The sequence below is a fragment of the Luteibacter sp. genome, assembly GCF_009912395.1.
Lineage (GTDB): Bacteria > Pseudomonadota > Gammaproteobacteria > Xanthomonadales > Rhodanobacteraceae > Luteibacter.
Window position 1 is genome coordinate 1 of sequence record NZ_WNDO01000025.1, and the last position, 56,631, is coordinate 56,631.

At 64.3% G+C, this 56,631-nt stretch carries 53 protein-coding genes (1 of these 53 only partly in view); 32 read left to right on the forward strand and 21 right to left on the reverse strand.

Features of this window, described 5'->3' with window-relative positions; all coding sequences use genetic code 11:
* From GAK28_RS19030 to GAK28_RS19045, 4 genes are all read left to right on the forward strand, one after another.
* A partial coding sequence (locus tag GAK28_RS19030; protein ID WP_291783044.1) for an energy transducer TonB occupies positions 1–515 on the forward strand: 515 nt, incomplete at its 5' end.
* Between the two features lie 60 nt (positions 516–575).
* Positions 576–1,325, forward strand: coding sequence for a MotA/TolQ/ExbB proton channel family protein (locus tag GAK28_RS19035; RefSeq protein ID WP_291783049.1), 750 nt, complete (start codon positions 576–578; stop codon positions 1,323–1,325).
* 20 nt (positions 1,326–1,345) lie between these two features.
* Positions 1,346–1,759, forward strand: coding sequence for a biopolymer transporter ExbD (locus GAK28_RS19040; RefSeq protein ID WP_291783051.1), 414 nt, complete (start codon positions 1,346–1,348; stop codon positions 1,757–1,759).
* A gap of 5 nt (positions 1,760–1,764) precedes the next feature.
* On the forward strand, positions 1,765–2,172 hold the full coding sequence (locus tag GAK28_RS19045) for a biopolymer transporter ExbD (RefSeq protein WP_291783054.1): 408 nt from the start codon (positions 1,765–1,767) through the stop codon (positions 2,170–2,172).
* A gap of 150 nt (positions 2,173–2,322) precedes the next feature.
* On the opposite strand, the gene GAK28_RS19050 is transcribed toward GAK28_RS19045, so the two are convergent.
* Together GAK28_RS19050 and GAK28_RS19055 are read right to left on the reverse strand one after the other, a co-directional pair.
* Positions 2,323–3,066, reverse strand: a complete 744-nt coding sequence (locus GAK28_RS19050) for a pyridoxine 5'-phosphate synthase (protein WP_291783057.1) — start codon at positions 3,064–3,066, stop codon at positions 2,323–2,325.
* A 138-nt stretch (positions 3,067–3,204) separates the two neighbouring features.
* Positions 3,205–3,822: a 4'-phosphopantetheinyl transferase superfamily protein gene (locus GAK28_RS19055; protein ID WP_291783059.1), complete on the reverse strand. Its 618-nt coding sequence runs from the start codon at positions 3,820–3,822 to the stop codon at positions 3,205–3,207.
* Between the two features lie 81 nt (positions 3,823–3,903).
* Here GAK28_RS19055 and GAK28_RS19060 point away from each other — a divergent pair, with 81 nt between their 5' ends.
* Positions 3,904–7,377, forward strand: a complete 3,474-nt coding sequence (locus GAK28_RS19060) for a PAS domain-containing hybrid sensor histidine kinase/response regulator (protein ID WP_291783061.1) — start codon at positions 3,904–3,906, stop codon at positions 7,375–7,377.
* A gap of 3 nt (positions 7,378–7,380) precedes the next feature.
* Here the strand turns inward: GAK28_RS19060 and GAK28_RS19065 are convergent, their stop codons facing one another.
* Positions 7,381–8,049, reverse strand: a complete 669-nt coding sequence (locus tag GAK28_RS19065) for a response regulator transcription factor (protein ID WP_291783063.1) — start codon at positions 8,047–8,049, stop codon at positions 7,381–7,383.
* Between the two features lie 2 nt (positions 8,050–8,051).
* Positions 8,052–9,995 carry an acetate--CoA ligase gene (gene acs, locus GAK28_RS19070; protein ID WP_291783065.1) on the reverse strand — a complete coding sequence of 648 codons (1,944 nt, stop codon included), beginning with the start codon at positions 9,993–9,995 and terminating at the stop codon, positions 8,052–8,054.
* 193 nt (positions 9,996–10,188) lie between these two features.
* Here acs and GAK28_RS19075 point away from each other — a divergent pair, with 193 nt between their 5' ends.
* The 5 genes from GAK28_RS19075 to GAK28_RS19095 all read left to right on the forward strand — a co-directional run bounded on the left by GAK28_RS19075 (position 10,189) and on the right by GAK28_RS19095 (position 19,154).
* Positions 10,189–11,661, forward strand: coding sequence for a hypothetical protein (locus GAK28_RS19075; RefSeq protein WP_343161886.1), 1,473 nt, complete (start codon positions 10,189–10,191; stop codon positions 11,659–11,661).
* A gap of 11 nt (positions 11,662–11,672) precedes the next feature.
* Positions 11,673–13,337: an MFS transporter gene (locus tag GAK28_RS19080; protein WP_291783070.1), complete on the forward strand. Its 1,665-nt coding sequence runs from the start codon at positions 11,673–11,675 to the stop codon at positions 13,335–13,337.
* 224 nt (positions 13,338–13,561) lie between these two features.
* Positions 13,562–14,290, forward strand: a complete 729-nt coding sequence (locus GAK28_RS19085) for an MgtC/SapB family protein (RefSeq protein WP_291783072.1) — start codon at positions 13,562–13,564, stop codon at positions 14,288–14,290.
* A 425-nt stretch (positions 14,291–14,715) separates the two neighbouring features.
* Positions 14,716–17,907, forward strand: coding sequence for a TonB-dependent receptor (locus GAK28_RS19090; protein ID WP_291783076.1), 3,192 nt, complete (start codon positions 14,716–14,718; stop codon positions 17,905–17,907).
* 182 nt (positions 17,908–18,089) lie between these two features.
* A complete protein-coding gene (locus GAK28_RS19095) occupies positions 18,090–19,154 on the forward strand; it encodes a PA0069 family radical SAM protein (RefSeq protein ID WP_291783079.1) in 1,065 nt (354 codons plus the stop codon).
* Positions 19,155–19,219: 65 nt separating this feature from the next.
* On the opposite strand, the gene GAK28_RS19100 is transcribed toward GAK28_RS19095, so the two are convergent.
* Both GAK28_RS19100 and GAK28_RS19105 read right to left on the reverse strand, forming a co-directional pair.
* On the reverse strand, positions 19,220–19,573 hold the full coding sequence (locus GAK28_RS19100; protein ID WP_291783081.1) for a hypothetical protein: 354 nt from the start codon (positions 19,571–19,573) through the stop codon (positions 19,220–19,222).
* A gap of 485 nt (positions 19,574–20,058) precedes the next feature.
* On the reverse strand, positions 20,059–21,339 hold the full coding sequence (locus GAK28_RS19105; RefSeq protein ID WP_291783084.1) for a glycoside hydrolase family 2: 1,281 nt from the start codon (positions 21,337–21,339) through the stop codon (positions 20,059–20,061).
* A 147-nt stretch (positions 21,340–21,486) separates the two neighbouring features.
* Here GAK28_RS19105 and GAK28_RS19110 point away from each other — a divergent pair, with 147 nt between their 5' ends.
* Entirely contained in the window at positions 21,487–21,888 is a 402-nt protein-coding gene (locus GAK28_RS19110; RefSeq protein ID WP_291783087.1) for a hypothetical protein, read from the forward strand.
* On the opposite strand, the gene GAK28_RS19115 is transcribed toward GAK28_RS19110, so the two are convergent.
* A complete protein-coding gene (locus GAK28_RS19115; RefSeq protein ID WP_291783089.1) occupies positions 21,885–22,532 on the reverse strand; it encodes a glutathione S-transferase family protein in 648 nt (215 codons plus the stop codon). The genes GAK28_RS19110 and GAK28_RS19115 overlap by 4 nt on opposite strands.
* 31 nt (positions 22,533–22,563) lie before the next feature.
* Positions 22,564–23,028: a GNAT family N-acetyltransferase gene (locus GAK28_RS19120; protein WP_291783092.1), complete on the reverse strand. Its 465-nt coding sequence runs from the start codon at positions 23,026–23,028 to the stop codon at positions 22,564–22,566.
* A gap of 40 nt (positions 23,029–23,068) precedes the next feature.
* On the opposite strand from GAK28_RS19120, the gene GAK28_RS19125 reads away from it, so the two are divergent.
* Positions 23,069–23,836 (forward strand): alanyl-tRNA editing protein, encoded by a 768-nt coding sequence (locus GAK28_RS19125; protein WP_291783095.1) that lies wholly within the window; start codon positions 23,069–23,071, stop codon positions 23,834–23,836.
* 11 nt (positions 23,837–23,847) lie between these two features.
* Here the strand turns inward: GAK28_RS19125 and GAK28_RS19130 are convergent, their stop codons facing one another.
* Both GAK28_RS19130 and GAK28_RS19135 read right to left on the reverse strand, forming a co-directional pair.
* Entirely contained in the window at positions 23,848–24,330 is a 483-nt protein-coding gene (locus GAK28_RS19130) for a hypothetical protein (RefSeq protein ID WP_291783099.1), read from the reverse strand.
* 54 nt (positions 24,331–24,384) lie between these two features.
* Positions 24,385–25,356 (reverse strand): helix-turn-helix domain-containing protein, encoded by a 972-nt coding sequence (locus tag GAK28_RS19135; protein ID WP_291783102.1) that lies wholly within the window; start codon positions 25,354–25,356, stop codon positions 24,385–24,387.
* A gap of 68 nt (positions 25,357–25,424) precedes the next feature.
* Between GAK28_RS19135 and GAK28_RS19140 the strand changes: the two genes are divergently transcribed.
* Positions 25,425–25,847: an MAPEG family protein gene (locus GAK28_RS19140; RefSeq protein ID WP_291783105.1), complete on the forward strand. Its 423-nt coding sequence runs from the start codon at positions 25,425–25,427 to the stop codon at positions 25,845–25,847.
* Between the two features lie 93 nt (positions 25,848–25,940).
* On the opposite strand, the gene GAK28_RS19145 is transcribed toward GAK28_RS19140, so the two are convergent.
* Positions 25,941–26,924 (reverse strand): aldo/keto reductase, encoded by a 984-nt coding sequence (locus GAK28_RS19145; protein ID WP_291783263.1) that lies wholly within the window; start codon positions 26,922–26,924, stop codon positions 25,941–25,943.
* Between the two features lie 104 nt (positions 26,925–27,028).
* On the opposite strand from GAK28_RS19145, the gene GAK28_RS19150 reads away from it, so the two are divergent.
* On the forward strand, positions 27,029–27,958 hold the full coding sequence (locus GAK28_RS19150; RefSeq protein ID WP_291783107.1) for an AraC family transcriptional regulator: 930 nt from the start codon (positions 27,029–27,031) through the stop codon (positions 27,956–27,958).
* Positions 27,959–27,976: 18 nt separating this feature from the next.
* Here the strand turns inward: GAK28_RS19150 and GAK28_RS19155 are convergent, their stop codons facing one another.
* On the reverse strand, positions 27,977–28,936 hold the full coding sequence (locus GAK28_RS19155) for a LysR family transcriptional regulator (RefSeq protein ID WP_291783109.1): 960 nt from the start codon (positions 28,934–28,936) through the stop codon (positions 27,977–27,979).
* Between the two features lie 11 nt (positions 28,937–28,947).
* The gene (locus GAK28_RS19160; protein WP_291783266.1) at positions 28,948–29,805 is read right to left on the reverse strand and encodes an SDR family oxidoreductase; all 858 of its coding nucleotides are present in this window, start codon (positions 29,803–29,805) and stop codon (positions 28,948–28,950) included.
* 371 nt (positions 29,806–30,176) lie between these two features.
* Between GAK28_RS19160 and GAK28_RS19165 the strand changes: the two genes are divergently transcribed.
* The 8 genes from GAK28_RS19165 to GAK28_RS19200 all read left to right on the forward strand — a co-directional run bounded on the left by GAK28_RS19165 (position 30,177) and on the right by GAK28_RS19200 (position 40,302).
* Positions 30,177–30,851 carry a hypothetical protein gene (locus tag GAK28_RS19165; RefSeq protein WP_291783111.1) on the forward strand — a complete coding sequence of 225 codons (675 nt, stop codon included), beginning with the start codon at positions 30,177–30,179 and terminating at the stop codon, positions 30,849–30,851.
* A 272-nt stretch (positions 30,852–31,123) separates the two neighbouring features.
* On the forward strand, positions 31,124–31,945 hold the full coding sequence (locus GAK28_RS19170) for a TlpA disulfide reductase family protein (RefSeq protein ID WP_291783115.1): 822 nt from the start codon (positions 31,124–31,126) through the stop codon (positions 31,943–31,945).
* Positions 31,942–32,715 (forward strand): thiol:disulfide interchange protein DsbG, encoded by a 774-nt coding sequence (gene dsbG / locus GAK28_RS19175; protein WP_291783117.1) that lies wholly within the window; start codon positions 31,942–31,944, stop codon positions 32,713–32,715. The genes GAK28_RS19170 and dsbG overlap by 4 nt, the downstream gene beginning before the upstream one ends.
* A gap of 168 nt (positions 32,716–32,883) precedes the next feature.
* A complete protein-coding gene (locus GAK28_RS19180) occupies positions 32,884–34,062 on the forward strand; it encodes a hypothetical protein (protein ID WP_291783119.1) in 1,179 nt (392 codons plus the stop codon).
* A gap of 54 nt (positions 34,063–34,116) precedes the next feature.
* Positions 34,117–35,253, forward strand: coding sequence for a polysaccharide deacetylase family protein (locus tag GAK28_RS19185; RefSeq protein ID WP_291783121.1), 1,137 nt, complete (start codon positions 34,117–34,119; stop codon positions 35,251–35,253).
* Positions 35,254–35,353: 100 nt separating this feature from the next.
* The gene (locus GAK28_RS19190; RefSeq protein WP_291783125.1) at positions 35,354–36,004 is read left to right on the forward strand and encodes a winged helix-turn-helix domain-containing protein; all 651 of its coding nucleotides are present in this window, start codon (positions 35,354–35,356) and stop codon (positions 36,002–36,004) included.
* Between the two features lie 60 nt (positions 36,005–36,064).
* Positions 36,065–37,219: an efflux RND transporter periplasmic adaptor subunit gene (locus GAK28_RS19195; protein WP_291783127.1), complete on the forward strand. Its 1,155-nt coding sequence runs from the start codon at positions 36,065–36,067 to the stop codon at positions 37,217–37,219.
* Positions 37,216–40,302, forward strand: coding sequence for an efflux RND transporter permease subunit (locus GAK28_RS19200; protein WP_291783129.1), 3,087 nt, complete (start codon positions 37,216–37,218; stop codon positions 40,300–40,302). Before GAK28_RS19195 ends, GAK28_RS19200 begins: the two co-directional genes overlap by 4 nt.
* Here GAK28_RS19200 and GAK28_RS19205 read toward each other — a convergent pair.
* Positions 40,230–41,225 carry a LysR family transcriptional regulator gene (locus GAK28_RS19205; protein WP_291783131.1) on the reverse strand — a complete coding sequence of 332 codons (996 nt, stop codon included), beginning with the start codon at positions 41,223–41,225 and terminating at the stop codon, positions 40,230–40,232. The genes GAK28_RS19200 and GAK28_RS19205 overlap by 73 nt on opposite strands.
* 91 nt (positions 41,226–41,316) lie before the next feature.
* Between GAK28_RS19205 and GAK28_RS19210 the strand changes: the two genes are divergently transcribed.
* Positions 41,317–42,189: an NmrA family NAD(P)-binding protein gene (locus GAK28_RS19210; RefSeq protein ID WP_291783134.1), complete on the forward strand. Its 873-nt coding sequence runs from the start codon at positions 41,317–41,319 to the stop codon at positions 42,187–42,189.
* A 56-nt stretch (positions 42,190–42,245) separates the two neighbouring features.
* On the opposite strand, the gene GAK28_RS19215 is transcribed toward GAK28_RS19210, so the two are convergent.
* The 3 genes from GAK28_RS19215 to GAK28_RS19225 all read right to left on the reverse strand — a co-directional run bounded on the left by GAK28_RS19215 (position 42,246) and on the right by GAK28_RS19225 (position 46,616).
* On the reverse strand, positions 42,246–43,457 hold the full coding sequence (locus GAK28_RS19215) for a DUF2252 family protein (protein WP_291783138.1): 1,212 nt from the start codon (positions 43,455–43,457) through the stop codon (positions 42,246–42,248).
* 209 nt (positions 43,458–43,666) lie between these two features.
* Complete coding sequence (locus GAK28_RS19220; RefSeq protein WP_291783140.1) at positions 43,667–45,586, reverse strand: XVIPCD domain-containing protein; 1,920 nt, start codon at positions 45,584–45,586, stop codon at positions 43,667–43,669.
* Positions 45,587–45,722: 136 nt separating this feature from the next.
* The gene (locus GAK28_RS19225; RefSeq protein ID WP_291783143.1) at positions 45,723–46,616 is read right to left on the reverse strand and encodes an AraC family transcriptional regulator; all 894 of its coding nucleotides are present in this window, start codon (positions 46,614–46,616) and stop codon (positions 45,723–45,725) included.
* 116 nt (positions 46,617–46,732) lie between these two features.
* On the opposite strand from GAK28_RS19225, the gene GAK28_RS19230 reads away from it, so the two are divergent.
* Entirely contained in the window at positions 46,733–48,352 is a 1,620-nt protein-coding gene (locus tag GAK28_RS19230) for a GMC family oxidoreductase N-terminal domain-containing protein (protein WP_291783146.1), read from the forward strand.
* A gap of 4 nt (positions 48,353–48,356) precedes the next feature.
* On the opposite strand, the gene GAK28_RS19235 is transcribed toward GAK28_RS19230, so the two are convergent.
* The gene (locus GAK28_RS19235) at positions 48,357–48,632 is read right to left on the reverse strand and encodes a hypothetical protein (RefSeq protein ID WP_291783149.1); all 276 of its coding nucleotides are present in this window, start codon (positions 48,630–48,632) and stop codon (positions 48,357–48,359) included.
* A gap of 18 nt (positions 48,633–48,650) precedes the next feature.
* On the reverse strand, positions 48,651–48,797 hold the full coding sequence (locus GAK28_RS19240; protein WP_291783152.1) for a hypothetical protein: 147 nt from the start codon (positions 48,795–48,797) through the stop codon (positions 48,651–48,653).
* Between the two features lie 244 nt (positions 48,798–49,041).
* On the opposite strand from GAK28_RS19240, the gene GAK28_RS19245 reads away from it, so the two are divergent.
* Positions 49,042–49,554, forward strand: a complete 513-nt coding sequence (locus GAK28_RS19245; RefSeq protein ID WP_291783154.1) for a methylated-DNA--[protein]-cysteine S-methyltransferase — start codon at positions 49,042–49,044, stop codon at positions 49,552–49,554.
* Positions 49,551–50,204 (forward strand): DNA oxidative demethylase AlkB, encoded by a 654-nt coding sequence (alkB, locus tag GAK28_RS19250; protein ID WP_291783157.1) that lies wholly within the window; start codon positions 49,551–49,553, stop codon positions 50,202–50,204. Before GAK28_RS19245 ends, alkB begins: the two co-directional genes overlap by 4 nt.
* 1 nt (position 50,205) lies before the next feature.
* Here the strand turns inward: alkB and gcvA are convergent, their stop codons facing one another.
* The gene (gene gcvA / locus GAK28_RS19255) at positions 50,206–51,126 is read right to left on the reverse strand and encodes a transcriptional regulator GcvA (protein ID WP_291783160.1); all 921 of its coding nucleotides are present in this window, start codon (positions 51,124–51,126) and stop codon (positions 50,206–50,208) included.
* A 160-nt stretch (positions 51,127–51,286) separates the two neighbouring features.
* On the opposite strand from gcvA, the gene GAK28_RS19260 reads away from it, so the two are divergent.
* From GAK28_RS19260 to GAK28_RS19280, 5 genes are read left to right on the forward strand one after another with little or no spacing between them, the layout of a single operon-like run.
* On the forward strand, positions 51,287–51,625 hold the full coding sequence (locus GAK28_RS19260) for a carboxymuconolactone decarboxylase family protein (RefSeq protein ID WP_291783270.1): 339 nt from the start codon (positions 51,287–51,289) through the stop codon (positions 51,623–51,625).
* A 19-nt stretch (positions 51,626–51,644) separates the two neighbouring features.
* Positions 51,645–52,298: a cupin domain-containing protein gene (locus GAK28_RS19265; protein WP_291783163.1), complete on the forward strand. Its 654-nt coding sequence runs from the start codon at positions 51,645–51,647 to the stop codon at positions 52,296–52,298.
* On the forward strand, positions 52,292–53,428 hold the full coding sequence (locus tag GAK28_RS19270) for an FAD-dependent oxidoreductase (protein WP_291783166.1): 1,137 nt from the start codon (positions 52,292–52,294) through the stop codon (positions 53,426–53,428). Before GAK28_RS19265 ends, GAK28_RS19270 begins: the two co-directional genes overlap by 7 nt.
* Complete coding sequence (locus GAK28_RS19275; RefSeq protein WP_291783169.1) at positions 53,418–54,158, forward strand: SDR family oxidoreductase; 741 nt, start codon at positions 53,418–53,420, stop codon at positions 54,156–54,158. Before GAK28_RS19270 ends, GAK28_RS19275 begins: the two co-directional genes overlap by 11 nt.
* 29 nt (positions 54,159–54,187) lie before the next feature.
* Entirely contained in the window at positions 54,188–54,958 is a 771-nt protein-coding gene (locus tag GAK28_RS19280; RefSeq protein WP_291783172.1) for an SDR family NAD(P)-dependent oxidoreductase, read from the forward strand.
* Here GAK28_RS19280 and GAK28_RS19285 read toward each other — a convergent pair.
* On the reverse strand, positions 54,939–56,426 hold the full coding sequence (locus GAK28_RS19285; RefSeq protein ID WP_291783175.1) for a PLP-dependent aminotransferase family protein: 1,488 nt from the start codon (positions 56,424–56,426) through the stop codon (positions 54,939–54,941). The genes GAK28_RS19280 and GAK28_RS19285 overlap by 20 nt on opposite strands.
* Before the next feature lie 108 nt (positions 56,427–56,534).
* On the opposite strand from GAK28_RS19285, the gene GAK28_RS19290 reads away from it, so the two are divergent.
* Positions 56,535–56,631: the 5' end (the start) of a GNAT family protein gene (locus GAK28_RS19290; RefSeq protein ID WP_291783178.1), read on the forward strand. The gene runs 653 nt beyond the window's last position; the window shows 97 of its 750 coding nt (coding positions 1–97); the start codon lies at positions 56,535–56,537; its stop codon lies beyond the right edge, outside the window.

The following is a 56,631-nucleotide window of genomic DNA, read 5'->3' on the forward strand; positions in this document are numbered from 1 at the left end:
ACAAAGTTGTTCAGGTCGATGTCATCGAGCCGCCGCCGCCCCCGCCGCCCCCCCCGCCACCGCCGCCGGAACCCCCGAAGCAGCCGCCGCCGAAAATCATCCAGCAGGTGAAACAGCCGCCTCCGCAACCGCCGCCGCCGGCTCCGCCGCCGGCCGTGGACGAGGCGAGCTCGAATCCCGTTCCGGCACCGCCGCCGGCGCCTCCCGCGCCGCCGCAGCCGCCGGCGGATATCGCGCCGAGCGAGAATCTGTCGTACCGTCAGCGTAATCCGCCAAAGTATCCGCCGCAGGCGGTCCGTCAGCGGCATGAAGGTACGGTGGTACTTCTGGTCCTCGTGGGTGTCGACGGTTCGCCGAAGGACATCCAGATCGACCAGTCGAGCGGTTTCCGCGAACTGGACAAGGCAGCGCAGGATGCGGCCAGGAACTGGCGATTCAACCCGGGCAAGCGAGGCGGTCAGGCCGTCGAAGGCTATGCACGTGTCCCCGTTACGTTCAACCTAAACCAGCTGTAAGTTAGTCCTCACACTTAACTTACATCTCCGTTAATGTTTGATTTACCCAAGGGTAGCGTTATGTTGCAAGACACCTCCGCTCAGCCTGCTAATCCAGGTCAGAACTCCAACGCCGATGCCCTCAAGCAGATGGGCTTCGACCACCTCATTCACAACTTCGACCCCCTGGGTTGGATCGTGTTCGTGGTGCTGGTCGTGATGTCCGTGCTTTCGTGGTACTTCATCGTCGCCAACTTCATCCGTAACAGCCTGGTGCGTTCGCGCGCCGACAAGGTCATCCAGGGCTTCTGGAACACCGCGTCGACCCAGGAAGCCATCCGCGTGCTCGAAGAGCAGCCGAAGGGCGAACCGTTCTCGAAGATCGCCCTCGACGCCGCTTCGGCCGTTGCCCACCACCAGCAGGCTGCTGGCGGTCGCCTCGCCGAGTCGCTGTCGCGTTCGGAATTCGTCGATCGCGCCCTTCGCCAGGCCGTGGCTCGTGAGAGCCTGCGTCTCGAAGGCGGCCTGACCCTGCTCGCCACGGTCGGTTCGTCGGCTCCGTTCATCGGTCTTCTCGGTACGGTGTGGGGTATCTACCACGCGCTGATCGGTATCGCCGCTGCGGGTGAAGCCTCGATGGGTAAGGTTGCAGGCCCCGTCGGTGAGGCGCTGATCATGACCGCGTTCGGTCTGTTCACCGCTATCCCGGCCGTGCTCGCCTACAACTTCTTCATGCGTTCCAACCGCCTGACCTACGCCAAGTTCGACGAATTCGCGCACGACCTGCACGACTTCTTCGCCACCGGTGCCCGTGTCGAAGGCACGAAGTAATCCGCTAGAGGAATTGACCCATGGCTATGAGCAGCGGGGGCAACTCCGGTGGTCCGATGTCGGAAATCAACGTCACGCCGCTCGTCGACGTGATGCTGGTTCTGCTGATCATCTTCATGATCACGGCGCCGCTGATGTCCCATAAGGTCCAGATCGATCTGCCGAAGGCTAATCCGAATACCAAGGATGAGACCCCGGTCGAGCCGATGGATCTCGCGGTCAAGCCGGACGGTACGTACTTCCTCAATGACGGTGAAGTCACCGAAGCTGAGCTGAAGGCACAGTTCGCGGTTGCGGCGGCTAAGTCGCCGCAGCCGGAGCTCCAGATCCGCGCCGACCGCACCACCGAGTACAAGGTGGTGAAGAAGATCCTTGGCGACGCCAAGGACGCCGGCATGGTCCACGTCGGCTTCATGTCGACTGGCAAGGAGTAACGAACATGGCATTCAGCTCAGGCAACTCCGGTGGCCCGATGGCGGATATCAACGTCACGCCGCTCGTCGACGTGATGCTGGTGCTCCTGATCATCTTCATGATCACTGCGCCGCAGCTGTCGCATAAGATCAAGATTGATCTTCCGCAGCCGAATCCGAACATCGTCAACCCAGAGAATCCGCCGGATCCCGTCCGTCTGCAGATTCGTCAGGATGGCTCGCTCTATTGGAACGATGCACCGGTCGACGAACTGAGCCTCAAGGCTCAGATCGCGGTCATCGCCCAGCAGTCGAACCAGCCGGAACTGCAGATCGACGCCGATGACGCGGTCCAGTACGAGGTCGTGGCACGCGTGCTTTCCGACGCGAAGAGCCAGGGCCTGACCAAGATCGGTTTCGTTAACTCGAACTGATCGGTCGGTCGTCCGCTAGACCTGAAAAGCCCCGCCATTGGCGGGGCTTTTTTTGTGTCCGATTCCTGTAGGAGCGCGCTTGCGCGCGACGGGTGCTCGCGGGCACCCCGAATCGCGCGCAAGCGCGCTCCTACAACGGCATGGCGTCACTTACTTCAGGATGTTGAGATACGAACGGACCGTGTTGGAAAGGCCCTGGTAGAGCGCTTCACCGATAAGCGCATGCCCGATCGACACCTCTGCGAGTCCTGGAATGGCCGCCTTGAACGTGCCGAGATTGGCCTGGCTGAGGTCGTGCCCCGCGTTCACGGCGAGCCCCGCTTGCTGCGCGCGACGAGCGGTATCGGCGAAGGAAGCCAGTTCCGATCGCGCATCGCCGCGGTGGAACGCCTCGGCGTAAGGGCCGGTGTAAAGCTCGATACGCTGGATGCCAATCGACACGGCGTCCGCAAACCCTTCGCCGCCGGCGTCCACGAAGACGCTGACACGACATCCCAATTCACGAAACGAGGCCACCACGGGTTTCAGCAGCTCGATGTCCTTGGTGAGATCGAAACCATGGTCCGACGTGATTTGCCCGTCGCCATCGGGCACGAGGGTGACCTGCGTCGGCTTTACTTCACGGCAGAGCTCGATAAGGCCCGGGTAGGCCCCGCGCGCCGCGGCGAAGGGGTTGCCCTCGATGTTGTACTCCACACGGCCACGCAGCAGGCCGGCCAACGTGCGTACGTCGGCCGGCGTCACATGGCGCATGTCAGGGCGAGGGTGAACGGTAAGTCCGCCGCATCCCGCATCGATGCAGGTATTGGCGGCGGTGGCGATATCCGGCTCGTTGCCGCCGCGCGAATTGCGAAGGACGGCGATCTTGTTGAGGTTGACGCTAAGAAGGGTCATCGACGGTCCCAAAAAAAACGTACGCCACCATTGCGACGTGCGTAATGACTGTCTTCCCAGCATAACGCGCCACGTCCATGTGGCGCACTCACGGCTCCACACACACGTAGGATCAGACACAGCTCGTTGCGAAAAGGTTCAAAGCGGAGATGTGAAGACGCGGATCCGTCGTTCAGCACCGCGCCAGGCCAAGGCACCGACCGTGTCTTCGCCAAGCGACAGCGGCCGAACCTGCCAGGCCGAGGCTGGCGCCACGTCGCCGTCAAAGCACGATGGGCGGGCCAGGTTATCCACAAGGCTGAACGCCACGCGGTGCAGCCCGTAGGACAGGCCGCCGCCGTGGGCCTTGAGCACGGCCTCCTTGGCGGTCCACAGCGCGAGGAAGGCAGGTAGTACGGCCTCCGGCGCCAGTTCGTTCAGCATGGACGTCTCATCCGGTGCGAAGAATCGTCCGGCCAGTTCCAGCGCCTTGGGCCTGGGCCGTACGCGCTCGACATCAACGCCCAGTTCGAAGCCGGCGCCACCTCGCCCCACGGCGAACAACGCCGTGTCGCGACTGTGCGACCAACTGAAGCCGAGGGTGTTCCAGGGAGCGGGAAACAACGGTTTGCCATGTTCGCCACGGACCACGGCGGGTGCATCCGGGCCGGCATAGGCGGCGAGCAGGCTCGCGAACGGCGGTTCGACCGTACCGGACCAGGCCATGCGCCAGACATGGATTTCATCGTGGGAAAGCGCGGGAACATCGTGATGCATACGCGGATGCTAGCGCAGAAGCCTCCATCCCGACGCCCCAGGCCCTAGAATGGCCGGGGGTTCCATGGGGAAACACGACAGGTGATCGCAGGCTGGCTGTTGCTGCTGGTATCGCTGCTGTACGTCGGCATGCTGTTTGCCGTTGCCTACATCGGCGACCGGCGCCCTCTGTATCCGCGGCAACCGCGTTTGCGGCCGATCGTGTACAGCCTCGCGCTGGCGGTGTATTGCTCGTCGTGGACCTTCTATGGCGCCGTCGGCACGGCAGCGCGATCGGGCCTGTCCTATCTGCCGATCTATCTCGGGCCATTGCTGCTCTTCGTGCTCGGCTTCGGGCTGATCGAGCGACTCGTGCTCGTGGCACGCGAGCGCAACATCACCTCCATCGCCGACTTCATCGCCGCACGCTTCGGCAAGTCGCATGGCCTCGCCGCTCTCGTGGCCATCATCGCCGTGATCGCGATCATTCCGTACATCGCCTTGCAGTTCAAAGCGGTGGCGATGTCCTTCAACGTGTTGGGTGCCGGTGGGTCCACCGGCGACACCGCCCTGTGGTGTGCCGCGTTGCTCGCCGTCTTCGCCATCCTGTTCGGTACACGGAACATCGACGCCACGGAGCATCACCACGGCATGATGCTGGCGGTGGCGCTCGAATCGCTGGTGAAGCTGCTGGCTTTCGTCGCCATCGGCATCTACGCATGGATGCACGGTCCTGGCATCGCCGAGACGCTGCGCACTCCCGTGCTGCAGGTGGAGAAAGGCGCGATGCCACCGGGCTTCGCGGCGCAGACATTGCTGGCCTTCTGCGCCATGTTCTGCCTGCCGAGGCAGTTCCAGATCGGCGTCGTCGAATGCGAGGATCCACGCGACCTGCGACGCGCACGCTGGCTGTTCCCGATCTACATGGTGGTGATCTCGCTGGGTGTGCTGCCCATCGTCAGCGCGGGACTCGCCCTGCCTCAGGTCACCCAGGGACACGTGGACGCCTGGGTGCTCAATCTGCCGATCGCGCTGGGTGACAGCGGCATCGCCCTCCTCGCCTTCGTCGGCGGCTTCTCGGCGGCCACAGGCATGGTGATCGTGGCGGCCGTCGCGTTGGCGACGATGATCAGCAACGACCTGGTGATGCCGATGCTTTTGCGCATCGAGCGCCTGGGCCTGGAACGACGCGGCGACCTTTCCAATGTGGTGCTGTTCGTGCGCCGCATCGCCATCGTCGGCCTCGCTGCCATGGCGTATTTCTATTACCGCCTCATCGCGGGCGCTGAAAACCTGGCCGCGACCGGATTACTTTCCTTCGCCGCCGTCGCCCAGTTCGCGCCGGCGATCGTCTCTGCGTTGTATTGGCGAGGGGCAAGCCGCGTCGGTGTCTACGTGGGGTTGCTGGCCGGATTCATCGTCTGGGTCTATACGCTGCTGCTACCGGCGATGACGCGCACGGGCTGGATCGCCTCCCGATGGCTGGACGATGGCCCGTTCGGCATCGGCTGGTTGAAACCGACCGAGCTGTTCCACCTGAGCGGATGGGAGCCCGTAACACACGGGACGTTCTGGTCGTTGCTCACGAACGTCGCCTGCCTGGTCTTTATCTCACTGCGTTTCCGGCCCAGCGTGGCGGAACGCCTGCATGCCGCCCTCTTCGTCGATCCCTTCGTGCGCAGCGCGACCGGCGCCGGCGACTGGCGTGGTCGGGTGACGGTACGCGACCTGGGCACGATCGCCGGCCGCATCGTCGGCGAGCGCGTCACCGTGCGTGCATTCAACGAGTATGGCCAGCGACACGGTGTGACGCTGGCGCCGGGCGATGCCGCCGACCGGCCGCTGATCCAGTTCACCGAGCGCCTGCTCGCCAGCGCGGTCGGCGCGGCGAGCGCACGGCGCATCCTCATGGGAGCGCTGTCGGGCACGGGCCTGGATATCGCCGAGGCGATGGCGCTCATGGACGAAGCCTCGCAGGAACTCCGTTTCAATCGCGAGCTGTTGTCGACGACGTTGGAGAATGTGTCGCAAGGCATCAGCGTGGTCGATGGAGACATGCGCCTGGTCGCCTGGAATCGACGCTATCTCGAATTGTTCGATTATCCCGATGGCATGGTCTACGTCGGCCTTCCCGTAGCGGACCTCATCCGCTGGAACGCGGAACATGGCGAGTGTGGTCCTGGCGAAGTGGACGAGCATGTCGCCAAGCGCATCCGCTACATGCGCGCCGGCTCGCCCCACGTGTTCCAACGCGTGCGTCCGGATGGCACCGTGATCGAAATGCGTGGCCGCGCGCTTCCCGGCGGCGGCTTCGTCACCACGTTCACTGATGTCACCGCATACAAGAGCGTGGAACAGGCGCTCATCGACGCGAACGAAACGCTGGAGCAACGCGTCGAGGATCGCACGGCCGAACTCAGCGAAGCGCTCAACGCGACGGCGATCGCCCGCCGTGAAGCGGAAGCGGCCAACGCCTCCAAGACCCGCTTCCTTGCCGCCGCCAGCCACGATCTTCTCCAGCCGCTCAATGCTGCTCGACTGTTCACGTCGGCATTGCGCCACCATCCGAACCTCGATGGCGAAGCGACGCAACTGGCGGAACGTATCGATGCGTCGTTCCGCGCTGCGGAAGACCTGCTGGATGCCCTGCTCGACGTCTCCCGCCTGGATGCCGGCAGCTATCGGCCGGAAGTGGCACCGTTTGCGCTCGCCGACATGTTCGATTCGTTGAAGCAGCAGTTCGCGGTCATCGCCGAGCAACGCGGTCTTTCCTTGCGCGTCGCGCCGACCACGCTGGCGGTACGTTCCGATGCGCAGCTATTACGGCGCATCGTCGCCAACTTCCTGTCCAACGCGCTGCGATATACGCGGGTCGGAGGTGTCGTCGTCGGTGCCCGTCGTGTCGGTGCCAACGTGCGCGTCGAGGTCTGGGATAGCGGCCCCGGCATCGCCGACGAACAGAGGGCACGCATTTTTGGTGAGTTCCAGCGTCTGGATCGACCCTCGCCCTGGGGAGAAAAAGGCCTTGGCCTCGGCTTGTCGATCTGCGACCGACTTGCCGGCATCCTCGGTCATTCGCTCGACCTGCATTCGCGTGTCGGCCATGGCAGCTGCTTCGCCATCACCATGCCGAGGGCCGATGCCGTGGCGCGCAAGCGCACTCCCTCGATGGCGCGGCCGGGCGGCGAACAACTGCCCCTGACCGTGCTTTGCCTGGACAACGACGAGACGATCCTCGATGGCATGCGCGCGTTGCTGGGGCGGTGGGGCGTGGATTGCCGCACGGCGATCGACGTGGCGGCGGCCGAGGCGATCCTCGCCGATACGCGCGTCGATCTCATCCTGGCGGACTACCACCTGGGCGAAGGCATCGACGGCCTGGCAGCGCTCGGCCAACTGGCCTCGACACGGGGGCTCATGCCCCCGGCCGCGCTGGTCACCGCTGACGGCAGCACCGAACTCAAGCAGCGTGCGCGTGCGCTGGGCTATCCCTTGCTGCACAAACCCGTGAAGCCTGCGGCGCTGCGCGCGTTGCTGGTCGCGCTCGCCAAGCGAGGCGGCACACACGCGGCCTGACGGTCACGGGCTGTCGGTGACGTCCGGCAGGGATTCCTTCTCAACATCCAGGTGGCTCGCCGCCAGTGCGACCTGCGTGCGGTTGGAGACGCCCAGCTTGCGCATGATCGCCGTCATGTGCGCTTTCACCGTCGCTTCCGAGACGCCGAGGTCGTAGGCGATCTGCTTGTTGAGCAGGCCTTCCGCGATCATGTTGAGCACGCGGAACTGCTGCGGCGTGAGCGACGCGACGCGAGCCGCCATGTCGGCTTCATCGGCTTTCAGCTCCACCTGGCCGATGACCAGTTGCGGAGGAAGCCAGACATCGCCGTCGAGTACGGTGCGCACCGCTTCCACGATGGTTTCCACCGCGGCTGACTTCGGGATGTACGCCGAGGCACCGTGGGCGATCGCGCGGCGCGCGACCTGCGCTTCCTCGTGACCGGACACCACGATGGTCGGCAGGCCCGGATACTGGCCGCGGATATGGGCGAGCGCGGAGTACCCGCGCGCGCCCGGCATGTGCAGGTCCATCAGCAGCAGGTCCGCATCCGGCAGCGATTCGATCAGGGCGAACAGCGCGGGCACGCTGTCCGCCGTGTGCACGGTGGCCTCCGGCACGGCCGCCAGGACCGCGCGCTGGAGGGCGTCGCGGAACAGCGGGTGATCGTCGGCGATGAGTACGTCGGACATGCTCAGCGGACCAGCCGTTCCTCCACGAGGCTCTTCACGACGCCGGGATCGGCCAGGGTCGAGATGTCCCCGAGCTGGTCCGGCTGGTTCTCCGCGATCTTGCGCAGGATGCGGCGCATGATCTTGCCCGAGCGGGTCTTCGGCAGGCCGGGCGCCCACTGCAGGTGATCCGGCGCGGCGATGGGGCCAATCTCCTTGCGCACGCCGGCGATCAGTTCCTTCTTCAGCTCGTCGCTGCCGCTCTCCCCTGCATTGAGGGTCACGAAGGCGTAGATGCCCTGTCCCTTGATGTCGTGCGGGCAACCGACCACGGCCGCCTCGGCCACCTTCGGATGCGCCACGAGTGCGCTTTCCACTTCGGCGGTGCCGATGCGATGACCGGACACATTGATCACGTCGTCCACGCGGCCGGTGATCCAGTAGTAGCCGTCCGCGTCGCGACGCGCGCCGTCACCCGTGAAGTAATTGCCCGGGTAGGTCTTGAAATAGGTATCGATGAAACGCTGGTGATCGCCGTAGACCGTACGCATCTGGCCCGGCCAGGAATCGGTAATGACGAGGTTGCCGCTGCACTCGCCGTCCTGCACCTTGCCGTCGGAGTCGACGATGGCCGGTTTGATGCCGAAGAACGGCAGCGTGGCCGAGCCCGGCTTGAGATCCGTGGCGCCGGGGAACGGCGTGATGAGGAAACCGCCGGTTTCGGTCTGCCACCAGGTATCCACGATCGGGCAGCGCTCGTCGCCGACCACGCGGTGATACCAGCTCCAGGCTTCCGGATTGATCGGCTCGCCCACGGTGCCGAGAATGCGCAGGCTCTTGCGCGAGGTCTTCTTCACCGGCTCGTCGCCTTCGCGCATCAGTGCGCGGATGGCGGTGGGTGCGGTGTAGAACAGCGTCACCTTATGCTTGTCGACTACCTGCCAGAAGCGGCTGAAATCGGGATAGTTCGGTACGCCGTCGAACATCACCACCGTGGCGCCGTTGGCCAGCGGACCGTAGACGACATAGCTATGGCCGGTGATCCAACCCACGTCGGCCGTACACCAGTAGATGTCGTCCTCGCGCAGGTCGAAGGTCAGTTCGTGGGTGAGGCTCGTGTAGACAAGGTAGCCGCCGCTGGTGTGCAGCACGCCCTTCGGCAGGCCAGTGGAGCCCGAGGTGTAGAGCGTGAACAGCGGATCTTCCGCGCTCATCGGTTCGGCCGGGCAGTCGCTGGACTGGCCTTCCATCAACGTGTGGTACCAGCGGTCGCGCGGCGACTGCATCGGGATGGCGCCACCCGTGCGGCGCACCACGATCACCGTCTCGACGCTATTGGTGTTCGGTCGCGTCAGCGACTCGTCCACGTTAGCCTTCAGCGGAATCTTCTTGCCGCCACGGCAGCCTTCGTCGGCGGTGACGATGAGCTTGGCTTTCGAATCGGCGATGCGGCTGGCCAGCGAATCCGGCGAGAAGCCACCGAACACCACGGAGTGGATCGCGCCAATGCGCGCGCAGGCGAGCATCGCCACCGCCGCCTCGGGCACCATCGGCAGGTAGATCACCACGCGATCGCCCTTGGCCACGCCGAGGTTCTTCAGCGTGTTGGCGAACTTGCAGACCTCGCCGTGCAGCTCGCGGTAGGTCAGGCGGCGCGTCTCGTTGGGATCGTCGCCCTCGAAGATGATGGCAGTCTTGTCGCCCCGCGTCTCCAGGTGGCGGTCGAGGCAGTTGGCGGCCACGTTGAGCTGGCCATCCTCATACCAACGGATATGCAGGTTCGCGGGATCGTAGGAGACGTCCTTAATCTTCGTCGGCGGCACGATCCAGTCGATACGCTCGCTCATGGCCTTCCAGAAGCCTTCCGGATTCTGGACCGATTCGGCGTACATGCGCTCGTAGTCGGCCTTGCGGATTCGCGCCTTCTCGGCGAAAGCGGGGTCGACCGGGTAATGCTGCTCGGACATGCGTGCTCCTGCGTAAGAGGGTTCGGGCGGGGCCGGAACGGATGCGTGGGGCTCAAGTTGTCGAGTGTAACCTTGACGCACTGCGACAGATGGCATGGCCCGTTCGACTTTGGTCGAGTTTCGACCTTTGGCCAATGGAACCCTCGCCCACGGCTGACCCATGCTCGGTTCGCCAATGGTTGGGGAGACCATGATGAAACCGAGCCTTCAGGGGGGCCGCAAGGCCGTCGCCTTCAGTATTGCCTGCGCCCTCATGCTGCCGATGGTAGCGTTGCCGGATCTGGCGCACGCCCAGTCCAAGTCGAAGAAATCCGCCAGCCACGAGGCCGAGCTGGAAGCCCGGGTCAACCAACTCGAACAGCAACTGGCCGAACTGAAGGCCATGATCCAGGAACAGAAGGCGGCCACCAGCCAGGCCTCGGCCACCGCGCAGGCCGCGCAGACCCAGGCGCAGCAGACCGACGAAAAGGTGACCAAGGTCGAGAAGACCGTTGCCTCGGTACCGGCCAAGCCCACGTTCACCACGGCGCCCGGCGTGTCCGTGGCCTTCCACGGCTTCATCAACGCCAGCGCCTTCAGCCAGAGCAAGGGCTACACCTTTGGCAACGGTGCCAACGCGGAATACCCGATTCCCGGCCAGGGCGGTCGCGTCAACGACTCGCTGACCGGCGTGGACGTACGCAACACGCGCTTCTGGCTCGACTTCACCGGTGCCAAGCTCAACGACCGCTGGTCCGGCGGCGGCCGCATCGAGATGGACTTCTTCGGTGGCTTCAACGGCACGGGCGCGTATAGCCAGCAGCAGCCCACGCCGCGCCTGCGCCAGGCCTACATGGACATCACCAACGCCGAGACCGGCACCACGTTCCGCATCGGCCAGATGTGGGACCTGATGTTCCCCATGGAATACATCCCGCAATCGCTGTCGCACATCGCCTTTCCGCTGGGCTATGGCACCGGTGTGATCGGCTGGCGCTATCCCGGCATCATCTGGATGCAGGACCTGAACCATGGCTCCGAAGGCGTGAAATGGCGCTTCGACCTGGCCGCGTTCGAAGGCAGCTGGAGCGGCCCGGGCCTGACCACCAACTACCTTACCGCCGGCAACGCGGGCTTCAAGCCGCAGGTGGAGGCGCGCCTGACCGCCAAGGGCGGCAACTGGCAGGCCTTCGTCGTGGGCCATTGGTCCAAGCTCAACCTGCACGGCGTCGACGGCCAGACCGCCACGCCGATCAAGAGCGACATCAAGAGCACCGCCGTGGAGATCGGCGGCATGTGGACGCCGGGCGACTTCATCTTCAAGAGCGCCGTCTACACGGGTAACGCCATCGGCCAGATCTTCGGCGGCCTCTCTCAATTCGGCGACATCAAGGACAAGGGCGGCTACCTCCAGGCCGGCTACAAGTTCACGCCGAACTGGACGCTCTACGGCTTCATCTCGGCCAGCAAGCCGGACAAGGACGATGTGCTGCGCTGGCGCGCCCCGAATACCGCAGGCCTGCTGAAGAACCGCCAGCAGGCGCTCAGCCTGCAATACACCGCTGGCGCCTACGACTTCAGCGTGGAGTGGATCCACTCCAACCTCGATTCGACCACCACCAACGGCCTCGGCCGGCAGAAGACCTCCGCCAACGAGTTCACGCTCAACGGCAATTACCGGTTCTGAGGACACAGCACATGGCGACGACAGCATCCGGCCTGCGGGCTGACGGCACGATCGGTACCAGTCACAAGCGCGTGGTATTCGCGTCCAGCCTGGGCACCGTGTTCGAGTGGTACGACTTTTATCTGTACGGCTCGCTCGCCGCGATCATCGGCAAGCAGTTCTTCACCGGTCTGAACGAGACGAGCCAGTTCATCTTCGCCCTCCTCGCCTTCGCGGCCGGCTTCGCGGTGCGGCCGTTCGGCGCGATCGTGTTCGGACGCGTCGGCGACCTGATCGGACGCAAGTACACCTTCCTCGTCACCATCATCATCATGGGCACGTCCACCTTCCTGGTCGGCGTGTTGCCCGGATACTCGACGATAGGCGTGGCGGCACCGGTGCTGCTCATCCTGTTGCGCCTGTTGCAGGGCCTGGCGCTGGGCGGCGAGTACGGCGGCGCGGCGACCTATGTGGCCGAGCATGCTCCCGACGGCAAGCGCGGCCTGTACACCAGCTTCATCCAGATCACCGCCACCTTCGGCCTGTTCCTGTCCTTGTTGGTGATCCTCGGCACGCGACTGGGTCTGGGCGGCGACACCTTCGAGTCGTGGGGCTGGCGCGTGCCCTTCCTGGTGTCGGCGGTGCTCGTCGGTGTTTCGGTGTACATCCGCATGCAGCTGCATGAGTCGCCGGTGTTCCAGCAGATGAAGGCCGAGGGCAAGCAGTCCAAGGCACCGCTGACCGAGGCCTTCGGCCAGTGGAAGAACCTGAAGCTGGTGATCCTCGCTCTCCTCGGCGCCACCGCCGGCCAGGCCGTGGTCTGGTACACGGGCCAGTTCTACTCGCTCTACTTCCTCACCCAGAGCCTGAAGATCGACGCCACCACGGCCAACCTGCTCATCGCCGCCGCGCTGTTCATCGGCACGCCGTTCTTCGTGTTCTTCGGCTGGCTGTCCGATCGCATCGGTCGCAAGACGGTGGTGCTCTCGGGCTGCCTGATCGCCGCGCTCACGATGTTCCCGATCTTCAAGGGCCTCACCCACTTTGGCAATCCCGCCGTGGAAGCCGCCGCCGCGTCCGCGCCGGTCAGCGTCATCGCCGATCCGTCGGCATGTAGCTTCCAGTTCGATCCGGTGGGCAAGAAGACCTTCACCAGCTCCTGCGACGTGGCCAAGAGCGTGCTGGCCAAGAAAGGCATCCCGTACAGCAACGTCTCGGCCTCCCCCGGCACGATCGCCACCGTGAAGGTCGGCGACGAGATCGTCGCCTCCTTCGAAGGTGGCAGCCTCGACAAGGCCGCGTTCACCGCGCAGAACAAGGACTTCACCGCCAGCGTGGACACGCAGCTGAAAAAGGCGGGCTACCCGGCGAAGGCCGACCCGTCGCAGGCCAACTACCCGATGCTCGTGGTGCTGCTGGCCATCCTGGTCATCTACGTCACCATGGTCTATGGCCCCATCGCCGCGTGGCTGGTCGAGATGTTCCCGACGCGCATCCGCTACACCTCGATGAGCCTGCCGTACCACATCGGCAACGGTTGGTTCGGCGGTTTCGTGCCGACCATCGGCTTCATGCTCGTGGCCTGGAAAGGCGACATCTATTACGGCCTCTGGTATCCCGTGGCGGTCGCGTTGATGACCTTCGTCATCGGCCTCTTCTTCGTTCGCGAAACCAAGGATCTTCCGCTACAGCATTGACCGGTGGACGGTTCGTTCGCTCTCCCCGCCCCCGCATTCGCGGGGGCATTTTTTTTGGCATCTTCTGGTGCTTGCGGCAAACCTGCATCGCGCGCAAGCGCGCTCCTACAACAGCGGGGCACCATTGTGTGCACTGCAACATTTTGGCCGTAGGAACGTTTAAGGGCTTAAGCGTCCGAACGACGGTCACGCGAGCTATACCCACGTCGCCCTATGCTGATCGGATGATCCAGCCGCTCGATATTTTTCTTCGCCTTGCCGTCGCCGCCGCGCTTAGCGGCATCATCGGAGTCAACCGCGGTCGCCTGGAATGGACGGCGGGCCTGCGTACCCACATGCTGGTAGGCGTCGGCGCCGCGCTGGCGATCATCGTTTCCGCGTTCGGTTTCTCCGATGTGCTGGCGCAGGAACACGTCGTGCTCGATCCCTCGCGTATTGCCGCGCAGGTGATCAGCGGCATCGGCTTTCTCGGCGCCGGCACCATTCTTTTCGTCGAGCGTGACCAAATTGTTCGCGGCCTTACCACCGCGGCGAGCCTCTGGGCGGTGGCCTCCGTAGGCCTGGCAGCAGGCGGCGGACTTTATGTTGGCGCCGTCATCGCGACGGCCATCATCTGGGTGATCCTCGCCCTCCTGAAACCCCTGGAAAAAAGGCTCGTCGGAAGGAAAGCACGACGTCCGCGCATGATCGTCAAGCTGACGAGCCCGACCGCGCTAACCGATTGCGAGGATGCGTTGGCCAGGCACCCGATGCCAGTGACGAAGATCGTGCTGCGCAGGGAAGACACGGGACCCGACACCTTGTTCATCGCCTTTTCGCGTCCCGTCTCCGTTCGACAAATGGCCGCCTTGGGTGATGTGTTCCGACACATCGAAGGTGTTGGCTCCGTCGAGTACCGGCACGGTATCGATGACACTGAAGCCTTGCCGTCGAATACGGTCCGGTCAGGGTGACGGTAGGGTTGGCTGGGTCCTGACAGCGAGGTCGAGCCGGGGCGCGGGGAGGGTATTTCTCAAAAAGCCCGTTCGTGCCGACCGCCGAATAGCGGCAATCGCGCCCTATCGACGCGTGCCGGTTCGAACCAGCTATACGCCAATTCGGCAAGGACGTACGAATCGATCGATTCGAACAAGTCATATCTTGATGATTTTAATCGATAAATTGGCGAATTCCGATCTGATAGACAGAAACCTTTGAAACTTTCGAATTCACGTAATTCGTGACGGTTGTCGCAAGTTGTTGCTAGTGGAACTTTTCCAAGGTATAAGTTCGTCAAGAGCATGTGAGGGAACATGCTCTTTCTTTCGAAGCCGTCCGGTTGGGGAACATGGGCGGCTTCAAGTTGAATGTTCTGTTCTATCTGGGGAGTAAAAACCGAATGTTTTCGAACGAATCCTTCCGGGGACGCGTATGGCGTCGCTCGGCCCTGAGTCTCGCCCTTGGTATGAGCCTTGCCGGTATCGCAGGCGAGGCGATGGCTCAGCAAAGCACCGGCGCCATCTTCGGTACGGTTGCCAACGCTTCGCCTGGTTCGTCCGTGGTCGTCGAAAGCGTCGACAACGGCTCGAAGCGCGAACTGAAAGTGGATGCCGATGGGCGCTATCGCGCCTCGCAGCTCCAGGTCGGTAATTACCGCGTGACGTTGATGGACGGCGGCAAGGCCGTGTCCACCCGTGACAACGTGTCGGTGACCATCTCGGGCTCCACCGAAGTCGGCTTTGGTGGCACGACCCCGACTTCGGCCGCGCAGACGCTCGAAGGCGTTTCGGTCAATGCTTCCGCCCTCCCGCAGATCGACGTGTCGTCGGTCGATACGCGCTCCGTGTTCACCGCCGAGCAGCTGCAGAAGATTCCCGTGGGTACGAACGTCGCCGCGGCGGCATTGCTCGCACCAGGTGTGGTTGCCGGCGACTCGCGCTTCAACACCGACGGCAAGGCGCGTCTGGCTATCGGCGGTTCGGGTATTTCCGAGAACGCCTATCGCATCAACGGCTACAACGTCACCGACCCGCAGTCGAACGAGACGTTCTTCGAAATGCCGTTCTTCGCCATCGACCAGGCCCAGGTGCTGACCGGCGGTGCCGGCGCGCAGTTCGGCCAGAGCACGGGCGGCGTGGTCAACATCGTCGGCAAGCGCGGCACCAACGAATGGAAGGGCAGCGTTCGCATTGACTGGACGCCGGAATCGCTGCGTTCGGATCCCAAGAATCTCTACTTCGCCAAGGACCCGGAAGACGCCGGCTACGGTGACCTCGTGGGTTACAACCACGGCGGCGCCGGTATCGACCAGCGCTTCGGCTCGGATGGCAAGCTTCGCCAGTATCGCAAAAAGACCAAGAACACCGAGATCCTTTACAGCGTGCAGTTGAGCGGCCCGCTGATCAAGGACAAGTTGTTCATGTATGCGGCGGCCAGCTTCCAGAAGAACGATGGCCAGGAGGTTACGGGCCTGGCTTCGTACAGCCAGAACGGAAATCTTACCGCCGGCACGGCCAACAACCAGGCGTCCGGTTACCGCGACCGAACCGTCAAGGCGGTGAAGTGGTATACCAAGTTCGACTGGAATATCACCGATAACCATATCCTCGAACTGACGGGCATGGCCGACAACACGCGTCGCGACAACGACGTGTACGGTTGGTCGTATGCCTCGCTCAGCAAACTCGGTCGTCGTCCGGATCAGGACACCAACAGCAAGAACAACAACCGCCTGTACATCGCCAAGTACACCGGCTACATCACGGACGACTTCACGGTAAGCGCGTTGTATGGTCGCAGCCGTACGATCGATCCGAACCTGTCTATCGTTCCGAACATACCTTACGTCCGCGCCAACTCGGACAGCCCGGTCGTCAACCAGATTCACAACTACCTGTCCGACGCCAACCAGCGTCCTGCCTCCAATGGCGAGAACAAGTCGGATGGCTGGCGCATTGATCTCGAGTACCGTCTGGGCGATCACGACCTGAAGGGTGGTGTCGATCATCAGACGATGAAGACCAAGACCGGCCAGGCGTCAGCCAACCTCGCCGCTTTCGGTGGTGAGTATCTGTACACGGCCGATCCGACGAAGACCTACGCGCAGGGCATCGTCCAGCAGACGCGCCTCGCCAACGGCGGTAACTACAAGCTCAAGCTGAAGTCGTATTACCTGGAAGACAGCTGGCAGGTCGCAGATCGCTGGCTGGCTTACATCGGCGTGCGTAACGAATCCTTCGAAAACTACAACAGCTTCGACAAGGTCTTCCTGTCGAAGAAGAACCAGTGGGCGCCACGACTGGGCGTGTCCTGGGACGTGAATGGCGACTCCAGTTTCAAGGTCTACGCCAACGCCGGCCGTTACTATCTGGCCCTCCCGACCGGCGTTGCCGTTCGTGGTGCCGGTGGTTCGCTGTTCACCACGCAGAACTTCGCCTTCAACGGCATCGATCCAACGAACGACCTGCCGCTCAATCTCGTCGCGCTGGGTCCGGTGGAATCGGCCAACTCGGAGTTCGGCCAGTCGCGCGATCCGTCCACGGCTCGTATCAAGGGTCTTCGCTCGCACTACCAGGATGAATACATCCTCGGTATGGACAAGCAGATCAACGACCAGTTCACGGTCGGTGCCCGTGCCATCTACCGTGACCTGAAGTCCCAGGTGGATGACACTTCGGATCCGCGTCCGGTCTGCAAGTACATGGCCGCGCACTACAGCGATTACTCCAGCGTCCAGGACTGCCTCAACAACTTCAACTACCAGGGTGTGATCTTCAATCCGGGCCGTGGTGCGGAGTTCAACGTCAACATCGCCGACTCCGGTCAGCCGGTGAATCTGCGTAGCATCAAGCTGTCCAAGGAAGACCTGGGCATGCCGGATCCGAAGCGCAAGTACCTGTCGCTCAACGTGTACGCCGAGCATCCGTTCTCCAATAACTGGTACGGCCGTCTCGAATACACCTGGTCGCATAGCTACGGCAACACCGAGGGCCAGGTGAAGTCCGACATCGCGCAGCAGGACGTCGCCGCTTCGCAGGATTGGGATTACCCCGAATTCATGCAGTATGCGAACGGCAACCTGCCGAACGATCGTCGCCACCAGATCCGTGGCTTCGGCTATTACCAGCTGAACCCGGAATGGATGCTCAGCGCGACGGCCACTGCCAACTCCGGTCGCCCGAAGAGCTGCATCGGCGCATGGTTCCGTGATGCGAATGGCGTGTTCACCGATCCCTCCCAGGGTTACATGCTGCGTGCGACGGCTGGTGGCGCCTACCATGTTTGCTACGGTACGCCGTCGCCGCGTGGTGCGAAGGGCAACCTGCCGTGGTCGTACTCTCTCGACCTCGGCGTGACCTGGAGCCCGGCCTTTGCCGACCACAAGCTCGCCTTCACCGCTACCGTCTTCAACGTCTTCAATACGCAGAAGGTCACGGTGTATGAAGAGCGCGCGATGGGTGGTCCGGTGGACGATGGCAGCCATAACAAGGCGGGCATCCCGAACGGCGGCAACCCCTTGGCGATCTACAAGCGTGCGGTCGATTACTCGGCTCCGCGTGCGGTTCGCTTCTCGGTGCAGTACGACTTCTAAGTAGCCCGAACTCCGCTGTAAAAACCAAGAAACTGAGCGCAAATCCCCTGATTACCGTCCTCGGCCACGCATGGGCCGAGGGCGGTTTTTTTATCCGACAATCACTTACAGGTCAAAGGAGCGGGATCGCATGCGGTGAGACGGCAATGGCGTACATTTGTACGATGCCCGATCCGATCCCCATGACCAAGGTCCACAAAGGCCGCGGCGCCGTCTCCAACCCGGAAGGCCGCTTCGAATCCACGCGCCGGCAGGCCGAGGACGATGGCTGGTATCGCGACGACGACGAACACCGGCCGGCCACCGAGGTGCGCGAGGAACTGGCTCGCAGCGTCATCTCCCGCAACGAGTCCCCGGACATCGGTTTCGACCAGGCGCTTAACCCGTATCGGGGGTGCGAGCATGGGTGCATCTACTGCTACGCCCGGCCGTCGCACGCCTACCTCAACTTATCCCCAGGCCTGGATTTCGAAACCAAGCTCTTCGCCAAGACCAACCTGGCGGAAACCCTTCGCAGTGAACTGTCGAAGAAAAACTACATCTGCAAGCCGATCAACATCGGCAGCAACACCGATCCGTACCAGCCCATCGAGAAGACATGGCGCCTTACGCGGGCGGCGCTGGCGCTGCTCAATGAATGCCACCATCCCTGCACCATCGTTACTAAGAACGCATTGATCGAGCGGGATATCGATATCCTTGCGCCAATGGCCGAGCGCCACCTGGTTCAGGTGTTCATTTCCATCAACTCGCTCGACAACAAGCTGGCGTCGAAGCTGGAGCCACGAGCGAGCGCACCGCATCGTCGGATGCAAGCCGTAAAGACACTTCGTGACGCAGGTATTCCCGTCGGCGTGCTCGTCGCGCCAATCATCCCGGCGCTTAACGAAAAGGATCTCGAAGCCATCATCGAGCGAGCCGCAGCCAACGGTGCCAATTCCATCGGCTACACCTGCGTGCGTCTACCCCATGAGCTCAAGCAGCTGTTCCGTGAATGGCTGGAACAACATTTCCCCGATCGCGCCACGCACGTCATGAGCCTCATCCAGCAAATGAACGGCGGTAAGGACTACGACAGTAACTTCGCGACACGCATGCGAGGGCAGGGTATTTTCGCGGATGTCATTCGCAAACGCGTGCAAGTAGCGTGTCGAAAGGTCGGCTTGCACCGTGCCTGGGACACGTGGCTGGATACGGGGCAGTTCGTGCCACCGCGTATGCATTCGCCACAAGGCGAGTTGTTCTAGGATGCCGGCTGGCGACGGAGACAGAGCCTCCGGATCGACGATCCGAAGGCTCCGTCCTTGGCTCGTCAGTAGTGGGTCACCATGACGACGACGGCACCGTTAGGGCAGGCGCCGAGGTCCTTGGGTCCATCGATGATGGCACCCTTGTAGATTTCCCCCACGAAATCCTTGATTTCGCAGGTAGCGGCGAAGCTTTCCATCCAGTTGCACTTATAGGTGCCACCGGTATCCTTCAGCCTGTCCTTCCGGCAAAAGTGCGTGTAAGGACCGGCGAGTGCGACGGCAGGGAAGGGCGTGTCGCTCTTGACGCCATGAAGCACGTTCGTATCCAGCGACTGCTGGACATCTTGCGCCATGACATTGCCAGCGAACATCAGGAACATCGAACAGGCAGCGACCTTGATCGGATTGATCTTCACGGTTTTCTCCTTAGTGATTGAAGTTTTGAGCTCTACTCACTGCAATGGCTATCGATAGCCTTCCTACGTTCTCCTCACATCTGTCGCCCGCACTTACCCGAGCAGCGCACGATGGCGATGCTCCACGAGCAACAAATTCGCATGGCCTTGAAAAGAGATGACCCCTTGGTTCGCCATCGCACTCCTTTTCGGCCTTGTTTCTTCCCCGGATGCATTCACTGTGGTGAATGCGCACGATCGCTCCCGCCCAATGAATGGTTATGGGTCGGAGTCGGTGTACTTACCCGAAAGCGTGACGCACTGCCTGCTGGCGGGTCTTAGCGCTTTGGCCGACGAGCGCGTCGGCGTTCTGGAGGCCCGATCTTTCATTCGTCGAATGAAGGGATCGTGAAATTACGATGCTTCCTTGCGATAGCGTGCATCGAATCGTGCGTCTAACCGGCAATATCTTTGGAACGTTTGTGAAGTTATGCCGTAAACGTGCATCAGGGCACGCTGTGATGGCGAAAACGCAGCGTGTTAACCGTCAACACCGCAAGCAAGGGGATCGCCCATGCGTAGACATACTGGGTAAGCGTCACGCCGATACCGAAAGGAAACCAGATGGTCGGTATGCCGATAGAACCCAGTTCCCCGGTGTACTGCGACACCAGGATGGACAGCATCGTCACCATGGCCATCCCTCGCATGGGGCCGTGGCGGACGATCCGCAGGGCGATCCATACAAGCAACGCCAACATCCCAAATCGGAAGACGTGGGTCATCGTGGCGACCCGTAGCACGCCAGCCAGCACGCCAAGGGCGGTCAGAAACAGTGCGCCGATATCGATCGCCGGCGATCGACGCGGCGTCCATCGATTCCAGGTCCATGTCCATGCGCATAGGCTCAGGGGCATCCACAGGACGTTGTTCAGCCATACATAGGTGGGAAGGCTGAGCAGGTCGGTCCAGGAGACGATGGCGTTGTCGAGGCGTTTCACCGCCGACAGGGCGAGGGCCACGCAGAGGAAGACGATAAAGCGAGGCTGGCTGCTGCGGGATCGGATGCCGAGCGCAAGGCCGATAAGGGCGAACATCGCCAGTGGCTCGACGACCTCGACGATGTAGCCCGCGATCGTCCGCCACCATTGGACGCGGTAAAGCGCCTCGCTTTGTGGACGAGGTGCCAGCGTGGGTGCGACATGCACGCCGCCGCTATTGGGCGCGGCATCGCTTCCCGGTTGCATGAAGGCGCGGATGGCCAGCACGCCCCGTGTACCGGTAGCATCGGAAGGTAGTGGGAAGATCAGCGGACGGGTGCCGACGACCCGCGGCGACGAGCCTATCTGGCCGGAGCCACCCAGGCGCGTCCCATTCCAGTACAGCTCGTAACCGTCTTCGACAGCGGTCGGCCCCAGGATGTCCCATGCGCGATCGCCGGCAGGCACCGTCACGTCGCGCCGATACCAGGCATAACCCTGGTAGCCGGGATGTCCATGCGCCATCCAGCCATCGACATAATTGGGCAGGCCGACATCGCCATCGATACTTGTGGCCGGTGCGCTGAGGTCGATCGTTTCCCAGGCGCTGTCGTCCATGTTCTGCGCGGCCCATCGCGGATCGTCACCCGGATGAAAGCGCCACGGGCCGTTCACCAGGGGAGCGACGGCGCGAAGCGCGGCGGGATCAGGGCGGCCGCCGATCGCCAGGACCACCACGGTGCCAACGAAGGCCAAGGACGTGAACGCGGCAATCCACGTCATGTAAAGGCGAGGCGGGGTCTCCACGGGGGATCCTGTCGATGTCGACATCTGGGCTCTCCGGAACGATCAGCACATGATGTACTACATCCCACCCATCGCGTCAGCTGCGCGACACTTGTTGGACGAACGGCGTCATGGCAGTGTTCGCTCACCCATGCAGCGGACTCATCGATGACCGGCAATCTCGATCTCGTAGGCGATATCGCCAGGGACATCGTGCAGTCCGATGAACTGAAAGACATCGACTGGGTGGAAATCACCCTGGTGGCCCAGGTGGACGATGACGGCATCACCGGTCTGTTTGGCTACATCTACGACGAGCAAGGCGAATCCACGCCCGAGTTTCCCGACATGGACGCGATCGACGGGTCGGTCTGTGCCTATCGACGTTGGTTACGCAAGGAAGGCGACGAAGGATTCAGCACCATGCTGTTCCAGTTCAATCGGATCACCCGTCGCTTCAATGTGGATTTCGTCTACGGTGAAACCACGCGCTGGCGAGTCACCCCCACCAATATCGATACCATCGCCGACGAGCTACGACCGCGCCTCCACGAGGCACACGACGCCTAGGGCGACGGCGGTCCGTTGATCGCCCATTGGGCCGCGAAGGCGCGCTGGTAGGCCGGTCGTGCTTCTCCTCGCGAAACGTAGGCGTCGAGTGCCGGGAACTGGGCCAGGATGCCCGATGGCCGCAATCGGAGCAGCACCGACACCATCGTCAGGTCACCCGCGCTGAACGCACCGTCCAGCCATTCCGCGTCGCCCAGTCGCATCGTGAGTTGGTCAAGCCGGTGCCGAATGCGCGCGACGACGAGGGGAAGGCGATCCTGCGCCCAGGGCTTGTCGCCCTCGATGATCTTCACGCAAGTGAGATCCAGGATCGGCGGCTCGACAGTGTTGAGCGCGGCGAACATCCAGGCCGTCCCCCGGGCCCGGGCGTTGGCGTCCACGGGAAGAAGCCCGGGATGGTGCTGTGCGAGATGAAGGATGATCGCGCCCGATTCGAAGAGCACGAGATCGCCTTCCTCGTAGGTGGGTATCTGACCGAAGGGATGCAGCGCCAGGTGAGCGGGCTCCTTCATGGCTTCAAAGGACAGCAGGCGTGTCTGGTAGACAAGCCCTGTTTCCTCAAGGGCCCAGCGCACCCGCGTATCCCGGGCGAGTCCCTTGCCGCCATCGGGCGACCTGTTGAACGCGGTGATGGTGATGGTCACGGTAGGGCTCCTCGTGTCGAACGGCTGGCGATCAGACGGGAAGGCGGAGCAGGGGAATCATTCGCCCTGGAATGACGGAGGATTCCTTCTCCCGGAGGTGTTCGGCACCCAGGGACTCATAGAAGGATACGGCATGCGGATCCGCCTCGATGATGAAATGGTGGATGCCTCGGGCAGCAGCTTCACGGCGTACTTCGTGCCATAAGACTTTGGCGATGCCGCGGCCCATGTGGTCCGGGTGGACGAAGAGCCAGCCGGCCGTCGGCTCGTTCGAGGTTTGCGGCGTGCGCGACCAGAAGCCGACGATCGCCCCATCGATGTCCGCGACATAGGCAATCGAACGGTCGATGATCTCAGGTGTGACCGTGAGATCGTCCCGCCATAGATTGATCCATGCCTGTGGATAACCCCAATGAGCCTTGGAAAGAAAGGCCAGGCGGGTCAGCACATCGGCATCCGTTCGTATCGCCGGGCGAATTCGATAGGACGAGTGCACTCGGATACCTCCTCTGGTCGTTGCGAACGTCCACGCTCAAGTGATTGGCAGCGTCATCGTCGCCAACCGCTCCAGCGGTGTATTGTCGCCAGATCGAGGTGTAACACCAAGTACAGGCGAAGGACGTGCAATGGCACCGAATGATCGTCGGGCTCCGGTCCGCAAACTTTTCTGGAACGACGCGTATCTCACGAGCATTCGAACGCGCGTCACCCATGCATCCGACCACAGCGTATGCCTGGAGGATACGATTTTCTTCGCGTTTTCCGGTGGTCAGGAGAGCGATGCAGGCACCATCGGCGGGATACCCGTCGTCGAGGCCGCCAAGGACGGCCTCGATATCGTCTATACACTTCCATCGGGGCATGGACTGTCGGCAGGCGATGACGTCGACGTGGTCATCGATTGGGAGCGTCGCTATGGATTGATGCGGCATCACTTTGCCGCCGAGATGGTGCTGCAGTTGGTCTATCGACATCGACCGGGCATTGCGCGGGTCGGCGCGCATATTTCACCGAACAAGGCGCGGATCGACTTCGCCTCCGCCGAAAATATCGCGGCGATCTTCGACGCGATCCAGGAGGAGGTCGCCGCGTTGGTCGCGGCGGCCTCGCCCATCATCACGGCCTATAGCGACGAGGCATCGCAGCGTCGCTACTGGGCGGTGGAAGGCTTTGCACACATGGCATGCGGTGGCACGCATCCGAAGACCACGGCGGAGATCGGCACCGTTCACCTGAAGCGGAAGAACCAGGGCAAGGGCGTTGAGCGGATAGAGATAACCCTCACCGCTCCGTCACCAGGCTGAAAGCGGATAGATCAGGGTAGCCTGGTGAAGTAATGTGTCTTGAGGGTAGGGCGTCCATCGCCGCCGTAGGCGGTGACGCTTTCACTCAGGTGTTTGCCGTCCGCGGCGACCGTGTAGACCCGCGTGGACGCGGGGCCACCGTTCTTGCCCAGCACCACCACGAGTACATCGGGCCGTGGACGCGACATGGCGGCGATATCGGCTTCGGGGCTGCCCTTTACGGGGATGGGTGTTCCGTCTAGGGAGGCGGCGCCGACCGAATGCACTTCGTTGCCGGGGGCATAGACGATATCTACGGCCATGGATACGCGGTCGCCCTGCGCACCGGCGAACGTGATATCGACCTGCTTCGGCCGTGCATCCGGTGGCATCGGAAGGCGCGATGTATCGAGCGCCCAGCGGCCGAACAAGGGATCGGTGGACGTCGGCGTGGCACCGGCGGCCGTGCAGGCGAGTGTAGCGATGGCGCAGGCAAGGACAGGCAACGCTTTCATGCGGGCGACTCCTCTCGATCCGCTTCTGATCGGCATTGAGCTTGCCACAAGCCGCTAGTCCCCGGCGCGACCGGACGAACGAAGTTGCTTCACACCCGTGCCCAGCTTGCGACGTAACAGGTTACGTAGCGTTCCCGTGTTGCTGTAGCCCACTTCGTTGGCCACGGCATCCATGCGCATACCCTCGGCGACAAGTTCCTGTGCGCGTTCGAGACGAAGATCCTGAAAAAACGCCAGCGGGGACTTGCCGAGCACATCTTCCGTGCGTCGCTGCAGCGTGCGTCCATGCACGTGCAATGCCTTCGCCGCCTCGGTCAGGGAGAAGCCCCGGGCCAGGTTGGCACGTGCCCAGCGATCGAACTTCGCGACGAGGGGATCTGCGTTTGCCAGGTGATCGGGGATGACATACCGGGCCTGCGATGCACGCCGATCGATCAGCATGAAGCGGGCGACCTTCTCGGCCAGGTCCGGACTCGCTTGGCGAACCAGCCACAGGGCAAGGTCCAGGTGTCCCATCATCGAGCCGGCCGTCACGATCTTTCCCGACGGCACGATCATGCGCGTGTGATCGAGGGAAACCTGTGGATATCTTTGCCGGAACATCGGCGACAGCGACCAGGTGGTCGTGGCCTCGCGCCCATCGAGCAGACTGGCTTCCGCTAGCAGAAAGGTGCCGATGCACGCGGCCGAGATACCCGCACCCCTGGCATGCCACGAGCGAAGCAGCTCACCGGCGGCGATCACATCCCGGCGCGCGAGGGTATCCAACACAGCCCCCGGCAGCTTGGCGTTGATGGCGGGTACGACGACCCAGTGGGGACGCGTGTCTGGCTCCGCACCGCTTACGGACAGGGAAAAGCCAAGGCCGGTGCGCAGGCGTTTACGCACGCCGACGAGGCTCACCTTGAAAGGTGCGACGCGCATGCCTTTCAGGCGTGCGAGTTCATTGGCCATCTCGAACGTGTCCAGCAGCGCGGTCAGGCCGGTATCGAAGACGCCATCGAGGGCAAGTACGCTGATCTTCATGTCGCAAACGATGTAAATAATGTCGTTTGCGACTCTATATGTGGGTTAGGGCCCCGTCTAGACTTTCCATGACCTCGATCCAGGAACTCGCCATGACGCTGTCGACCGAACTTCGCTACCTGACCCTGGCCGTCGCCGCGACCGCCATGATGTGGATTCCTTACGTGATCGCCAGGGCCATGTCGAACGGAAGCGCAGCCGCGCTGGGTACGCCCGACCCGGCGCGGATGATCGAGACGGCTTGGGCGAAGCGATCGAGGATGGCTCATCTCAACGCGGTGGAAAATCTCGTCCTGTTCGCGCCATTGGTGTTGATTGCGGCCGTGGCGGGTATCAGCACGCCAGGCACCGCCTTCGCCGCGAAGCTGTACCTGGGTGCTCGCCTTGTGCACTACGTCGTGTACACGCTCGGCATTCCCGGCATTCGTACCTTCGCCTTTCTCGCTGGATGGGTGGCGACGGTGATGTTCGTCGTCGCCATCCTGTTCTGAGGTCAGCGGTGGCAACGCGTGGACAGGCTGTGGATAACCACGTGAAAACATGACGTCGTGCAGCCGATGGAACGACGATCAAGGATCGTTCGCCTATCGATCGATGGTCGCGAGAATCCAGTCGGCGTAGCGGTTGCCATGGATCGATCCGGCCGCCAGCGCTTCGTCGAGGATATGCATCTCACCGGCATCCAGCACGATCGACGCCGCGTCGACATTCTCTTCCAGGTACGTCCGTCGCTTGGTGCCGGGGATGGGGACGATGTCGTCGCCCTTGTGCAGAAGCCAGGCAAGGGCGATCTGTGAGGGCTTCGCCCCCTTGCTGGCGGCGATGTCGGTGACGACGCGGACGGCAGCCATGTTCGTGTCGTAGTTCGCACCCTGGTAGCGTGGGTCGATGCGTCGGGTGTCGCCATCGGGATAGTCCTCTGCACGCTTCACGCCTCCAGCCAAGAAGCCTCGTCCAAGCGGGCAGAAGGGCACCAGGCCAATGCCAAGTTCGCGTAGCACGGGGATGATCTCGGGCTCCAGGTTGCGCTCCCAAAGCGAGTACTCGCTTTGCAATGCGGAAACCGGATGCACCGCGTGCGCGCGGCGAAGCGTGGCGACCCCTACTTCGGAGAGGCCGAAGAAGCGCACCTTGCCCTGAGCGACGAGGTCACCGACGGTGCCCGCGACGTCCTCGATGGGCACGCTGCGATCGAGGCGGTGTTGGTAGAGCAGGTCGATGTGGTCGGTCTGCAGTCGCTTAAGGCAGCCATCCACGACGCGGACGATGTTTTCCGGCCGGCTGTCGAGGCCAACGATCCGGTCGCCGTCGAAGCGTGAGCCAAATTTGGTGGCGAGCACCACCTTGTCACGGCGATCCTTGAACGCCTTGCCGAGCAGGCTTTCATTGATGAATGGCCCGTAGTTCTCGGCGGTATCGAAGAAATCGCAACCCAATTCGATCGCACGATGCAGGGTGGCGATGGACTCCACGTCGTCAGCGGGTCCGTAGGACTGGCTCATGCCCATGCAGCCGAGGCCGATCGCACCCACCTCCAGGCCCTCGGTTCCAAGGCGTCGTCTGCGCAATGTCATGAAGCATTCCCGGTCAGATGAAGGAATGCGTAGTTTGAAAAAGGGCAGCCGAACGCGGAATCGTTGAGAGTCCGCATTACTTGCGTGATAGTTCGGCCATGAGCAGCGACCCGTTTTCCGACATCCTCCGTTTCGCGAAGGCCGAAACCCTCGTGACGGGAGGCTTCACGGCGGCCGGCGACTGGGCCATCCGCTTTCCCGTGCCGGAGCGGATCAAGTTTTTCGCTGTGGTGAAGGGTCATTGCTGGGTACGGATCGATGGCGAGGGCGATGCCGTGCGCTTCGACACGGGCGATGTCGGTCTGCTGACCGCACGGCGTTCCTTCGTCCTGGCCAGTGCCCCGGGCGTGCCGCCGGTGGATGCCATGAGTCTGTTTTCCGGTGCCGGCCGCGAACAGGCCACGTTGGGAGGCGGCGGCGAGTTCGCGCATATCGGAGGGCATGTGCTGCTGGATCCGATCAGCGGCAGCCTGCTGGCCGATGCGCTGCCACCGTGGATCCATGTCGGGGCATCGTCGCCGCAAGCGTCGACATTCCGTTGGTTGCTCGACTTGCTCGTGGAGGAGCGCAGTGCTCCCATGCCCGGTTCACAGCTGGCCTCGGCCCAACTGGCCCAGTTGCTTTTCATCCAGGTCCTTCGCGCCCATCTGAACACGGCGAATCTCGTCGCACCCGGCTGGCTGCGCGCGCTGGGCGATCCGCGCATCGCGCCGGCGCTGCAGTTGATGCACGGCGAGCCCACGCGTCCGTGGCATCTGGAGGAACTGGCGGCGGCGTGCGCAATGTCGCGCACCACGTTCGCACTGCATTTCCGCAAGGTGGCGGGGGTGGCGCCGCTGACCTACCTTTCGGGCTGGCGCATGCGCCTGGCCGAGCGCGCGCTGCGCGAGGAGAAGCGGCCCGTTTCCTCCATCGCCGATTCGCTGGGCTACGCCTCGGAAGGCGCGTTCAGCACGGCGTTCAAGCGCGCCACGGGGCAGTCGCCGCGTGCCTATCGTCTCGCCGCTCACGAGGCGATTCCGGAGTAGGCGTGTAGCGATGCCTCGTCATCGCTTCGCGGCACGCGACGGTGGCCGCGTGGGCTTGGGTGCGTCCAGGCCCTGCAACCCGGAGCATGCGCGCATGAGATCGATGAGCTGGCGCAGGCCGGCCGGCATCTGCCGTCGGCTGGGGTAGTACATGCATAGCGGCGGTCCTTGGGAGGCCCATGCCGGCAGGACGATCTCCAACTCGCCCCGCTCCACGTAGTGTTGCGCGATGGGTTCGAGCACATAGGCGAAGCCGACACCGTCGCGTGCGGCGTCGACCCGTGCGATCGTCTCGTTGAGGCAGACCGGCCCATTGACGTCGAGGGAGATCATCCGTTCGCCGTTACCCAGCTCCCAGCGGAACAGCGTGCCGTCACCCAGGCGCGTGCGGACGCAGGGCTTGCCGAGCAGCTCCTGCGGCGAGGTGGGGCGCCCATGTCGCTCAAGGAAATCGGGAGACGCCACCACCACCCAGTTCAGCGGCGCGGTAAGAGGAACGGACACCATGTCCTTGGGTACGCGTTCGCCGTAACGGATGCCGGCGTCATAGCCTTCGCCCACGATGTCGACGAAGCGATCATCCACGCTCACTTCGATATCGATCTGTGGATAGTCCGCGCTGAACTGCGCCAGCACGGGCCTCACCAGAAGGCGCGACGCGTCCTTTGGCACGTTGATGCGCAACGTGCCGATGGGAAAGTGCCGAAGCTTTTCCAGTTCGCTCAGCGCCTCGTCGATCGCCGCGAAGCCGCTTTCCAGGCGCTGGGTGAGCGCCGCGCCCGCCGGGGTCGCGATGAGGGCCCGGGTGGTGCGGTTGAGTAACCGCACCCCCAGGCGTTCTTCCAGCTTGCGTATGGTGTGGCTCAAGGCGGATGTCGTGAGGCCGAGTTCCCCGGCCGCCTTGCGGAAGCTTCCCCAGCGCATGATCGTCATGAACACGCGGAGGTCGGCCAGCTCGGATCGTTCGTACCTGGACATGCGTTACCTCGTCAGGCGGCTCCGGTGGCACCGTTGGCGCCGAACACCTGGCCCGTCGAGAACGACAGTCCGGGCGATGCGAGCGTTACGTAGATGGACGCCAGCTCCACCGGTTGCGCCGGGCGACCCATGGGATTGTCGGCACCCAGGCGCATCACCGTTTCCGGTGGCTGGCCGCCGCTGGATTGCAGGGGCGTCCAGGTCGCGCCGGGCGCGACGGCGTTGACGCGAATGCCGCGTGGCGCAAGCTGCTTGGCCATCGCCTTCACGAAGGCGATATTCGCCGCCTTGGTCGGTGCGTAGTCCACCAGGTTCGCGGATGGCTGGTAGGCCTGCTCGGAGCTGGTGAGGATCACGGCCGAGCCGGCACGCATATGGGGCAGGGCCGCCTTGGTGATCCAGAAGGGCGCGTAGACGTTGGTCTTCATCGTCTGGTCGAACTGCGCGGCGGTAATGTCCTGGATGTCGTCGTAGGCCTGCTGGTGTCCTGCGTTGTTGACCAGGATGTCGATGCCGCCGAGTTCAGACACGGCCCGTTCGACCAGTTGGCGGCAGAACTCCTCGGTGCGGATGTCGCCCGGAATGGCGACGCACTTTCGACCTTCCTTACGGATGAGCTCCACGACTTCGCGCGCGTCGGATTCCTCGACGGGCAGGTAATTGATCGCCACGTCGGCGCCTTCACGCGCATAGGCGATCGCCGCGGCGCGGCCGATGCCGCTGTCGCCGCCGGTCACCAGCGCCTTGCGGCCGACGAGCTTGCGCGAACCCCGATAGCTGGTTTCGCCATGGTCCGGCCGCGGCACCATCCGCGAGGCAAGGCCAGGCACCGGTTGTGGCTGGCGCACGAAGGGCGGGCGCGGATACATGTCGTACGGGTTCGTCATGTGGTCGAGCGGACCGATTTCGTCGCCGGTCGCAGCGGCAGCAGCAGCGGCGGCGGTGCCTGCCATCGCCATGGCGGCGAGGCCGGCGGTTCCGACGGCGGCGTGGCGGAGGAAGTCGCGGCGTGAAGTAGCATCGGACATGGTGATTCTCCTCAGGAGGGACGGATGTTCCGTTGCCAAGGTAGCAATGGAAAAACGCCTGAAATCACGCAGTTGTTCAACGGTTTGTTGAGTACGATTCAACAGCCTCGTTGAGTGGATGGCAAGTGTCCGATCTCATTGTTCCGTTGAGCGGGGTTCGCCGGCCTCCTGTCCTAGCATCCTTCGCATCCAAGGGTTCCAGGGTGGTTGACGTGACAAAAACGATTCGGGCGACGTTCTGGCCGATGGTGGCATGGCTACTTTGGTCGGCTTCCGCCGCGGGTGCCGTCGACAGTGCGACGACGCATCCACGCCGGTATAGCAACGCCGACTTCTACGTGGGTGGCGTGTTCCGGAAAGAAGTGGCGAAAGACGCCATCGCGGCATTGCTCGAAGCGCACGGCGACCACCTCACGCCGGCGATGCGGGAAAAACTGTGGATAAGCGACTTCGGCATGGGCGACTTTGAACACCTTGGGCTGTCGAGCATCACCTGGGTGAATCGACAGGACGAAGGTTATTACGCGATGACCATGTACCTGTTGCCGGGTCAGATGCTTCCCGAGCATCGCCACCTGCCCATCGCCGAACCGCCGGTTCGTCCCGCGAAACATGAGTCTTGGCGAGTGCTGCACGGTTGGGCGTACAACTTCTCCAGCGTCGGGCCGGCCTCGGTCTCGCTGCCTGCGACGCCGAAGCGTTTCGGACCCATCCAGAGTACCCACATGGATATCCACAGGGCGGGCGAGGTGCTCTCCCTGAGGCGGCTGGAAAGCTGGCACTTCATGATGGCCGGCCCCCAAGGCGCGATCGTCGACGAGTACGGCAATTTCCAGGATCGGCGCGGCTGGCGCAGTTCCAATCCGGCCGTTCACATCGGATCGTGACGGCGGCTATCGCCGTACATCAGGGGATACACCCGTCCGGCACCCCATGTCGAGCTGGGCCGGCGCATCGGCTATCGTTAAGGGCAGGCCGTCCACCCCGATCAGGGCGGCATGTCGTGGCCCGAGAGGGTGATGCCGCTCGGAAGTTCGTCCGTCCTGTCATGAAATACGGGATGCGCCGGTCTGCCTGACAAGATCGACGAACAGCGAAGGACGATGGATCCCCAACCTGTGGATAACTACCGGCACCGGCCGCCCGCATCGTGACGGGCGTGGGTCCCTTTCCCGTGGTGGCCGTGCTCGCCGCCATCGCGTTCTTCGTCGCATGGCTCACGGCGAAGCTGTTGGGCCGCAAGGACGGCGGGCAGGCGTCGTCGTTCATCCTGGACGCGATCTTCCTCGGCGTCGTCAGCGCCCGCATTGCTTTCGTGCTGCGCTGGTGGCGCGACTATCTCGATAGCCCGATCTCCATCATCACCATCGCCGATGGCGGCTTCCTTTGGCAGGTGGGCCTCGCGGTGGCGGCCATCTTCCTGTGGTCGCGCTCGCGGCGTACGCCGGCGACGCGCCGTCCCGCGTTCGCCGCCCTGCTGGTCGGTGTCCTCACGTGGTTCGGCCTGGACGCCGTGGTGGCACACATGCGCGAGTCCGAGCCTCCGATGCCGGCCTTCTCCGTGACCACGCTCGACGGGCAAGCGGTCGACCTGTCGTCGTTCCGCGGACGTCCCGTCGTCGTCAATGTATGGGCGACCTGGTGTCCGCCCTGCCGACGGGAGATGCCGGTATTCCGCCAGGCATCCGAAGCCTTCCCTGGCGTGGTCTTTCTCATGCTCAACCAGGGCGAGGATGTCGATACGGTGCGTGCTGTCCTCGCGCGGCAGTCGCTGGGCGCGTCCCACGTGTTGCTCGATCCCGACTCGAAAATGATGCAGGCCTTCGGCCTGAAGGCCGTGCCGGGCACGTTCTACTTCGATGCCGATGGACACCTGCTCGATTCCCATCTCGGCGAACTGACGCTACCACCGCTGCGAACCCAGTTGCGACGACTCTTTCCCTCTTCGATCACCGATACGAACAGCAAGGAACGAACATGATCCGAGTATCCCGCCGGGCGTTGGCCGCCACGGTCCTTGGCGCCCTCCTTTCCAGCCACGCCTTCGCCGCGGACACCAAGGCACCGCCGCCGGTGCTGAAGGCGCTTGAGGCCCAGGGCCTCACCCAGATCACGGAGTTCGACGCCGGCAAGGACATGCGTGGCTTCGCAGGTCTGGTCGACGACCATCCGATGGCGATCTACGTCACGGCGGACGGCAACGCCATCGTGGGTACGCGCGTCGATGCCAACGGCCGTCGCCTGGACGAGCAGAAGGTCGACGACCTGACCTTGAAGCCCATGACGACGAAGGTCATGAAGCAATTGTCCGAGGCGAAGTGGGTGGAGGAAGGAAAGAAGGACGCGCCGCGCGTGGTGTATGTCTTCACCGATCCCAATTGCCCTTACTGCCACGCATTCTGGGATGCGGCACGTCCCTGGGTGGATGGCGGCAAGGTACGTATCCGTTATCTCGTCGTGGGCGTTATCCGCGAAGACAGCCCCAACAAGGCCGCCGCGATCCTGACGGACAAGAACCCGACCGAGGCGCTGATCCGCAACGAAAAAGCCTTCAGCAAGGGCGGCATCGCCGCGCTGAAGACCATTCCCGCCGATGCGCAGAAGACCCTCGACGACAACCAGATGATGATGGTGTCGCTCGGCATCCAGGGTACGCCGGGCATCGTGTTGCAGGGCCCGGACGGCAAGCTGGTGAAGTTCGGCGGCATGCCGCGCACGGGTGGGCTGGAGAGCATCCTCGGGCCGAAGTGATATCGATCGGGCGCAAACGTGGCATGGCGCACACTCCTCTGCCTTGCCATCGTTTGCCCGCGTTTTGCCCTGTTTCCGTGCAAGGTCGTTGGCCTATACTCCGCCGCGCACGACTTCCGGGGGACGGGCATGCCGCCCGTTGACGGTATCCAACCACAAGGACGATCCATGGCTTCCATGTTCCGCAAGCAGCTCTCCATCCTGGGGATGCTGTGCTTCAGCGTGCCCGCCGCCCATGCGGCTTCCGTGCAGGTGCTCAGCGCCACGGTGAAGGATCAGGCCATCGCCGGCGCGACGGTGATCCTGCAGAAGAACGGCGCGGCTTCCGCCACCACGCAGACCGATGCCCAAGGAAAAGTAACCCTGCCGACGGGCTACACCGACGACGCAAACACGCTGCTGCTCATCAAGAAGGACGGTTACTCCACGCTGGTGGCCAAGTGCCCCTGCGATGGCCTCACCTATGCCCTCAGCCCGGTGATGAAGAACCTAGACGGCATGCGCGTCGTATTGACCTGGGGCGCGCAGCCGCAGGATCTGGATTCGCACATCTCCTATCCCGGCAACCATATCTACTGGAACAGCAAGAGCGGTATCGACGGCAAGCTGGACGTGGACGATCGCGATGGTTTCGGTCCGGAGACGATCACCCTGTCGAAGAAGCACGAAGGCGAGACCTACGTCTATTCCGTGCACGACTACTCCGACGTGAACATCCCGGACACCGATGCGCTGTCCAGGAGCGAAGCGAAGGTGTTCGTCTACGTCGGCCAGTCGCTGGTGCGCACCTATTACGTGCCCACAGGCAAGAAGGGCAATCTGTGGACCGTGTTCCGCATCACCGGCGAAGGCGAGATCCAGGACATCAACAGCATTCGCGGCGTGAACGCGAATCCGGCGACGATCGGCAGCGAGGTCGCCAGCTACACCAACGATGCCACCCGCGTGGTCGCCGAAAACCGCACGTCCGATCCAACGCGCGCCAAGGCGAAGAACGTGGCCGGTGAAAAGGCCTATCGCGAAGGTCGTCTCGACGATGCGATCAGCCTGTTCCAGGAAGCCACGGAGCTGGACGGTGCCTATGGCCAGGCCTACGGCAACCTCGGCCTGGTGTACCAGAAGGCCGGCCGCTCGGCCGAAGCCATCTGGGCCAACCGCAAGGCCCTGGCCCTGGCCTCGGGCCCCAACGCGGCCACCATCCGCGCCGGCGCGTACTACAACATCGGCCGTATCTACGAAGACGCGAACGAGCTGTCCGAAGCCCTGACCGCCTACATGGCCGCGAGGGCCGAGAAGGCCAATCCGGTCTACGACAACGCCGTCGAACGTCTCAATCCGCACCACTGACGGATCGACCACGAGGCCCCCGGCGACGGGGGCCTCTTCGTGAAGGAGCACCCGATGCGCACGTTCATCCTTACCCTCCTGCTCGCCGTCGCGAGCGCACCCGCCTTCGCCGTGGGACCGAGCGCTGTCGCGGCACCGGACCGCAGCCTGTGGCCCGATGCCATCGATGGCGAGGCGTCGTTCGACCGCGCGTCCCGCGCGGAGATGCTGGTCTTCGGCCATGAACTGGCCGCGAGCGAATCGCTCGACGACACCCAGCTACTCGAACGCCTGAAAGTGAAACAGGTCGATCGCGCGTCCGTCGACGCGGTCCGCGCCAAGTACTGGAAGCGCCTTGCCACCGGCTACGCGCTTGCCTCGGCCCACTGCGCATCCGATGAGCCATTCTGCCCGGCCGCGAAAGACGAAGCAGCGTTTCGTGCGGCCGCGACGGCCTTCACGGCGGCGAACGACACGCGTTACAACGCGTGGCATGCCAACGCCACCGTCTTTCATCGGGTCTACCTCGACGAACTGCTGCGCCTGGCTGCCTTGTTCCCGCGCATCAGCAGCGAGGTGGATACGTTTTCCGGCAATGAACTCAGCGGCAACGAACCTGCCGACCGCCACTTCCTGCTCACGTTCGATGACGGCCCGACCGTTGCCGGTGGCAACACCGACAAGACGCTGGCGATGCTTGGCGCGAACCACCTGAAGGCGACCTTCTTCCTGCTCGGTGGCAATCTCGAAACGCGCCTGAAGAAGACCGACGCCGCCGCGCTCGCCAAGGCGTACGAGGGCATGTGCGTCGCCTCGCATGGATGGGAACACAAGTCGCATAGCGCGTGGCCCGAATGGCAGGACTCCGTCACGCGTGGCAGCGCGTTGGTGAAGGACACCTTCCCGGCATCCTATGTGCCCCTGTTCCGTCCGCCGTATGGACAGCGCAAGGCCGACAGCGGCGATTTCTTCGCGGCGAAGCATCTGACCGTGGCGCTATGGAACATCGATTCGCAGGACTGGAACAGCAAGGTCGACGCCGAACAGGTGAAACAGCGTGTGCTGGCGCTCATGTTGCTGTGGCGTCATGGCGTGATTCTGTTCCATGACATCCATGCCAAGGCGCAGGTTGCCGTGCCGTGGGTGCTCGGCCAGACCCGTTCGACCGGCGTGACCTGGATGGATTGCCACGACTGGCCATCGGCGCACTGACGCCGAGGGGTTCGCCGGAACCCCTCGAGCCGAAGACGTGCAACACGCCGTCCCGAAAACATCACACAATCGAACTCCCTGGGGAGGGAGTGATCGATTGATGTACATCGTGTTGTTCGAAGAAGACCATCGTGTGGGCTTGGCGATGAAACAAGCGCTGGAGCGCATGGCGTGCACGGTCCTGTGGATAAGAAATATCTCATGCGCATTGGAGGCCTTGCGCCATCCCGACGCCGACCTCGTCGTGATGGGTGCGCCGGGCGCTGACATCATCGACCTGCTGCGTGAAGCCCGGCGCCTGGGCGTGTCGACACCGGTCCTGCTCATCTTTCCGCTGGATCGCGTGGGCGACCGGGTCGCCGCGCTCGACGCGGGCGCCGACGAATGCCTGGTGAAGCCGGTCGACCCGGACGAACTCGCGGCGCGTGTCCGTTGTCTGGCAAGGCGGTATCGCGGCATGGCCGTGAACCAGATGCAGGCCGGTACCATCCATATGGATCTGTCCCGACTCGAAGTGTCGGTCTGCGGTCGGCAGGTGATGCTCACCCGTCGCGAATTTGCAGTACTGCGTACCCTGATGGGCAAGCCGGGATGCATCGTGCAGCGCGATTCCATCGAGCGCTCGGTCTACGGTTGCGAGTCCGAGGTGGGGCCCAACGCACTGGAGGTACTGGTGCATTCACTGCGCCGCAAGCTGGGCAAGGAATCGATCCGCACCGTGCGTGGCTTCGGCTACATGGTGGGAGACTGACCCGAAGGAGACCCTAAGGTAGGGAAGCGATCCTTGGCGCATGTGTCGCCGGATGTCCCCATGATCGCTCCATCGCCGTTCCCGCCGCCTGGTCCCTCCCGGCGCGGCCATCTTCTCTGGATCCTGCCCGTCCTCGCCCTCGTCGCGTTTGGCGTGTACCGGCATGCGCGGCCTCCCGCCGTCCTCAAGCCATCGCCGACGACGGCCCTGGTACGGACGGCGCCCGCCTCGCGTCGCGACATGCCGCACTGGGTATCAGGTATCGGGACCGTGACGCCACTCAACGTGGTGGCGGTGAAGGCACGCGTGGATGGCCAGCTCGACAGGGTGGCCTTTACCGAAGGCCAGATGGTGAAGGCGGGCGACCTGTTGGCCGAGATCGATCCTCGGCCCTATCGGGCGGCCTTGGCCCAGGCGAAGGCCACGGTGTCGCGTGACGACGCACAGCGTCGCAACGCGGAACTCGACCTCCAGCGTTATCGCAAGCTGTCGTCGTTGCAGGTCGTGCCGCGCCAGCAGCTCGACGCGCAGAAGGCGCAAGCGGAATCGCTGCTCGCCTCCGTGGCGGCGGATCGTGGCGCGGCGGACGCGGCGGAACTCAACCTGTCGTTCACGCGGATCACCGCGCCGATCGCTGGGCGTGTCGCACAACGCCTTGTCGACCAGGGTGCACAGGTGCACGCGTCGGATGCCACGGGGCTGGTCACCGTCACGCAGATCGAGCCGATCACCGTCACCTTCCCGGTATCCCAGGACCTGCTCGCCGACGTGACCCGTGCCCAGGGCGACGGTGAGCTGGCGGTGCTCGCGATGACGCGCGACGGGTCGGCCACCCTGGCGAACGGACGCCTGGTCTTCATCGACAGCCAGGTATCGGCGGCGACCGGCCAGGTGCTGCTCAAAGCACAGTTCGACAACCACGACCATGCGTTGTGGCCTGGAGCGTTCGTCGCCGCGAAGCTACTGCTTTCCACGCAGGCCCAGGCGGTGACGATCCCGAGCCAGGCGTTGCAACGCGACCAGACGGGTGACTTCGTCTATGTCGTGGATGGCGATGGCCGTGTGACATCGCGACGTGTTCATGCTGGCTGGCAATCCGATGGTTACACCGCCGTCGACGAGGGCGTGCAGGCCGGGGAGCGCGTCGTCGTGGAGGGACAGACCGATCTGCAACCGGGCATGCACGTCACCGAGCGACCGGCCACCCGGGCATGAATATCTCGACGCCCTTCATCCGCCGCCGCATCGGCACACTGCTGCTGGCGGCCGGGTGCCTGCTGCTTGGTGCGATTACCTATCGGCTGCTGCCCGTGGCGCCGCTGCCGCAGGTGGACTTTCCTACCATCCAGATCAGCGCAGAGCTACCTGGCGCCAGCGCCGACACCATGGCCTCGTCGGTCGCGACACCATTGGAGCGTTCGCTTTCCGACGTGCCAGGCGTGACGGAGATGACCTCGTCCAGTTCGCTGGGGCGCACGCAGATCGTGCTCCAGTTCGACCTGTCACGGGATATCGACGGTGCGGCGCAGGACGTCCAGACGGCGATCAATGCGGCGGGCGGCCTGCTACCCAAGAACCTGCCGAACCCGCCGACGTACTACAAGGTGAATCCCGCGGACTTCACCATCATGTCCATCGCGCTCACCTCGCCGACGCTGCCGCTCACCGAGCTGGATCGCTACATGGAGGAGCGCCTGGCGGCGCAGGTGTCGCAGATGAAGGGCGTGGGCCTGGTCGATTACCACGGCCAGCAACGACCGGCCGTACGGCTCCAGTTGGATCCCGACAAGGTCGCGGCGCTGGGCCTCGGCCTGGATGACATCCGTGGGGCGGTGGCGACGCAGACCGTGGATGCACCCAAAGGCACGCTGGACGGTCCGCACCAGGCGATCACGCTGGCCTCCACCGACCAGTTGCTCGATCCGGCGGCCTATCGCAACCTCGTCATCGCCTATCGTGATGGCGCGCCGATACGCGTCGCCGATACCGGTACCGTGGTGGAGGCCTCCGAGGACGTGCGCAGCGCGGCATGGCTGCAAGGCGAGCGCGCGATCATCATGGATATCCACAAGCAGCCCGGCTACAACGTCGTGGACACCATCGCGGCGATCAAGGCGCGGCTGCCTCAGCTGGCGGCTGCTTTGCCACCGTCCGTGCACGTGCAGGTGGTCGGCGACCGCACGCAGACGATCAGCGCATCGGTCGACGATGTGCAGTACACGATGATCGCCACCATCCTCCTGGTCGTGGCTGTGATCGCGGCGTTCCTGCGCAACCTGTGGGCGACGCTGATTCCCGCGTTCACCATCCCGCTGTCGCTGGTGACGACGTTCGCCGTCATGTACCTGTTCGGCTACAGCCTCGACAACCTGTCGCTGATGGGACTGACCATCGCCGTCGGCTTCGTCGTGGACGATGCCATCGTCGTCATCGAGAACATCGTCAGGCACAGGGAGATGGGCAAGGAGCCGCTGGCCGCGGCGATCGAAGGCACGCGGGAAGTGGCGTTCACCATCGTCTCGATGACCCTGTCGCTCATCGCCGTGTTCATCCCCATCCTCTTCATGAGCGGCATCGTCGGCCGGTTGTTCCGCGAGTTCGCGGTGACGATCAGTGTGACGGTGCTGATCTCCGGCGTGATGTCGCTCACGGTGACGCCTATGCTTTGCGCGTGGCTGGTACGGCCGGACCACGATCGCCCGCACGGCCGGGTCTACATGGCGCTGGAGCGCTTCTTCGACGCGTTGGGCCGGTCATATGCCCATTCGCTCGACGTGGCGTTGAACCATCGCAAGGCCGTGCTGCTGTCCCTGCTGGGCACGGTGGGCCTCACCGGGCTTCTCTTCGTGCAGATACCCAAGGGATTCTTCCCGCAGGAAGACGCCGGCCTGATCATCGGTACCGCCCAGGCCTCGTCGAGCATCTCCTACGACGCAATGTCCCGCCACATCCAGCAGCTTGGCGAGATCGTCCGGCGGAACCCCAACGTGGCCAACGTGTATTTCTGGATCGGCCCCAATCCGACTCTGAGCCAGGGCCGCATGATGATCAACCTCAAGGACTTCGGTTCGGGCCGCGACGACGCAGCCACGGTGCTGGACCAGCTCAAGGCGGCTACCGCATCGGTCGAGGGCATCCGCCTCAAGATGCAGGTACGCCAGGACATCCAGATCGGCGGCCGTTCCAGTGCCGCGCAGTACCAGTACACGTTGCAATCCACCGACCTTGCCGCGCTCGACAAGGCGGCCACCGACCTGATGGCCGAGTTTCGCCGGATGCCGCAGTTGCGCGATCTCGACTCCGACCAGCAGCCGGCGTCGAAGACGGCGACGATCGACATCCATCGCGATACCGCCTCGCGGCTTGGCGTTACCGTGCAGGCGATCGACGACGTGCTCTACGACGCCTTCGGCCAGCGCCAGATCGCCACGCTGTTCACGCAAAACAACCAGTACCACGTAGTGATGGAAGTCTCGCCCCGGTTCCAGCTGGACACGGAGGCGCTGTCGCATCTCTACGTGCGCTCGTCGACAGGCAACCTTGTGCCACTGAACGGGCTGGCAAGCGTCGTGGACGGCGTCGCCCCCATCACGGTCAACCACCAGGGCCTGTTCCCGTCGATCACCTTGTCCTTCAACCTGTCCGCCGGCACGTCGCTCAGCGATGCGGTTGCTGCCGTCGATGCGGCCACGCGCCGGATCGGCATGCCGGCCTCCGTCACCGGCGCATTTGCCGGTACGGCTCAGGCCTTCCAGGATTCGCTGGCCAGCCAGCCCTGGCTGATCCTGGCGGCCATCGCCGTGATCTACATCGTGCTCGGCGTGTTGTACGAGAGCGCCGTGCATCCGCTGACGATCATCTCCACCTTGCCTTCGGCGGGCCTCGGCGCGCTGCTGGCGCTGGAACTGGCGGGCGAGGACCTCTCGGTGATGGGCCTGGTCGGCATCCTGCTGCTGATCGGCATCGTCAAGAAGAACGCGATCATGATGGTCGACTTCGCGATCGAACGGGAACGGCATGGGGCGACACCGTTCGAAGCGATACGCGAGGCCTGCGCGCTGCGCTTCCGCCCGATCCTGATGACGACCATGGCGGCGCTCTTGGGTGCGATTCCGCTGGCCTTAGGCCATGGCGCGGGTGCCGAGCTTCGCGTGCCGCTGGGCGTCGCGATCTGCGGCGGCCTCGTGGTATCGCAGTTGTTGACGCTCTACACCACGCCGGTCATCTATCTCGCCTTCGACCGCTTCGCCAAGCGCGAGCCGGGCGTGCTGGCGCTGGAGCCGACGATGGGAGGCTGACGCTCCTCCTCGCGCTCGTCGACCACAGCCGATACGGCGTCGCGCAGCCATGCGCCCGCGCGGTCGCGGTGCGTGCGGGCGTGCCAGATCATCGACAGGGTGAATCCCGGCAAATCCAGCGGTACGTCGCGCACGGCAAGGGACAGTGGCCCCGCCATGCGTCGGGCCAGCCGTGCCGGCAGCACGGCCACCACGTCACTTTCGGCCACCACCATGGGCGCGGTGAGGAACTGCGGCAAGCGCACGACGATGCGCCGGGCGAGCCCCTGTCGCGCCAGCATGTCGTCGACCAAGCCGGGCCCATCGCCCGTGATCGTGGTGGCTACATGAGATAGCGACAGGAAGGTGTCGCGGGTCCAGGGATGGTCCAGCGCGGGATGATCGTGGCGCAGCACGCAGACAAGCGTTTCCTCGTACAACGCGCGTCGATGCATGTTCGCGGGAAGCCTGTCGGCATCGAAGCGGCCGATCGCGACGTCCGCATCGCCGCGCGCCACGAGGTCCACGTTGTCGCCTCGTGCAGGAAGCACGTCGACGCCGACCAGCGGCGCGAGTCGCGCCAGTCGCGTCACCAGTCCCGGCACGACCAGGGTGGACAGGTGGTCCATGCTGGCGAGGGTGAACCGGCCCTGCAGGGTGGCCGGATCGAAGTCCTCCGGCGCGACGATATCTCGCACCCCGGACAACAGGCGTTCCAGGGGCTCGGCCAGGGCGAGGGCCCGCGGCGTGAGTTCCTGGCCGTGCGTCGTGCGCACCAGCAAGGGGTCGCCAAGCAGCGTGCGCAACCGGGCCAGCGCGCGGCTGGCGGCGGGCTGGCTGAGGCCCAGCCGCTGGCCAGCGCGCGTCACACCGCCCTCTTTAAGCAGCGCGTCGAGTAGCTTCAGCAGATTGAGGTCGATTGAGGCGAAATCCACCGGGTGCATGTCGGTTATGTCTTTGCCGCATTTGGGGCGTCGTGACGTGGACACCATTCTAGGTGCGTCGCCCGCTTCGGGCATGCCATCGGAAAAGAACATGTATGTCGTTACGGGTGTGACCGGCCGCACGGGCCGGGTCGTCGCCGATCGCCTGCTCGAACGCGGCGAAGCGGTGCGCGTGGTGCTGCGGGATGCGGGCAAGGCACAGGCCTGGCGGGAGCGCGGTGCCGAGGTCGCGGTGGCCGACCTGGCCGATATGTCGGCGATGACCGCCGCGTTCAGCGGAGCCACGGGGGCCTACTTGGTCAAGCCTCCCGGCTACGACCGGGAGGATCTCTTCGAACACGCCCAGGCCACGACCGACGCGGTGGCGGAAGCCGTGCGTCGCGCCGAAGTACCGAAGCTGGTGCTCCTGTCGTCGATCGGCGCCGATCGCGAGAGCGGTGTCGGCGTCATCGCGACCAACCGCCTGGCCGAACAACGGCTTTCGACGCTGGGTATTCCCGTCACCTTTCTTCGCGCCGCGTACTTCATGGAGAACTGGGCACGCGTGATCGAACCCGCCAGGGCAGACGGCGTGCTGCCCAGCCTGTTGTCACCGACGGACCGCGCCATACCCATGGTCGCCACGGAGGATATCGGCGCTAGCGCGGCCGACATCATCGGTCAGTCGTGGGAGGGTATCCGTATCGTCGATCTCGACGGTCCGCGTGCGTACTCGCCCGACGATATCGCGGAAGCGTTTGCCAAGGCGCTGGGACGTTCGGTGTCCGCCGTGGCGATCGACGAGGCGCAATGGGCTGGCGTTCTGGCGCGTCATCCGTTTTCCCGTACCGCCATCGAGGGTTTCATCACGATGAATCGTGCGCTCAACAACGGACATATCGCCTTTGCCGATGCGACGACCGAACACGTGCGTGGGCGGCGCACCATCGACGACGTCATCGGTGGCTTGCTGGTCACGCAGTGACCATGTGGATGTCCTTGTGGATATCTATGCAGTTATCCACAAGGAAAACCACAGACTCATCGGGTGGCGCGTATCTCGTTGGCGAAGCGTCGACAGTGTTCCAGGTAGCCGCCTTCGTGCGCCTGCACCAGTTCGACCACGCTGCGCCATAACCATGACGGCGCGTCGATGCTCTTGGGCCGGTTGCGCGCAAGCTCACCGAGCCAACGCTTGCGGTCAGGCCACGAGAGCTGGCTTGCATGGGCGCGTCCCACGACGTTGCCGAGGTAGTGGGCGACATCCATGGCCTCGGTTTCGTCGAGGCGTTCCAGATCGATCTTGAGGTCCTGGGGGCGCAGTTCGCGCACGAAGACAGTGCGGCCGCGGATACGGCCGGTCATCATGCGTTCGCCGAGGTTGGGGGCGAGATGGAGCGCGCCCTGCTTCACGCGCTCGGCATTGTCGCGCGGCATGCTGGCATCCGACGCATGCGGCGCGGCCGCCTTCAGGGCCTCCTTCACGTCGACCAGGCACAACTCGTCGGCCGTACCCTTGGCGGATAGGCGTACCAGCAGCGCGTAACGGAGATGGCCGAGCGAGCTGCATCCCTTTACCCAGTACTTGGCGTCGAGCAATTCGATCTTCGCGTCATCGTCGCGGTGGACCAGGTGCGTGACCAGGGCGCGCATGCCATCGGTGGCGGTGAGCGATTCGAGTTCGTCGCGCTCCTCCGCGGTGACCGGCCAGAAGCGCTTTCCCTCGGGAATGTCCGGACGGATGCCCTGGATACGTTCGCGCGCGAGATGCTTCCAGCGCCGCTTGAGTGCCGCCTTCATCACCAGCCGGATCGTGCCGGGCCGCTCGACGACGCGATAAAGCTTGCGCCCGCCACCCATGCCGCGTTCGTAGCCGGCGATAAGGCGCTCGACCATGCTTGCGGTCACCACGCCCGGAAGGTCGGAGCCGCGTGCCGCGGTGGCCAGCGACACCGCCAGGCGCACGATGTCGTGGGCAGGATTGCCGATCACCGCCTGGTCGAGGTCGCGTATCTGGATATCGATGCCACCTTCGCGATCGGCCACGGGACCGATGTTGCTCACGTGGCAGTCGCCACATATCCACAGGTCCGGTCCGGCGGGTAGCGTGCGGTTGGCGCCTTCCAGCCACTCGTAGAACTGCTGCGTGTTGCCCCTGACGAAGGCATGCGCCGAACGGGCCATCTTGAGATTGCGCAGGGCGGTGAGGTGGGGTTCCCGGCTATCCGGGGTCACGGTGGCTCGTCTGGACATGGCTTCGCAAATTCCTTCACGCGATTCGATATGACAGCTCCATGTCAGCGTGGCGCCGGCTCGGTGAAGCGGACGCGAGGCCCGTGGATGAATCTGTGGATATGTGACGACTTATCCACAAACTTATGCGCGACGATGCCTTTGGCGCACGCCATCGGAGATGGCGTGCCACATGACTGTCGCAAAGCGTGCGACGGTAAGAGGGGCGATCAGCGCATGGGTGTCGCTTGCGTCACCTCGGGTTGTATGGCCGGTTCGAGAGGCTTTGCCTGCTCGGCCTGGCGCCACTGCGCGTTGCTCTGTTCAACGGGTGTCTGGACCGCCGTGCCGGTATCCACCACGGCGATGCGCTTGTGCGGCGAATCCAACTCACCCTGCACGGCATAGGCCTGTTTGCCATCGCCGGACAGCACGACGTGGTCGATGCGATCCAGGCCATCGCGTCGACCGGCGGCCGCCAGCGCGGCGGTCAGCCGTTCGCTGGACACATCGGGTGTCCGGCCCATCGTCGCGTCGAGCTGGCGTACGCCGGCCCGCGCCTGTTCGTAGCGTGCGTCGTCGGTATGCGAGCGATCGCCAAGGCCGAGCGACGCCTCCGTGGCCAACGCGGGCGCCCGGTAGAACTCGTCCATGACCTCGGCACGGCGTCCTTCGGGCATCGATGCCAGCTGCCTGGCCATGGCCGCGGATGGCTGGATCTCGAGCGTGCCGGGAAGGGGGGGCTTGGGCGCCGTCATGCCCACGTCCAGCTTTGTGAGGTTCGCGGCGAGGAACTTGCCGTCCTGCATCTGCATGGCATCGAAGACTTCGCGAGGATTTTTTGCCGTCGCCATGGCGGCCATGGCCATCATGTCCGCCGAGCCACCGTACTCCTTGCCGGCGTCCAGGTCGCGCAACATACCGGGCTGGCCGTGATGCTCGATGTAGTCCCGGGCTCGCTGGCGCATCTGCATGAGCTGTTCGCCGGTGAACTTCATCTCGACGGGCTGGCCGTCTTCCAGGCCGCGCGTGCCGGCGGTGCCACCGAAGGCGGTGCGCAGTGCGCCCGCCTGGTGGACGTCCATATGGGGGAGCGTGATGGAGAAATACTTCCCCTTGCTCATGTCGGGCTGGTGGTCGTCACCCAGGGGGAAGGTGGAGCGGGCCGAGATCGCACCGGGCACGTCGTAGTGGAAGGTGATCTCCGAACGGTCCTTGTCGTGGACCAGTTCATAGGAAGTATCCACATGCTTGCCGATGTCCGTCTCACCGACGCCCTTCAGCCCTGCGCGTGGCTGCGTGTCGATGCCGAGTTTCTGGGTGGTGGACACCCCCGAAACGCCTTGACCGTCGCGTTGGGGCAGCGCCTGGCCGGCCAATACCTGCCCATAGGCTTCTTGTCCCTCGCGCGTGGACAGGTCGAACTCGGCGGTCGTCGTCGTGGCGAGGGTCATCTTGCCGTCGCGGCCGAGCTGCGGGGAAAGCTTGCCCAGCTCGGGGCCGATACGCGAGGTATCGTCCACGCGGTCGTTCTGCGTGACGGCGACCCGAACGGTATGGTCGCCCGTCTTTTCGATGCGCATCGTCACGCCGTCGTCATGCTTGCGGTCGCCGTGGACGCCCACGTTGCCGACCGCCTTGCCGAACGTGATGCCGGAGGTTTCGTTGTCGTAGCGTGTGGAGTCGTAGCTGATCACCGTGCCGGTGGGCAGCGTCGTCGGATCGTAGGGATTGATCGCCTTCGCATCGACCTTGTAAGGCGCAGGGACCGTGACCTCGTAGGTCGCTCTTTCGCCATGCTCGAACTTGCCGGAGTAACCGTACCCGGCCGCGCCGATGCCGCCCTTTATCCAGTCGCCGACCTCGTGGCCGACCACGATGTGGGTACCCGTGCCATCGTAGGTCTCGCTGGCCTGGCTTGCCGTCGTGTGGCCCGCGCCACCATCGAGCGAGACGGGACCGAGGCTGGCCTTGGCGGAGCCTTCGAGACGCGTGTTGTCCGAATACGTGTAGCCGCCGTTGGACTCGACGCGAAGATGAGCCTCGCCCTCCGCGGTGAGCGTGGCGCTCGCGTCCTTGGTTTTCAGCTCGCTGTCGAGCTTTGCCTTCGCGTCGATGCCGAAGGCGGGGGTGGTGTCGTTCGATGCCATGCGAAAAGGTCCTTTCGAATGGAGCGACCTCCCCACAGGCCGTTCCTGCCGTTGACGGAACCTCGTGATTATCGCAAAGAAAACCCGTTACGGGAAGGTCTTTTCGCTGAACGGCGGATCGCCTCTCGCCGATCGATCAGCAGCGGATCAGCGTGATCGGACGATCGAGATCACGTGGTGGTGTCATCACCGATGCCGGCGGTGCGCCTACCGTCCGGGTGAAGTCGTCGATCATGTGCGACTGGTCGAAGTATCCGCCCTCCTGGGCGACGTCGATCCAGCGCTCGCCGTCACGTCGGCTCGTGAACAGCGTTTCCATGCGAGCGAGTCGTGCGAATCGCTTGATACCCATGCCCGTGCCCGCGAGGAAACGCCGTGCGAGGGTTCGCTCGCTGACGGACAGGGCGGTTGCAAGGGTGGATACGCGAAGCGACGGCTCCTTTCCAAGGCGATCGCACGCCTCTGCCGCCAGGGGATCGATGGGGCGACGAAGGGGCAGGCGGGCCAGGAAATCCACGACCAGCCGGTAGCGGGACAGGGCGTCGGGCGCCTCGGCCAGCCGCGCCGCGAGCCGTTCCGTATCGGTGCGGGGCAAAGCGAGGGCGATATCGAGCTTGGTGTCCCCGCACGCGTCGCCGGCATCGCCCAACAGCGCGATCCCCGCGCAGGGTTTCAGGCGCACGCCGATCGCGCCAAGCGCATCGTGCGGCCGAATCGCCACGTAGCCGCTGCGAATATGGGTAACCACGGGTACGTCGTAGGCCTGCTCGAGCGCCTTGTCACCGAACCGACGGGATGACGCGGGGGCGGCACGGAAAGGAAAGACGAGATAAGGACAGGTTCCCGGCAGCAGGCGAATCTCGATCTGGCGGGCCACCTCGCCGTCGGCGATGTTCCACTCGCCGATGCTGTCGATCCAGTCGATCGGCGGATGCGCGCGGCGGGATGCGAGTCCGGTCGAGTCGGTAGGAAGGGGGTGCCCGAGCATGAGAGGGGCGCAGGCATGACGGGAAGCGTTCACGGAAGGCATGGAGCCACGGTGTGCCGGACGACGCGAAGGCATCGATTGTCCGATTTTTCCAAGCCCCGGCGAATGGACGTTTCTAGCATCGCGATGACTATCCACGCTACGGAGAGCGCATCGTCATGGAACCTTTCGTACACGACGCCGCCGAGGCATTCGAGCAACGGGTTCGCAAGAACCAGGCGTACCTTGCCGATCACCTGAGCCCGTCCTACGACGTAATCGTCTGCGGATCGGGCACCGGAGGGTCGGTCGTCGCCCGACGGCTGACGGACGCGGGCGTGCGCGTCCTTCTCCTGGAAGCCGGAGGCGACGACAATGCGCCCACGATCACCGAGCCAGGCCAGTGGGGCCGTAACCTGGGCAGTGAGCGCGACTGGGGGTTCGTCGCCCAGCCGTCGGCTGCCGTGAATGGGCGGCGCATGCCACTTGGAATGGGCAAGGTGCTCGGCGGGGGCTCAAGCATCAACGCGATGATCTGGGCGCGTGGCCACGCCTCGGACTGGGACGAGTTCGCGCGACTGACGGGCGATCCCGGTTGGTCCTACCGGTCGGTCCTCGATGTGTATCGCGATATCGAGGACTGGCAGGGCGTGGCTGACGCAAGACGCCGTGGCAGGGGAGGTCTCGTGCATGTCGAACCGGCCGGCGATCCGAGTCCTGTCGTTCACGCGTTCCTCGACGCGGCACGGGAGATCGGCATGCCCGTGTTCGACGACCACAACGGGGAAGCGATGGAAGAGAGTGAAGGTGCCGCGCTGGTAAACCTACGCATTCGCGATGGTCGTCGTCTTTCCATGTTCCGTACCTATGTCCATCCGGTGATGGACCGCTCCAATCTCGCTGTCCTGAGCCATGCCCTGGTAACGCGCATCGTCATGGACGGCGATCGTGCGACCGGTGTGGACGTCGCCTGGAACGGGCGCATGCTGACGATCGGGGCAACGAAGGAGGTGATCCTCGCCTGCGGGGCGATCCAGACACCCAAGCTGCTCATGCAGTCGGGTATCGGGGCCGAGGAGGTGCTCGACGCCGCCGGTGTTCGCGTGTGGCGTGCCCTTCCCGGCGTGGGTCGGAATTTCCAGGACCATATCCGGATCGGTTGCGTATGGGAGAGTCCGGATCTCGTGCCGAGGCGGAACAACGGTGCGGAGGCGACCTGTTTCCACCGCAGTTCGCCGTTGCTCGTGGCACCAGATCTGCAGACCGTCCTCGTCGAATCGCCGGTCATCACACCGGAAACCGCCCACTTCGGCGCACCGCCGCAAGCGTGGACCCTGCTACCGGGGCTGGTCCGCCCGCAGAGTCGGGGCTACGTCGCCATCACGGGTCATCGCCCTGACGATCCGGTGAACATCGTCACCGGTGCCCTGGAGGCATCGGAAGACGTCGATGCGCTCATCGAAGCGGTGGCCCAGTGCCGCGCTTTGGGAAACGCGCAGGCGATGCGTCCTTTCGTCCGCCGGGAGATCATGCCCGGGCCGCTATCCGGTGGCGCCTTGCGTTCGTTCATCCGCGATAGCGCCGCCACCTACTGGCACCAGGCTGGCACGGCGAGGATGGGTGTCGACGCCATGTCGGTGGTGGATGCGAACCTGCGTGTCCATGGCGTACGCGGACTGCGCATCGCCGACAGTTCCGTGATGCCGCGCGTGACGACGGGCAACACCATGGCGCCCTGCGTGGTCATCGGCGAAAAGGCCGCGCGCTTCATGCTTGCGGAGCATGGCTACGCGGCGTGATGGCTCACTTGGCCTCCTTCGTTCCCAGCGCGACTACGGCGCCCTCGCTGGGCTCGGTGCGTCGCACCGGCGCAGGGCGCGGCGATGTCGGTGCCGTGCGACCGAGGGTGATGTTTTTCGAGGCGCGAACCTCGCGGTTGGAAAACGTCCAGATTTCTCCCGTCGCCGTGATGAACACCGTCCAGTAGAGGTCCGACTCCGGTCCATAGTCGATCAGGAAGTGCGCGAAGCCCTCACCCTTGGGCGTGTTCAGCGGTAACGGCGGATTGAGCTGGAGCATGGACGTCCTCCGATGGGATCACTTCTTCTGCTGGTTGTCTTCGCCCGAGTCGTCCTTCGGATCGCCGGAGGCGTCCGTATCGCGCTGGCGGATGGAGTTGCGCGGGTGCTCCGGCGGATCGTTCTGGCCGGGATGTTGCGGCGGACGGTTCTTCTCGTTGGCCATGGGCTGGCTCCGTGCGGAGGTTCCAGACTCTCGGGGTGTCGTTGAACGAGCCGTGGGGCCTTCGTGACGATGCCTTGACATGCCGCGCAAGAAACGGAGTTTCCGGCCGGCCAGGCCGGCTTACCATGAGCCCACTGGACGAAGCGGTATCTCGTCCACGACTTGTTCCCGCCTGTCTTCACACCCATGTCATGACGGGGATCCGCTTATGCATCGTCGATCCGACGCGACCACGGCCACTTTCATGAACGACACATCCACGACGATCCGTTACGCCACGCGGCCTTCCGTCCTCGGCACGCTGCTCGTCGCCGCCAGCGGCAAGGGGCTGGTGGCGCTCATGTTCAGTGACGACGCGGACGCGATGACGCTGGAGTTTCTCCATCGCTTTCCGGGTGCGATGCCCGCCGGCAGGGATTCTGCCTTCGTGGCGATCGTCGACAAGGTGGCGGCGTTCGTGGAAAACCCACGCTCGGGCCTGGACGAACCGCTGGATGTGCGCGGCACCGATTTCCAGAAGCGTGTGTGGAACGCCTTGCTGACGATCGCGCCGGGTGAAACGGCGAGCTATCTCGATATCGCGAGGCAGATCGGTTCCCCCGGTTCGGTGCGCGCGGTGGCGCAAGCCTGCGGTGCGAATCCGCTATCGGTGGTGATTCCCTGCCATCGCGTCGTCCGTAGCGATGGCGGCATCTCGGGATATCACTGGGGCGTGGAAAAGAAACGCGAGCTGCTTCGTCGCGAGGGCGTGGCGTGACGGCATCGCTTTTCGATGCACATCGCCCGCAGACCGAGGGCATCGTTCCGCTCGGTGAGGGTGCCGCCGTGCTGCGTGGCTTCGCCTACATGCAGGGCGAGGCGCTGCTGGCGCAGGTGCATGCCATCGCGGACGCGGCGCCGTTCCGTCACTTGGTGACGCCAGGCGGCCATACCATGAGCGTGGCGATGAACAACTGCGGCGCGCTGGGGTGGATCAGCGATCCACGTGGCTACCGCTATTCGCCCACCGATCCGTTGACCGGGAATCCGTGGCCGACCATGCCGGAAGCGTTCATGGCGCTGGCGCGTCGTGCGGCGGCCGAACTGGGTTTCGACGATTTCGTTCCCGATGCCTGTCTGGTCAATCGTTATGCGCCGGGCGCAAAGCTTTCGATGCACCAGGATCGCAACGAACGTCGCGATACGCAGCCGATCGTTTCCGTCTCGCTCGGCATACCGGCGATGTTTCGCTTCGGCGGGCAGGGACGTGACGTCAAGCCGCTGGACGTGCCGCTCTTCCACGGCGACGTGGTGGTGTGGGGCGGGCCGTCGCGCATGAACTACCACGGTATCGCGCCGTTGAAGGAAGCCTCGCATCCGCTGACGGAGCGCTACCGCTTTAACCTGACCTTCCGCACCGCGCGTTGAGTCACCCGGCGACGCCGCGCGCCTCGCCCAGCAACCAGTCGCGGAAGGCCTGCAGCTTGGGCAGCGATGCGCACTCGGCCCGGTTGACGACGTAGTAGGCCAGTTCGGAAGCCTGCTCAATCTCCGGGAACAAGCGCACCAGCCGACCGCTGGCGAGGTCGTCGCGCACCATCACGCTGCGCGCGAGCGCGACGCCATGACCGTCGATGGCGGCCTGCAATACGGCGGCGGAATTGTTGATGCGCAGGCCGCGCGTGGTGTCCACGTTCGCCGCTCCGGCATGTTCCAGCCACGCCTGCCATGACGCGAAGCCGATATGGGTGTCCACCGACTGATCGTGGATCAGCGTCCTGGCGGCGAGGTCGGAGGGTGCGCGTAGATCGCGGTGTTCGGCCAGCCAGCGTGGCGAACACACGGGAAAGACCTGTTCGTCCATCAGCTTCTCGGCCACCAGCCCCGGCCATTCCCCACGGCCGTAGCGCACGCCGATGTCGATGCCCTGCGCCGTGAAGTCCATGAGCTTCAGGCTGGTGTCCAGGCGCACGTCGGTATCCGGATAAGCGACCTGAAAATGCTCCAGGCGCGGCAGCAACCACTTCGCGGCGAACGCAGGACTTACCGTCACGGTGAGCACGCCGCTGGCGGACGATTCGCGAAGGCGGCTCAAGCCCAGGGTAAGGCGATCGAATCCGGCGCGGATATCCGGCAGCGCACGTTCCGCGGCTTCCGTGGGCACCAGTCGCGCCCTGCCGCTGGTGCCTCGATGGAACAGCGCGGTGCCCAGCCAGTCTTCAAGGCTACGGACCAGCTGGCCCACCGCGGCGGGCGTCACGCTCAGCTCGGCGGCAGCGGCCGAGAAGCTCTGGTGCCGAGCGCTGGCCTCGAAGGCGCGCAAGGCGTTGAGGAACACGGGCGATTTCATGGCGGCAAAGAAATTCTTTGTATGAGGCAAAGAATATACCGTTTGTGGGGGTTCCAGGCGGCGATCAAGATGCGGGCATGCCAGGAAAGCGCTTCCAGCGGCCGCTGAGGCCATGGAAAGTTTTTCTGAACCGCCAACCCCCATCGGGAACCCGATCATGATGGTCGACTGGAACACCTACCGCGACGCCCTGCATCGCACCGTCGGCGATTTCGCCAAGCTCAACCCGCCCGTGATGCGTGGCCTGTCCATGATGTCGGGCGCCGAGAAGGACGGCCACCTCGGTCCGAAGATCCACGAACTGATCGCGTTGGCCGTTGCCGTGACGACCCGTTGCGACGGCTGCATCGCGACGCATGTGAAGGCCGCTGCCGAGCACGGCGCGACCCGCGAGGAGATCGCCGAAGCCCTCGGCACGGCCATCGCGCTCAACGCGGGTGCCGCGCTGACCTACACGGCCCGTACGCTGGACGCGTTCGACGCGCTACCGTCCGCCTGAGATCGCGAGCCGTTGAGCCATGCGCATCCATGCCGACCTTTCGCTTCCCGCGATCGTCACGCCCGACGACTATCGCTGGGTCGCCTCGCCGCAAGCAGGCGTGACGCGCATGATGCTCGACTGCGTCGGTGACGAGTGCGCCCGCGCGACCAGCATCGTGCGTTACGCGCCGGGTTCGATCTTTCCGCGACATGCCCACCCGGGTGGCGAGGAAATCCTGGTCCTGTCGGGCACGTTCTCCGACGACAGTGGCGATCATCCGGCCGGCAGCTACCTGCGTCATCCCTCGGACTCGTGCCACGCGCCCTCCAGCGCGCAGGGCGCCACGATCTTCGTGAAACTGCGGCAGATGTCGCCCATGGACGCTCGCCGCGTCCGCATCGATACGAAGGATCCCGGAAACTGGTCGTCCATCGACGGCGGTGCGGTGTGCGCGCTGCACGAACACGATGGCGAACGCGTCGCGTTGCGCCGACTACCCGCGGGACAGGTGCTGGAATACGACCGTTCGATGCTCGTGGAGATACTCATCCTCGTCGGCGAACTGTGCGAGCAAGACAGGCGTTTCCCCGCAGGCAGCTGGTTGCGTCTTCCCGCCGGCCACCATGACGGCTTCCGCGCCGGCGACGCGGGCCTTACCGCCTATATCAAGACAGGGCACCCGCCATGTTGAGCTTCCGCGTTGTCATCGTCGGTGCGGGGATCGCCGGCCTCTACGCCGCCGTCCATCTTCTGGAGCGTGGCGTCGACGAGGTCCTGGTACTGGAAGCACGGGATCGTATAGGCGGTCGCGTGTTGTCCCTTCCCGAGGGATCCACGCGTTACGACCTGGGCGCGACGTGGTACTGGCCGGCCATGCAGGACGAGTTGCATGCGCTCATTTCGCGGCTGGGTGTTACCACGCTGGCGCAGCACGAAGCCGGCGACATGCTTGTGGAGCGTACGGTCTCGCGTTCGCCCGATCGGTTCACCGGCTTTGCTTCCGCGCCACCTTCCATGCGGTTGGCGGGTGGCATGGCCTCGTTGGCCGACGCGCTTGTGCGACGTATTCCAGAAGATCGCCTGCGCTTGGGGCATCGCGTAGCGGACATGACGGCGGATGGGGACGGCGTCACCGTGCGGGCGATCCGCGACGATGGTGCGTTCGTCGTCTTCCACGCAGATCATGTCCTGCTCGCAATACCGCCACGGCTCGCGACGGCGATCGACATGCAGCCCGCCCTGTCCACGGGAACGCAACGGCAGTGGAATGCCGTCGGTACCTGGATGGCGCCGCACGCAAAGTACGTCGCGGTCTACGACACACCTTTCTGGCGGCATGAAGGCCTTTCCGGACATGCGCGGAGCACGACCGGGCCGCTCGTGGAGATCCATGACGCCTCGGCGGACGATGGCGAGGGCGCGCTGTTCGGTTTCATCGGTGTCCCCGCGACGATGCGACGGCGGATGCCCGACGCCGCGCTACGCGAGCTATGTCGCGCGCAGCTGGTGCGGCTGTTCGGCCCACGTGCCGGCGAACCGCGGGCGGAGTACGTGAAGGACTGGGCCGCCGATCCCTGCACGGCAACGCAGGCCGACCAGATGGCAGGTGGGCACCACGACACCGCCGCCGCCATCGGTCACGGCGACGGCCCGTGGCAACACTTTCTGACGGGCATCGCGAGCGAATGGTCGCCATCGATGCCGGGTTATATCGCTGGCGCGGTGGAAGCCGCGCGACAGGGTGCCAATCGTGCGATCGGCCTCATCCCTTCCGCGACAGCGTCGTCGGTCGCCCTACCGGAGTCATCCCATGAAGCTTGAAGGCAAGACGGCCCTCGTTACCGGAGGCAGCAGCGGCATCGGACTCGCCACCGCTGCGCTGTTCGTTCGCGAAGGCGCACGCGTGGCGATCACCGGGCGTGACGAAGCGAAGCTGGCGAAGGTCGCGCAGCAACTCGGACCGGCCGTGCTCCCCATCGTGGCCGATGTGCGGTCGCTCGATGACCTGCGTCGTGTGCGCGGTGTCTTGGAAACGGAATTCAACGGCCTGGATATCTTCTTCGCCAATGCTGGCGTCGCCTTTGGCACGCCGCTGGACGGTACGGAGGTCTCTCGATACGACGAGTTGATGGATACCAACGTCAAGGGCGTCTTCTTCTCGATGCAGGCGATCTCGCCGCTGTTGCGCGATGGCGCCTCGGTGATTCTCAACACGTCGTGGCTTGCCGACGTGGGTACGTCCGGCCTGTCGATGCTGTCAGCGTCGAAGGCGGCGGTGCGTTCGCTGGCACGGACCTGGTCGGCTGAATTGCTGTCGCGTCGTATCCGGGTAAACGCGGTCAGCCCCGGTGCGATCGACACGCCGATCCATGGCCCCCAACAGGCCGATGACGTCACCGCCGCCAAGGCGCGCATCGCCCAGTGCGTGCCGCTCGGTCGCCTCGGCGAGGCGGAGGACATCGCGCAGGCCGCGCTGTTCCTGGCCAGTGACGCTTCCCGCTACATGCTGGGTGCGGAGATCGCCGTCGATGGCGGCTTCGCCCAGCTCTGATATTTCCCTGGAACGAAAGGACAAACGACATGCGTTTTGAAAATAAGGTCATCGCGATCACCGGTGGCGGTTCGGGTATCGGCAAGGAAACGGCGCGTCGCTTCGTGGCCGAAGGCGCCAGCGTGGTCATCAATGGACGCGACCGGCAGAAGCTTGTCGCCGCGGCGAAGGAGATCGACCCGTCCGGTAGCCGCGTGGTCGTCACCGATGGCGACATCGCCGATCCGCACACCGGCCAGACCCTCGTTGACACGGCCGTGCGCCGCTTCGATCGGCTCGACGTGCTCGTGAACAATGCAGGCGTGTTCAATCCGAAGGCCTTCCTTGATCTTACCGAGGCCGACTACGACTGGTACCTCGACACGATCCTGAAGGGCAAGTTCTTCACCGCGCAGGCCGCGGCCCGTGCGATGAAGGACAGCGGTGGCGGCGCCATCGTGCAGACCGGTTCCATGTGGGCGATCCAGGCCATCGGCGCCACGCCGTCGGCCGCGTATTCCGCCGCCAACGCCGGCGTGCACGCGATGGTGCGCAACCTGGCGATCGAGCTGGCGCCGTACCGCATCCGCATCAATGCCGTGGCACCCGCCGTGGTGGAGACGCCGGTGTACAACACCTTCATGAGCGACGCGCAGGTCAAGGAAGTGCTGCCCACGTTCGATGCCTTCCATCCGCTGGGACGCAACGGCCAGCCGGCCGATGTCGCCGAGGCCATCCTGTTCCTCGCCTCCGAGCAGGCGGGTTGGATCACCGGCACGGTGCTGCCGGTGGACGGTGGCGTCACCGCCGGTCGCCAGTAAGCGATCGATCGATCAACCTCGCCAGCGTCGCGACCAGATCGTCCATGCGCGACGCCTCCGTGTTGCCGTAGCCGAGCACGAGGCCGTTGCATGTGGGTGTCGCCGAGGAGACGAAGGCCGAGAGGGCTTCCGGCGCCATGCCGTGCTCGCGGGCGAGAAAGGCGACACGGCGATCCGGCACCTGTGCGGGAAGATGCAGCGCGAGGTGCATGCCGCTGTCGCCTCCAGTGATCGTGTGCGGGAGGCGCAGATGCTTGCCCAGCGCATCCCGCAACGCATCCCGGCGTTCACGGTAAAGGCGGCGCATCGCGGCCACGTGCCGGCCAAACCGTCCGTCACGGATGAAGTCGGCCAGGGCCAGTTGTTCGAAGCGTCGCCCACCGCGCAGCAATTCGCCCAGCACGGGCCGCATCGCGGGCAGCAGCGAGGACGGCACGATGAGAAAACCCATGCGCAATGCGGGAAACATCGTCTTGCTGAAGCTGCCGACATAGAGCACGGGAGCATCGGGCACCAGGCCCTGCATCGCGCCGATCGACTCGCCCGAGCGCCGGAATTCGCTGTCGTAATCGTCCTCGACGATCCATGCACCGTGCGCCGCCGCGTTGCGCAACAACGCGAGCCGCCGGCTCGCGGACAGCACCGAGCCCAGGGGATATTGGTGCGAGGGCGTCGTGTACACGAGTTTCGGCGGCCGCAAAGCCCAGTCGTCGTCGGCAATGACGATCCCGGCGTCGTCCACCGCACACGCGACGACATCCACGCCACCGGCCGCCATCGCGTCCTGGGCGCCGCGATAGCCCGGGTTTTCGATCCATGCCGTGTCGCCCACGTCGGCCAGCAGGCGCACGCATAGCGCTAGTGCTTCCTGTGCGCCCTTGGTGATCACGACCTGGTCGGGCGTCGCGCGTACGCCACGCGCCATCGCCAGATGGCGCAGGACGGCCGCACGCAGTTCGAGTTCGCCACACGGATCGCCATGGCCAAGTGCTTCATGGCCGCGGCGTGCGATGGCTTCATCGAGGCAACGCTTCCAGGCGGCGACGGGAAAGCGATCCAGCGCGGGTACACCGGGCCGCAGCGCGAATCCGTCGCCCGCTACGGCGGCGCGGCGGGGAATGCGCATCGCCCTGGCGGAAAGCGAGGGCGACCGGGCGACATGCGCGGCGGCCGAGGGGGGCGCCGGGCGGCGCAGGTCGGCGACGCGCGTGCCCGACCGATCCGCTTCGATGTATCCCTCCGCGCCTAGCAGTTCGTACACGGCGGTCACCGTGTTTCGGGACACGCCCATCGTGGCGGCGAACTGGCGCGATCCTGGGAGGCGACTCCCGGCCGGAAGTCGTCCATCGAGGATGCCGGTGCGCAGGTGCCGCAGCAGCTGTCCCTGCAACGACAGTCCGGTGCCTCGCGGCCGAAGCGAGCCGGCAAGAAAGTCGGTCCACGTGGCGTCGTCGCGCTGTGCGGTCATGGGGCAGGGATCCTGGGCGTGCTGGCACCATCATATCGGTCCATCGTGGCACCACCGGAAGGTCCAGCGACGCCTAGGCTGGCATGGTCCTTTCCTCTGGAGATATCCATGGCCCCCCGTCTGAACGCCTTCGGGCAACCCATTGGCGAATCGATGGCCGCGTGGCAACCCCGGGCACGGCCCGCACGCGTTGTCCTGGAGGGAC

What these genes read in the sequence shown, in the direction of transcription:
- GAK28_RS19035 (WP_291783049.1), top strand. Translation starts at nt 576, where the DNA reads ATGTTGCAAGACACCTCCGCTCAGCCTGCTAATCCAGGTCAGAACTCC.
- GAK28_RS19040 (WP_291783051.1), top strand. Translation starts at nt 1,346, where the DNA reads ATGGCTATGAGCAGCGGGGGCAACTCCGGTGGTCCGATGTCGGAAATC.
- GAK28_RS19045 (WP_291783054.1), top strand. Translation starts at nt 1,765, where the DNA reads ATGGCATTCAGCTCAGGCAACTCCGGTGGCCCGATGGCGGATATCAAC.
- GAK28_RS19050 (WP_291783057.1), bottom strand. Translation starts at nt 3,066, where the DNA reads ATGACCCTTCTTAGCGTCAACCTCAACAAGATCGCCGTCCTTCGCAAT.
- GAK28_RS19055 (WP_291783059.1), bottom strand. Translation starts at nt 3,822, where the DNA reads ATGCATCACGATGTTCCCGCGCTTTCCCACGATGAAATCCATGTCTGG.
- GAK28_RS19065 (WP_291783063.1), bottom strand. Translation starts at nt 8,049, where the DNA reads ATGTCCGACGTACTCATCGCCGACGATCACCCGCTGTTCCGCGACGCC.
- acs (WP_291783065.1), bottom strand. Translation starts at nt 9,995, where the DNA reads ATGTCCGAGCAGCATTACCCGGTCGACCCCGCTTTCGCCGAGAAGGCG.
- GAK28_RS19075 (WP_343161886.1), top strand. Translation starts at nt 10,189, where the DNA reads ATGAAACCGAGCCTTCAGGGGGGCCGCAAGGCCGTCGCCTTCAGTATT.
- GAK28_RS19080 (WP_291783070.1), top strand. Translation starts at nt 11,673, where the DNA reads ATGGCGACGACAGCATCCGGCCTGCGGGCTGACGGCACGATCGGTACC.
- GAK28_RS19085 (WP_291783072.1), top strand. Translation starts at nt 13,562, where the DNA reads ATGATCCAGCCGCTCGATATTTTTCTTCGCCTTGCCGTCGCCGCCGCG.
- GAK28_RS19090 (WP_291783076.1), top strand. Translation starts at nt 14,716, where the DNA reads ATGTTTTCGAACGAATCCTTCCGGGGACGCGTATGGCGTCGCTCGGCC.
- GAK28_RS19095 (WP_291783079.1), top strand. Translation starts at nt 18,090, where the DNA reads ATGACCAAGGTCCACAAAGGCCGCGGCGCCGTCTCCAACCCGGAAGGC.
- GAK28_RS19110 (WP_291783087.1), top strand. Translation starts at nt 21,487, where the DNA reads ATGACCGGCAATCTCGATCTCGTAGGCGATATCGCCAGGGACATCGTG.
- GAK28_RS19130 (WP_291783099.1), bottom strand. Translation starts at nt 24,330, where the DNA reads ATGAAAGCGTTGCCTGTCCTTGCCTGCGCCATCGCTACACTCGCCTGC.
- GAK28_RS19135 (WP_291783102.1), bottom strand. Translation starts at nt 25,356, where the DNA reads ATGAAGATCAGCGTACTTGCCCTCGATGGCGTCTTCGATACCGGCCTG.
- GAK28_RS19140 (WP_291783105.1), top strand. Translation starts at nt 25,425, where the DNA reads ATGACCTCGATCCAGGAACTCGCCATGACGCTGTCGACCGAACTTCGC.
- GAK28_RS19150 (WP_291783107.1), top strand. Translation starts at nt 27,029, where the DNA reads ATGAGCAGCGACCCGTTTTCCGACATCCTCCGTTTCGCGAAGGCCGAA.
- GAK28_RS19155 (WP_291783109.1), bottom strand. Translation starts at nt 28,936, where the DNA reads ATGTCCAGGTACGAACGATCCGAGCTGGCCGACCTCCGCGTGTTCATG.
- GAK28_RS19160 (WP_291783266.1), bottom strand. Translation starts at nt 29,805, where the DNA reads ATGTATCCGCGCCCGCCCTTCGTGCGCCAGCCACAACCGGTGCCTGGC.
- dsbG (WP_291783117.1), top strand. Translation starts at nt 31,942, where the DNA reads ATGATCCGAGTATCCCGCCGGGCGTTGGCCGCCACGGTCCTTGGCGCC.
- GAK28_RS19180 (WP_291783119.1), top strand. Translation starts at nt 32,884, where the DNA reads ATGGCTTCCATGTTCCGCAAGCAGCTCTCCATCCTGGGGATGCTGTGC.
- GAK28_RS19185 (WP_291783121.1), top strand. Translation starts at nt 34,117, where the DNA reads ATGCGCACGTTCATCCTTACCCTCCTGCTCGCCGTCGCGAGCGCACCC.
- GAK28_RS19190 (WP_291783125.1), top strand. Translation starts at nt 35,354, where the DNA reads ATGTACATCGTGTTGTTCGAAGAAGACCATCGTGTGGGCTTGGCGATG.
- GAK28_RS19195 (WP_291783127.1), top strand. Translation starts at nt 36,065, where the DNA reads ATGATCGCTCCATCGCCGTTCCCGCCGCCTGGTCCCTCCCGGCGCGGC.
- GAK28_RS19200 (WP_291783129.1), top strand. Translation starts at nt 37,216, where the DNA reads ATGAATATCTCGACGCCCTTCATCCGCCGCCGCATCGGCACACTGCTG.
- GAK28_RS19205 (WP_291783131.1), bottom strand. Translation starts at nt 41,225, where the DNA reads ATGCACCCGGTGGATTTCGCCTCAATCGACCTCAATCTGCTGAAGCTA.
- GAK28_RS19210 (WP_291783134.1), top strand. Translation starts at nt 41,317, where the DNA reads ATGTATGTCGTTACGGGTGTGACCGGCCGCACGGGCCGGGTCGTCGCC.
- GAK28_RS19215 (WP_291783138.1), bottom strand. Translation starts at nt 43,457, where the DNA reads ATGTCCAGACGAGCCACCGTGACCCCGGATAGCCGGGAACCCCACCTC.
- GAK28_RS19220 (WP_291783140.1), bottom strand. Translation starts at nt 45,586, where the DNA reads ATGGCATCGAACGACACCACCCCCGCCTTCGGCATCGACGCGAAGGCA.
- GAK28_RS19225 (WP_291783143.1), bottom strand. Translation starts at nt 46,616, where the DNA reads ATGCCTTCCGTGAACGCTTCCCGTCATGCCTGCGCCCCTCTCATGCTC.
- GAK28_RS19230 (WP_291783146.1), top strand. Translation starts at nt 46,733, where the DNA reads ATGGAACCTTTCGTACACGACGCCGCCGAGGCATTCGAGCAACGGGTT.
- GAK28_RS19235 (WP_291783149.1), bottom strand. Translation starts at nt 48,632, where the DNA reads ATGCTCCAGCTCAATCCGCCGTTACCGCTGAACACGCCCAAGGGTGAG.
- GAK28_RS19240 (WP_291783152.1), bottom strand. Translation starts at nt 48,797, where the DNA reads ATGGCCAACGAGAAGAACCGTCCGCCGCAACATCCCGGCCAGAACGAT.
- GAK28_RS19245 (WP_291783154.1), top strand. Translation starts at nt 49,042, where the DNA reads ATGAACGACACATCCACGACGATCCGTTACGCCACGCGGCCTTCCGTC.
- gcvA (WP_291783160.1), bottom strand. Translation starts at nt 51,126, where the DNA reads ATGAAATCGCCCGTGTTCCTCAACGCCTTGCGCGCCTTCGAGGCCAGC.
- GAK28_RS19260 (WP_291783270.1), top strand. Translation starts at nt 51,287, where the DNA reads ATGGTCGACTGGAACACCTACCGCGACGCCCTGCATCGCACCGTCGGC.
- GAK28_RS19265 (WP_291783163.1), top strand. Translation starts at nt 51,645, where the DNA reads ATGCGCATCCATGCCGACCTTTCGCTTCCCGCGATCGTCACGCCCGAC.
- GAK28_RS19270 (WP_291783166.1), top strand. Translation starts at nt 52,292, where the DNA reads ATGTTGAGCTTCCGCGTTGTCATCGTCGGTGCGGGGATCGCCGGCCTC.
- GAK28_RS19275 (WP_291783169.1), top strand. Translation starts at nt 53,418, where the DNA reads ATGAAGCTTGAAGGCAAGACGGCCCTCGTTACCGGAGGCAGCAGCGGC.
- GAK28_RS19280 (WP_291783172.1), top strand. Translation starts at nt 54,188, where the DNA reads ATGCGTTTTGAAAATAAGGTCATCGCGATCACCGGTGGCGGTTCGGGT.
- GAK28_RS19285 (WP_291783175.1), bottom strand. Translation starts at nt 56,426, where the DNA reads ATGACCGCACAGCGCGACGACGCCACGTGGACCGACTTTCTTGCCGGC.